At 61.0% G+C, this 54,755-nt stretch carries 62 protein-coding genes (2 of these 62 running past the window's edge); 11 read left to right on the top strand and 51 right to left on the bottom strand.

Going from position 1 to position 54,755, the window contains the following annotated elements; genetic code table 11:
• The 14 genes from GPK94_RS11220 to GPK94_RS11285 form a co-directional block, all read right to left on the bottom strand.
• Positions 1–239: the 5' end (the start) of a DUF551 domain-containing protein gene (locus GPK94_RS11220; protein WP_215655830.1), read on the bottom strand. 376 nt of this gene lie to the left of the window's left edge; only the first 239 of its 615 coding nucleotides appear in the window; it begins with the start codon at positions 237–239; the stop codon falls past the left edge of the window.
• Entirely contained in the window at positions 229–486 is a 258-nt protein-coding gene (locus tag GPK94_RS11225) for a hypothetical protein (protein ID WP_215655831.1), read from the bottom strand. The genes GPK94_RS11220 and GPK94_RS11225 overlap by 11 nt, the downstream gene beginning before the upstream one ends.
• 425 nt (positions 487–911) lie before the next feature.
• The gene (locus GPK94_RS11230) at positions 912–1,328 is read right to left on the bottom strand and encodes a hypothetical protein (RefSeq protein ID WP_215655832.1); all 417 of its coding nucleotides are present in this window, start codon (positions 1,326–1,328) and stop codon (positions 912–914) included.
• A gap of 156 nt (positions 1,329–1,484) precedes the next feature.
• Entirely contained in the window at positions 1,485–1,916 is a 432-nt protein-coding gene (locus GPK94_RS11235; RefSeq protein ID WP_215655833.1) for a RusA family crossover junction endodeoxyribonuclease, read from the bottom strand.
• An 8-nt stretch (positions 1,917–1,924) separates the two neighbouring features.
• Positions 1,925–2,758 carry an ATP-binding protein gene (locus GPK94_RS11240; RefSeq protein WP_346728027.1) on the bottom strand — a complete coding sequence of 278 codons (834 nt, stop codon included), beginning with the start codon at positions 2,756–2,758 and terminating at the stop codon, positions 1,925–1,927.
• Between the two features lie 5 nt (positions 2,759–2,763).
• A complete protein-coding gene (locus tag GPK94_RS16115) occupies positions 2,764–3,564 on the bottom strand; it encodes a hypothetical protein (RefSeq protein ID WP_252192601.1) in 801 nt (266 codons plus the stop codon).
• 50 nt (positions 3,565–3,614) lie between these two features.
• On the bottom strand, positions 3,615–4,085 hold the full coding sequence (locus tag GPK94_RS11250) for a hypothetical protein (RefSeq protein WP_215655834.1): 471 nt from the start codon (positions 4,083–4,085) through the stop codon (positions 3,615–3,617).
• Between the two features lie 23 nt (positions 4,086–4,108).
• Positions 4,109–4,552 (bottom strand): single-stranded DNA-binding protein, encoded by a 444-nt coding sequence (locus GPK94_RS11255; RefSeq protein ID WP_215655835.1) that lies wholly within the window; start codon positions 4,550–4,552, stop codon positions 4,109–4,111.
• 3 nt (positions 4,553–4,555) lie between these two features.
• Positions 4,556–5,302 carry a phage recombination protein Bet gene (gene bet / locus GPK94_RS11260; protein WP_215655836.1) on the bottom strand — a complete coding sequence of 249 codons (747 nt, stop codon included), beginning with the start codon at positions 5,300–5,302 and terminating at the stop codon, positions 4,556–4,558.
• Complete coding sequence (locus GPK94_RS11265; RefSeq protein WP_215655837.1) at positions 5,303–5,572, bottom strand: hypothetical protein; 270 nt, start codon at positions 5,570–5,572, stop codon at positions 5,303–5,305.
• Positions 5,573–5,574: 2 nt separating this feature from the next.
• The gene (locus GPK94_RS11270; RefSeq protein ID WP_215655838.1) at positions 5,575–6,501 is read right to left on the bottom strand and encodes a DUF1351 domain-containing protein; all 927 of its coding nucleotides are present in this window, start codon (positions 6,499–6,501) and stop codon (positions 5,575–5,577) included.
• 33 nt (positions 6,502–6,534) lie between these two features.
• Positions 6,535–6,792, bottom strand: a complete 258-nt coding sequence (locus GPK94_RS11275; RefSeq protein WP_215655839.1) for a hypothetical protein — start codon at positions 6,790–6,792, stop codon at positions 6,535–6,537.
• A gap of 636 nt (positions 6,793–7,428) precedes the next feature.
• On the bottom strand, positions 7,429–7,653 hold the full coding sequence (locus GPK94_RS11280) for a hypothetical protein (RefSeq protein WP_215655840.1): 225 nt from the start codon (positions 7,651–7,653) through the stop codon (positions 7,429–7,431).
• Between the two features lie 19 nt (positions 7,654–7,672).
• Positions 7,673–7,993 carry a hypothetical protein gene (locus tag GPK94_RS11285; RefSeq protein WP_215655841.1) on the bottom strand — a complete coding sequence of 107 codons (321 nt, stop codon included), beginning with the start codon at positions 7,991–7,993 and terminating at the stop codon, positions 7,673–7,675.
• Positions 7,994–8,168: 175 nt separating this feature from the next.
• On the opposite strand from GPK94_RS11285, the gene GPK94_RS11290 reads away from it, so the two are divergent.
• A complete protein-coding gene (locus tag GPK94_RS11290; RefSeq protein WP_215655842.1) occupies positions 8,169–8,363 on the top strand; it encodes a hypothetical protein in 195 nt (64 codons plus the stop codon).
• Between the two features lie 30 nt (positions 8,364–8,393).
• On the opposite strand, the gene GPK94_RS11295 is transcribed toward GPK94_RS11290, so the two are convergent.
• The 3 genes from GPK94_RS11295 to GPK94_RS11305 form a co-directional block, all read right to left on the bottom strand.
• Entirely contained in the window at positions 8,394–9,050 is a 657-nt protein-coding gene (locus tag GPK94_RS11295) for a YqaJ viral recombinase family protein (protein WP_215655843.1), read from the bottom strand.
• Positions 9,041–9,541, bottom strand: a complete 501-nt coding sequence (locus tag GPK94_RS11300) for a lytic transglycosylase domain-containing protein (protein WP_215655844.1) — start codon at positions 9,539–9,541, stop codon at positions 9,041–9,043. The genes GPK94_RS11295 and GPK94_RS11300 overlap by 10 nt, the downstream gene beginning before the upstream one ends.
• Positions 9,542–9,728: 187 nt before the next feature.
• Positions 9,729–9,899, bottom strand: coding sequence for a hypothetical protein (locus GPK94_RS11305; RefSeq protein ID WP_215655845.1), 171 nt, complete (start codon positions 9,897–9,899; stop codon positions 9,729–9,731).
• A gap of 474 nt (positions 9,900–10,373) precedes the next feature.
• Between GPK94_RS11305 and GPK94_RS11315 the strand changes: the two genes are divergently transcribed.
• From GPK94_RS11315 to GPK94_RS11340, 6 genes are all read left to right on the top strand, one after another.
• Positions 10,374–10,787 (top strand): helix-turn-helix transcriptional regulator, encoded by a 414-nt coding sequence (locus tag GPK94_RS11315; protein ID WP_215655847.1) that lies wholly within the window; start codon positions 10,374–10,376, stop codon positions 10,785–10,787.
• A gap of 27 nt (positions 10,788–10,814) precedes the next feature.
• On the top strand, positions 10,815–11,312 hold the full coding sequence (locus tag GPK94_RS11320; protein WP_215655848.1) for a helix-turn-helix transcriptional regulator: 498 nt from the start codon (positions 10,815–10,817) through the stop codon (positions 11,310–11,312).
• 7 nt (positions 11,313–11,319) lie between these two features.
• Complete coding sequence (locus tag GPK94_RS11325; RefSeq protein ID WP_215655849.1) at positions 11,320–11,601, top strand: hypothetical protein; 282 nt, start codon at positions 11,320–11,322, stop codon at positions 11,599–11,601.
• Positions 11,602–11,712: 111 nt separating this feature from the next.
• Positions 11,713–11,877 (top strand): hypothetical protein, encoded by a 165-nt coding sequence (locus GPK94_RS11330; protein ID WP_215655850.1) that lies wholly within the window; start codon positions 11,713–11,715, stop codon positions 11,875–11,877.
• Positions 11,878–11,924: 47 nt separating this feature from the next.
• On the top strand, positions 11,925–12,842 hold the full coding sequence (locus GPK94_RS11335; protein ID WP_215655851.1) for a hypothetical protein: 918 nt from the start codon (positions 11,925–11,927) through the stop codon (positions 12,840–12,842).
• 115 nt (positions 12,843–12,957) lie between these two features.
• Positions 12,958–14,346 carry a recombinase family protein gene (locus GPK94_RS11340; RefSeq protein WP_215655852.1) on the top strand — a complete coding sequence of 463 codons (1,389 nt, stop codon included), beginning with the start codon at positions 12,958–12,960 and terminating at the stop codon, positions 14,344–14,346.
• Here GPK94_RS11340 and GPK94_RS16300 read toward each other — a convergent pair.
• The 8 genes from GPK94_RS16300 to GPK94_RS11380 all read right to left on the bottom strand — a co-directional run bounded on the left by GPK94_RS16300 (position 14,336) and on the right by GPK94_RS11380 (position 21,226).
• Entirely contained in the window at positions 14,336–14,470 is a 135-nt protein-coding gene (locus tag GPK94_RS16300) for a hypothetical protein (protein ID WP_256447364.1), read from the bottom strand. The two genes, GPK94_RS11340 and GPK94_RS16300, sit on opposite strands and share 11 nt — an antisense overlap.
• 133 nt (positions 14,471–14,603) lie before the next feature.
• Complete coding sequence (locus GPK94_RS11350; protein ID WP_101693715.1) at positions 14,604–14,762, bottom strand: FeoB-associated Cys-rich membrane protein; 159 nt, start codon at positions 14,760–14,762, stop codon at positions 14,604–14,606.
• A 12-nt stretch (positions 14,763–14,774) separates the two neighbouring features.
• Entirely contained in the window at positions 14,775–17,216 is a 2,442-nt protein-coding gene (gene feoB, locus GPK94_RS11355; protein ID WP_101693716.1) for a ferrous iron transport protein B, read from the bottom strand.
• A 173-nt stretch (positions 17,217–17,389) separates the two neighbouring features.
• A complete protein-coding gene (locus tag GPK94_RS11360; protein WP_101693717.1) occupies positions 17,390–17,845 on the bottom strand; it encodes a CD1247 N-terminal domain-containing protein in 456 nt (151 codons plus the stop codon).
• A gap of 246 nt (positions 17,846–18,091) precedes the next feature.
• Complete coding sequence (gene efp, locus GPK94_RS11365) at positions 18,092–18,661, bottom strand: elongation factor P (RefSeq protein WP_101693718.1); 570 nt, start codon at positions 18,659–18,661, stop codon at positions 18,092–18,094.
• Between the two features lie 99 nt (positions 18,662–18,760).
• Positions 18,761–19,825, bottom strand: a complete 1,065-nt coding sequence (locus GPK94_RS11370; RefSeq protein WP_101693719.1) for an aminopeptidase P family protein — start codon at positions 19,823–19,825, stop codon at positions 18,761–18,763.
• Positions 19,826–19,860: 35 nt separating this feature from the next.
• The gene (locus GPK94_RS11375) at positions 19,861–20,721 is read right to left on the bottom strand and encodes a TIM barrel protein (protein ID WP_101693720.1); all 861 of its coding nucleotides are present in this window, start codon (positions 20,719–20,721) and stop codon (positions 19,861–19,863) included.
• Between the two features lies 1 nt (position 20,722).
• The gene (locus GPK94_RS11380; RefSeq protein WP_346728028.1) at positions 20,723–21,226 is read right to left on the bottom strand and encodes a YqeG family HAD IIIA-type phosphatase; all 504 of its coding nucleotides are present in this window, start codon (positions 21,224–21,226) and stop codon (positions 20,723–20,725) included.
• A 121-nt stretch (positions 21,227–21,347) separates the two neighbouring features.
• Here GPK94_RS11380 and GPK94_RS11385 point away from each other — a divergent pair, with 121 nt between their 5' ends.
• Positions 21,348–22,124 (top strand): hypothetical protein, encoded by a 777-nt coding sequence (locus GPK94_RS11385; RefSeq protein WP_215655854.1) that lies wholly within the window; start codon positions 21,348–21,350, stop codon positions 22,122–22,124.
• 3 nt (positions 22,125–22,127) lie between these two features.
• Here the strand turns inward: GPK94_RS11385 and GPK94_RS11390 are convergent, their stop codons facing one another.
• The 3 genes from GPK94_RS11390 to leuS form a co-directional block, all read right to left on the bottom strand.
• Complete coding sequence (locus tag GPK94_RS11390) at positions 22,128–24,797, bottom strand: SEL1-like repeat protein (protein ID WP_215655855.1); 2,670 nt, start codon at positions 24,795–24,797, stop codon at positions 22,128–22,130.
• A gap of 244 nt (positions 24,798–25,041) precedes the next feature.
• Positions 25,042–25,224 carry a 30S ribosomal protein S21 gene (gene rpsU / locus GPK94_RS11395; protein WP_101693723.1) on the bottom strand — a complete coding sequence of 61 codons (183 nt, stop codon included), beginning with the start codon at positions 25,222–25,224 and terminating at the stop codon, positions 25,042–25,044.
• A 179-nt stretch (positions 25,225–25,403) separates the two neighbouring features.
• Positions 25,404–27,827, bottom strand: a complete 2,424-nt coding sequence (gene leuS / locus GPK94_RS11400; RefSeq protein WP_215655904.1) for a leucine--tRNA ligase — start codon at positions 27,825–27,827, stop codon at positions 25,404–25,406.
• 198 nt (positions 27,828–28,025) lie between these two features.
• Between leuS and GPK94_RS11405 the strand changes: the two genes are divergently transcribed.
• Entirely contained in the window at positions 28,026–28,535 is a 510-nt protein-coding gene (locus GPK94_RS11405) for a hypothetical protein (RefSeq protein ID WP_215655856.1), read from the top strand.
• A gap of 366 nt (positions 28,536–28,901) precedes the next feature.
• Here GPK94_RS11405 and GPK94_RS11410 read toward each other — a convergent pair whose 3' ends face one another.
• The 3 genes from GPK94_RS11410 to GPK94_RS11420 all read right to left on the bottom strand — a co-directional run bounded on the left by GPK94_RS11410 (position 28,902) and on the right by GPK94_RS11420 (position 32,074).
• Complete coding sequence (locus GPK94_RS11410) at positions 28,902–30,320, bottom strand: DUF4179 domain-containing protein (RefSeq protein WP_215655857.1); 1,419 nt, start codon at positions 30,318–30,320, stop codon at positions 28,902–28,904.
• The gene (locus tag GPK94_RS11415) at positions 30,317–30,820 is read right to left on the bottom strand and encodes a sigma-70 family RNA polymerase sigma factor (RefSeq protein WP_215655858.1); all 504 of its coding nucleotides are present in this window, start codon (positions 30,818–30,820) and stop codon (positions 30,317–30,319) included. The genes GPK94_RS11410 and GPK94_RS11415 overlap by 4 nt, the downstream gene beginning before the upstream one ends.
• Before the next feature lie 120 nt (positions 30,821–30,940).
• Entirely contained in the window at positions 30,941–32,074 is a 1,134-nt protein-coding gene (locus GPK94_RS11420) for an AI-2E family transporter (RefSeq protein WP_186962906.1), read from the bottom strand.
• Between the two features lie 217 nt (positions 32,075–32,291).
• Between GPK94_RS11420 and GPK94_RS11425 the strand changes: the two genes are divergently transcribed.
• A complete protein-coding gene (locus GPK94_RS11425) occupies positions 32,292–32,729 on the top strand; it encodes an iron-sulfur cluster assembly scaffold protein (RefSeq protein ID WP_101693729.1) in 438 nt (145 codons plus the stop codon).
• A 55-nt stretch (positions 32,730–32,784) separates the two neighbouring features.
• Here the strand turns inward: GPK94_RS11425 and rsfS are convergent, their stop codons facing one another.
• From rsfS to GPK94_RS11490, 13 genes are all read right to left on the bottom strand, one after another.
• Positions 32,785–33,147: a ribosome silencing factor gene (rsfS, locus tag GPK94_RS11430; protein WP_101693730.1), complete on the bottom strand. Its 363-nt coding sequence runs from the start codon at positions 33,145–33,147 to the stop codon at positions 32,785–32,787.
• 30 nt (positions 33,148–33,177) lie between these two features.
• Positions 33,178–34,737 carry an LCP family protein gene (locus tag GPK94_RS11435; protein WP_215655859.1) on the bottom strand — a complete coding sequence of 520 codons (1,560 nt, stop codon included), beginning with the start codon at positions 34,735–34,737 and terminating at the stop codon, positions 33,178–33,180.
• 5 nt (positions 34,738–34,742) lie between these two features.
• A complete protein-coding gene (nadD, locus tag GPK94_RS11440) occupies positions 34,743–35,942 on the bottom strand; it encodes a nicotinate (nicotinamide) nucleotide adenylyltransferase (RefSeq protein WP_101694017.1) in 1,200 nt (399 codons plus the stop codon).
• 41 nt (positions 35,943–35,983) lie between these two features.
• Complete coding sequence (gene yhbY / locus GPK94_RS11445) at positions 35,984–36,307, bottom strand: ribosome assembly RNA-binding protein YhbY (protein ID WP_101693732.1); 324 nt, start codon at positions 36,305–36,307, stop codon at positions 35,984–35,986.
• Positions 36,308–36,338: 31 nt separating this feature from the next.
• Positions 36,339–36,929, bottom strand: a complete 591-nt coding sequence (gene rdgB / locus GPK94_RS11450) for an RdgB/HAM1 family non-canonical purine NTP pyrophosphatase (protein WP_186962908.1) — start codon at positions 36,927–36,929, stop codon at positions 36,339–36,341.
• 1 nt (position 36,930) lies between these two features.
• On the bottom strand, positions 36,931–37,650 hold the full coding sequence (gene rph / locus GPK94_RS11455; protein ID WP_101693734.1) for a ribonuclease PH: 720 nt from the start codon (positions 37,648–37,650) through the stop codon (positions 36,931–36,933).
• A 59-nt stretch (positions 37,651–37,709) separates the two neighbouring features.
• Complete coding sequence (gene ftsY / locus GPK94_RS11460; RefSeq protein WP_101693735.1) at positions 37,710–38,618, bottom strand: signal recognition particle-docking protein FtsY; 909 nt, start codon at positions 38,616–38,618, stop codon at positions 37,710–37,712.
• An 18-nt stretch (positions 38,619–38,636) separates the two neighbouring features.
• Positions 38,637–38,900 carry a hypothetical protein gene (locus tag GPK94_RS11465; protein WP_101693736.1) on the bottom strand — a complete coding sequence of 88 codons (264 nt, stop codon included), beginning with the start codon at positions 38,898–38,900 and terminating at the stop codon, positions 38,637–38,639.
• Between the two features lie 56 nt (positions 38,901–38,956).
• A complete protein-coding gene (smc, locus tag GPK94_RS11470; protein ID WP_215655860.1) occupies positions 38,957–42,535 on the bottom strand; it encodes a chromosome segregation protein SMC in 3,579 nt (1,192 codons plus the stop codon).
• Between the two features lie 133 nt (positions 42,536–42,668).
• Positions 42,669–43,343, bottom strand: a complete 675-nt coding sequence (gene rnc / locus GPK94_RS11475) for a ribonuclease III (RefSeq protein ID WP_101693738.1) — start codon at positions 43,341–43,343, stop codon at positions 42,669–42,671.
• A 77-nt stretch (positions 43,344–43,420) separates the two neighbouring features.
• Entirely contained in the window at positions 43,421–43,651 is a 231-nt protein-coding gene (locus GPK94_RS11480) for an acyl carrier protein (RefSeq protein ID WP_101693739.1), read from the bottom strand.
• A gap of 135 nt (positions 43,652–43,786) precedes the next feature.
• Positions 43,787–44,827: a phosphate acyltransferase PlsX gene (gene plsX / locus GPK94_RS11485; RefSeq protein WP_193536227.1), complete on the bottom strand. Its 1,041-nt coding sequence runs from the start codon at positions 44,825–44,827 to the stop codon at positions 43,787–43,789.
• A 42-nt stretch (positions 44,828–44,869) separates the two neighbouring features.
• A complete protein-coding gene (locus tag GPK94_RS11490; RefSeq protein WP_215655861.1) occupies positions 44,870–45,100 on the bottom strand; it encodes a helix-turn-helix transcriptional regulator in 231 nt (76 codons plus the stop codon).
• Between the two features lie 73 nt (positions 45,101–45,173).
• Between GPK94_RS11490 and GPK94_RS11495 the strand changes: the two genes are divergently transcribed.
• Positions 45,174–45,407, top strand: coding sequence for a hypothetical protein (locus tag GPK94_RS11495; RefSeq protein ID WP_215655862.1), 234 nt, complete (start codon positions 45,174–45,176; stop codon positions 45,405–45,407).
• A gap of 7 nt (positions 45,408–45,414) precedes the next feature.
• Here GPK94_RS11495 and trmFO read toward each other — a convergent pair whose 3' ends face one another.
• From trmFO to lysS, 7 genes are all read right to left on the bottom strand, one after another.
• Positions 45,415–46,725, bottom strand: a complete 1,311-nt coding sequence (trmFO, locus tag GPK94_RS11500; RefSeq protein ID WP_101693744.1) for a methylenetetrahydrofolate--tRNA-(uracil(54)-C(5))-methyltransferase (FADH(2)-oxidizing) TrmFO — start codon at positions 46,723–46,725, stop codon at positions 45,415–45,417.
• Positions 46,726–46,734: 9 nt separating this feature from the next.
• Positions 46,735–49,074, bottom strand: coding sequence for a type I DNA topoisomerase (topA, locus tag GPK94_RS11505; RefSeq protein ID WP_215655863.1), 2,340 nt, complete (start codon positions 49,072–49,074; stop codon positions 46,735–46,737).
• A gap of 185 nt (positions 49,075–49,259) precedes the next feature.
• Positions 49,260–50,492, bottom strand: coding sequence for a DNA-processing protein DprA (dprA, locus tag GPK94_RS11510; RefSeq protein WP_215655864.1), 1,233 nt, complete (start codon positions 50,490–50,492; stop codon positions 49,260–49,262).
• A 62-nt stretch (positions 50,493–50,554) separates the two neighbouring features.
• Positions 50,555–51,319, bottom strand: coding sequence for an RNA methyltransferase (locus GPK94_RS11515; RefSeq protein WP_215655865.1), 765 nt, complete (start codon positions 51,317–51,319; stop codon positions 50,555–50,557).
• Between the two features lie 11 nt (positions 51,320–51,330).
• Positions 51,331–51,981: a TrkA family potassium uptake protein gene (locus tag GPK94_RS11520; RefSeq protein ID WP_101693748.1), complete on the bottom strand. Its 651-nt coding sequence runs from the start codon at positions 51,979–51,981 to the stop codon at positions 51,331–51,333.
• Between the two features lie 16 nt (positions 51,982–51,997).
• The gene (locus tag GPK94_RS11525; protein ID WP_252192603.1) at positions 51,998–53,374 is read right to left on the bottom strand and encodes a potassium transporter TrkG; all 1,377 of its coding nucleotides are present in this window, start codon (positions 53,372–53,374) and stop codon (positions 51,998–52,000) included.
• A gap of 261 nt (positions 53,375–53,635) precedes the next feature.
• Positions 53,636–54,755: the 3' portion of a lysine--tRNA ligase gene (gene lysS / locus GPK94_RS11530; protein WP_186962916.1), read on the bottom strand. The gene runs 821 nt beyond the window's last position; the window shows 1,120 of its 1,941 coding nt (coding positions 822–1,941); its start codon lies off the right edge, out of view; the stop codon is at positions 53,636–53,638.

Here is a 54,755-nt window from a genome sequence, read left to right on the forward strand (position 1 = left end):
GGCTTACCGCTTATAAGTGATACGCCCCAAACCGGCTTCCCGTCCATATTCCGCAGCTGCTCAAGCGTCAAAGGATCATTCCCGTACCCTCTCACCGCCTCAAGGCAGGTCTCCAGCACGCTGATCTGCTCCGCCCACTCAGGAGTCATAGGGCACCCGTTGATCTTTGGAGCGCGGCGCAGTGAACGCAGCTCCCATTCCAGCCAATGGATGGCTTTCTCTCTTGATTCAGTCGTCATGGTTGGCCTCCTTCGCCTTCTTCGCAGCCTCCAGGCACTGTTCGCACTTCTGGTACTCCCCCGGGAGCCATGCGCCGAACAGGGTGCATTTCGGTAAGTTCCGCTCAACCGGCGCTTTCCGCCCATGGGTCCGGTCCCGGTGGGTGTGATACCGGCAGGCTTCTTTACCCCAAAAATCCCCGGCATAAAGGCACCGATCTTCAAGTCGCTTATCATACGGGATCTCATGCTCAACAACTATCTTCATAGCTTCCTTTCTAGCAGCCCCCACCGTTTCAGCATGGACCGGATGGTGCTGCGTTTCAGCCCTGTTTCTCTCATTATTCGCCTCATCTGACAGCCCCGCCCCCACAACTCCCGGACCTGCTTCTGGATCTCCGGGTCCTTGGATGGCATATGTCTCCTGCCAGGGCCTGGGCAGTGGTCACAGGTCTCAGGTGGATGGGTGCAGCGCTCGCAGGCGCGGATCTCATCGGCGCATACCGCCATCAGTTGTCCCTCCTGTCTCCAAATTTGGCCTTGAACTCCGGGCAGGTCCCTCGTTCACACAGTCGGGACGGGTGCGGGCACTCCATCATGCAGAAGGCGGCCCACTCTTCTCTCGATTTGCGCCGGTCGCCGTCGTGGAACTTCTTCCCGCGCCCCGGCTTAGTTCCGCCGCTAATTCCGGCCCTAAATGGATTGAGTTGTTTCATTGGCGTTCCCTCGCACATCCTGCCCATCTTTCAGGATGACATATTTTTTATTCAACCCGCGCCGGACCCGGCTCACCGTGGAGCGGAATGACTGCGCCGATATGATCCCGAGTTGCTGCATAATTTCATCCCTGGTCCCCTGGGCCAATAGCTCATCCGTAGCGGCGTGGTACACATGCCAGTAGGCCGCACTCCACCCCCGTCCGCTATGGTTCGCCGGAAGGTTGTTTCTCTCGCGCCAGCGGAACACAACTCCGTGAGATAGTCCCATTTCCGCCTCAATAGCGATGTCTGACATGCCCTTGTTGTACCTTTGCATGATTTCCAGCTCCCGCCCCATGCGGGAAGGGGGTTTTGGCGGGGCCATGTGCTCCAGCACCTTGAATGGCCCCACAGCGACACCCCATGCCTCAGATGCCCACGCCCGGTATTTATCACACCAACCGTCGCCATATGGGCATGTATCCGGGTCCTGGACCCCGTCCATGCGCCTGCATAGCTCACATGTCCAACATGGCACGGTATCGCTTAATTTCATATCGTCCTCCTATTAAATCGGGATCGTCATTTGCCAGTCCCCTGGGGCCCTGGTTATCGTGATCTCCGTCCTCGGGTTCTCTTTGTCGTACAGTACGCGGCTCCCGTCATGGGAGACCACGATCTTACTGTTATCGTCCGCGATAATTCCCGCCTCCACCAGCAGGTCGTCCACGGCTGCCAGCAGGTTCAAGCTGTCCACCCGTCGGCGCGTCTGCATATAGAACAGGCACTTGATGTTGATTTCGCAGTCTATCGGCCGGGGAGGGCGTGGGCGCAGATACCACACCGCCCGCTCGGCATATTCGTCGTGGGCCTTGCCCTGCCGGATGAACTGCTTCTCCTTCTTTCCACACACCGGGCACTTCCGGCCCGATCCGGCGATCATCTGGTGGTTCTTCTTTGTGCGGGGATCTCCCTTGATGATGTACTTGATCTCAGCCATATGTCCCCCTAAATCCCCAGCAGCCGGTTCCGCTCTGCATAGTGGTCAATGACTGCCCGCCGCCTACGGCTTGTCCCGTCGATCTTTACCGGATGGCAGAGCTCAAGCACACGGTCATAGATCCGCTGCCGCTGCATATTCTTCGGGTTCTTGATCTCCTCCAGCGGAATGTTGGTGGTCACGATCAGCGGACGGCCAGCTCGATAGCGGGCGTCGATGATGTTGTATACCTGCTCCTGCATATACTCGCTCTCACGCTCCACTCCCAGGTCGTCAATGATAAGCAGGTTGTTCCTGTTCAGGCCGTTCAAGTATTCCTGCCGCCCCTCAAAAATGGCCTGCATATCATTGATGATCCGTGTAAAGTTGGTCATCTTAACAGATACCTCTTGCTCAAGAAGAGCATTCGCCACACATGCAGCAAAGAAGCTCTTCCCCGTTCCTACCGGCCCATAGAGCAGCAGCCCTATGTTCTTCTCCCACATTTTCCGGAATCCGTCGGCATAGCGCCGCATGGCATCGGATACCACGGGGTTCTTCCTATCATCATTTTCAAAGGTGCAAGCGGCGTCAGCCTCTTCCATGAGGCTTATCCTGCGGGCCCGTTCAATCCGCGCCGCCTTTTCTCTTGCCTGTTCTGCCTCTCTGGCCTCTATCATGCACTGGCACATAACCGGGACCGTCCGAATCGTCCCGAGTACATCAACCCTCGTCTGGCGGCGGGTGCGGCATTTTCCGCAATACATCAGGCCATCCTCTCCCATGTAGTCGCCTGACTGCATGGGAGGGGCCGCAACTGCTATTTTGTCAATAACGGACTCATACAGCCCCATCATGCTCATTCCTCTCAGTTTGGTATAAAGTCCAGGTCATCGTTCCGATCCGGCCCGCCTTGGCCCTGGTGGTGGTCGTCATAGTTCCCGTCAAGGACCTTCGCCATATTGGCATCCTTGATGAGCCAATCAAAAGATGCTGTCCAGTTGCGGTTGTTGCGCCCCTTTAAGAAGCTGCTTTTCTCCGCCTTTGTGAATAACGTCTCAAAGTCCTCCAGCGTGTAGCCGCTGACAAATCGGGCCTTGATTGCCTTTCTACGGGCATCAGAAAGAGCCTTACAGCGCGGAAAGGATTGGCAGATTGTGTTATATAGGCTTTTGATAGTCTCATATGGTGCAGGGGCAGGGGCAGGCGGCTCGTCCGCCGTTTCCCCCTCTTCACTCCCCTCACCTAACCTATCCTGACCTAACCTATCCTTACCTAACCTAACCTGTGTCTCCAACCTGGACACATCATGTATACATTCTGTATCCATGACCGAATATGACTTGTTTTGCTTCACAACAAGGGAGGCTCGTTCATCTTTGTAGACGGTTGGTTTGAACCGGTCCTTCTGGATATAATTGTGAATAAGCCAATGTTTGATAACGCAGACTCCGCTCTCAAACGGGATAACAAATCGCTTTGCAATCAAAAGCTTTACATCATCGTCAGACGCTCCGGTCATGCGCTGGATCTTCTTCGGGTTGTTCACGAACCCCTCATCATCGGCCCTCATAGACAGGTGGAAATAAAGGGCCTGTGTTGAGAGCGGCATATCTAAAAAAGCATCGCTATCAATAATTGTCTTTGCAAACATCCTACGCTCCGCCATGGTTTACCTCGCTTCCAATGGGGGCGGAGTATCCCGCCCCCACATTGAAGTTACTCTTCCGCTGTTTCATCGGAAGGCACACCGCCTTCACAGTCAAAGAACTCATCAAAGCTGTTATCTCCGTCAGGATCTTCGGCGTCCTCTTCCACCAGCGCGGGAGAAGGGGAATTGCTCTCAACCACGCCGATCTTGTCGGCAAAGAACGCTTCCTTGTACGCAGCGTTCAGCTTCTTCGCAAGCCCCTTTACCTTGTTCATAAGGGCGTCCGACATGACAAGGCGGCTGTCAGTCTGAATTTTCAGACCGTCCAACTCAAAGATGAGCCGGAGCTTGGCGTCTCTGCTGGACACGCTGCCGTCGGTGTTCTCAAAAAGGGCCACCTGGGCCTCCGGGCTTGCATCCTGGGAGATCGTCAGCACCACGGGATAGGAGCGGGTGCGGAAGGTATGGACAAGGTTGTTTTCGGCCAGAGTTTCGGCCAGTTTGTTCTCGATCTGTGCTACATTCGAATATGCGTTCATTGGAAAACCTCCGTGTATTTGAGTTAGAACGGCAATTCGCCGTCATCTTCGTCGATATTCTGGAACCCGCCGGTGGCCGGTGCGGAATACCCGCCGCCATATGACTGGCCGCCATAGCTTCCAGCGCCTCCGCCGTCGTCTTTGGGCTTGGAGTCTGCAAAGTACATATGATCGGCCACCACCTCGGCGGTACGGCGCTTATTGCCGTCCTTGTCGGTCCAGTCGCGGAGCTGGAGCCGCCCTTCCACCACGGCCATACGGCCCTTTCGGAAGTAGCGCTCGGCAAGCTCTGCCGTATTACGCCAGGCCACGATGTCGATGAAGTCCGTAACCTTCTCACCAGTCGCCTGGTCCTTGAAGTCACGCTCCACCGCCAGGGAGAATGACGCAACGGCTGTGCCTCCCTGTGTATGCCTGAGTTCAGGGTCACGGGTAAGGCGGCCCATGAGGATGATTCTATTCAGCATCTATCAACCATCACCAAAGAACGCGGCTTCGGGGTCCTCCTCGTCGGGCTGTCCACCAGTGATCCGCGGGTCAATCACCTCGCCAGTGCTCTCATCCACGCGAATGGGCGGCTCTTCGGTGACCGGCGTCACATCGAGAATCGTATCAGGTACGCCCATTTCCTCGGGTGCGTACATACTGCCCAGGTCCTCGGGGAACGCCTCGCGGAGCGCCTGGGTGAGCGCCACCTTGCGGATCATGGTGCCGGGCTTCGCCTTCCAGTTGGAAGTCGGCTCCCCGTTCTTCATCTGGACGTATTCGTCAAACTGGACGGTGATCTCGACGGGGTGCTTGTACCCCTTCACATAGACCGTCGCCCAGCCGCCCACCAGGGCCTCGTTCTCCAGGTGGATGGTCCCGATCCGGTTCTCCAGATTGCCGTCCGACTTGAGCACAACAACGCCCGCCTGCTGCCCTTCATAGTTGGGGTTACGCATGGCCCGCTTGGTGATGGCATCCTTGCCGACAACCATCGTCGCCGGACTATTACCGTACTTGATGAGGTACGCTTCCCGCAGGAAGGGGTTGAGGCGGTTGAACTTGCAAAGGTTCAGGAACATGACCACCTCTTGGTCGGACACGTTTCCGTTGCCGTTCACCAGATAGTTGCGAATGATGGCCGGGGACAGTTTGACCGTCTGCCCGTTGACCTCGAACTCGACAACCTTGTCGTTGGCCTTCCTGCCAATAAGAGAATTAGAAACTGCCATTTATTTTCCCTCCAAAATATTGATGAAATTGTGAATCCCGCGCCGGTTGGAGCCCATGATCTTGCCGGTGGATGCCCAAAACTGGCGCAGCTTACCTTGCGAGTCCCAGGCGTGGAAGTGCCCGATCTCCGCATTTTTCAGAGCGTAGCGGATGCCGTGTTTCTCGAACTCGCGCTCCGCATATGCGATGCGCTCAGGTGTCTTTGCCACTCGCTCGCGGTGGTTCTGCTTTGCGTGCTCCCGCAGGGCGTCATATAGCTCGTCCCTCACAGTTACACCCTCTCAGGCCGGATGCCGTTGGCCTTCATGTAGTCGCCCAGCCCCTGGAGCTGTGTTCCAGTCACCCGGATGCGGAAGGTGATGACGTGGATCTTCTCATGTCCGCTGTCGCCGCTCTGACGCGCCGCAGGGGCGCTTTCAGATCTGGCGGGTGTACGGGTATCCGTTGCAGATTCGGCGCACCCAGGGCCGCCAAAGCGCACTACATCGCCAGGCCGGAGACCATCAAACGCGCTAGGGGTGCCAGCGTCCACTACTCTGCGCCGATCCTGCTCAGCCTTAAACCGTTCCAGTTCCTCGCGCCGCCGGATGATCCGGTCCTTTTCAGACAGCGCCGCCGCAAGGTCGAAATCCTTTAGGAACACGCCCTTGACCTGCTGTGCGATGTCAGCCTCAAGCCCCAGGGTGTCGATGGAGGCCAGCCCCGCCTCGATCTTGTCAATCTTCCGGCCCAGCTCGTCGGTGATGGTCGCCATAGTCGTGGTGACATTCAGCCACTTGGGATTGTGCAGGCGCTCATAGGGCACCAGAGCCGCCAGGTTCCCGATCAGGGTCCCATAAAGCTCCTTGATCTTCTCCTGTTTCTCCTCCTTGCGAGCGGATTCGTATGCCTTGACCTGGGCGTCGATCTCGGCGGACTGTTCCTTGACCATGCCCTCCAGCTCTTTGGCCTGCTCCTCAAAGCTCTCATATGGCTGGAGATACATGGCCTTCATTTCCCGGCGCTTGACCGCGATGGCGTCAGCCAGCTTGTTCAGGTTGGCCCGGTCCTTCTTGGCCTGCCCAATGGTGTCCTCGGTATAGACGCGGCCCTTATAGGTGGCCAGGCCGTCCTCCAGCCATGCCTTGACCTCTGGATAGTTCCATTTGACTGCCGGGAGTGGCTGGCCGTTGGTAGGTTCATAGATTTGGATTTCCATATGCTTTTGTCTCCTTTCGCGTGGTTATCGGTATCACTTGAAAAAGTCGTCGAACAGGCCGCCGCCGGGAGTCGCGGGCTCTGTGATGTGCCGGAGCTCCCCATGGAACTTCGCCACTTCTTTCTCGGGCACGTCCACCCGGCAGACCCGGGCCTCGGAATCGCCCCATTTGGTGGGCACCGTCACGACATCGCCCACACTCAGGGGCACGTCTGCTCGGTAGGTGTAAGCCGCGCCAGAGTATCCGCTGCCGTACCGGCTACGGAACTGAACTTGAACAAGATCTGTCATTGGTCAATCCTCCTTCCGTTGATTATTTCGTCTGCTGACCACCCACAACGGAGGCGCTTATATACAGTCGTTCTAGATATGTGAGCAATCTCTGCAAAATCGGATAATGTATACTTCTGGCCGTTGTAAGAAATAAAGTTGCAGGTCCTTCGGTTCTTTTGCTGCGTTACATTGTCCTCCCACCTGCAATTAGAAGGCTCATAGTCACCATCTGGATCTATTCTGTCAATGGTCAAATTGTCTTGATAGCCATTACTCACGGCCCAAGAATAGAACGCATCAAAACTATTTCTCCACTCGTCACAGACAGTAATCCCACGGAGACCATAGTCTTTGTAGCTATGATGCTTTCGGTTATAGCATCTAGTTTTCATTCCAGACCAAATCCTATATAGACGGGTCTGCTTTCCGCTTTTGTCAAACGTAAGGCCATGTGTTCTGTGGCCTTTGGATTTACTACATCCACAACTTTTTACTTTCTGAGAAGTTAGGTCACTAGTGCGAATGTTTTTTTCTGTCCCACAGTCGCATTTGCACAGCCAAACAACTTGATGATTGGCCCTTATTCCAGTGTCTTTGACAACGGTCAATCTTCCAAACTGTTGGCCGGTTAAATCTTTCTTTGTGCCCATACAATCACCCTCTAACTAGCTTCCCTGCCTGACTGTCCTCCAGGGCGTACAGATAAGCCATTGCGGCGGTCTGTGCCCTGATGCTCAGGCTATCAATAATCCGCGCAGCCTCAGCCGCAAAGGCGGAGAGCTGTACGCCGTTCTGAACACTCACATTATCGCCGCTATTCCCGCACACGACCGTGGAGCAGTTCGCATTGATCGTGTAGTTGTTGACCACAGTTTGCATCTTGCTCGCCTCCTGCGCCTTATGCGATCTTCTCATATCGGCTTTCAGGTCTGGCGCAGAATTCAACTTCATAGCCCTTCATGCTACTACTCATGTAGTCTGCCTTGACAATGTAGTACCTGCCATCGAACTCGACCTCAGTAACAATGCAGTTCACAAAGTTGCCTTCTCGACCATACTCAACGCGGATAGCATCGCCAGTCGTGAGATTGGGAGCCTTGATGCTGATAGCCTCGAACTTGACCTCAGCCCACGCCTTCTTGAAGGCGGCGCTCTTGGAGTAGTAGCCGGTCTTGACCAGGGCGTTGGCTCTCTTGCAAACTTCGCTTCTCATGCTCATTGTTCTGTCTCCTTTGTTCCGGGTGTTCCCCCTTGCTATGTCCCCATTATATATACTTGCACACGTATATTCAATAGACATACCGTACAATATTGCACACGTATATTTGTTGAATTTATATACTTGCACACGTATCATAAATGGAAGTATAATATTTAAGCAAGGAGGGACAGCAATGGACGAGAAAAAGAGTAACGCAAGCACTAGGGCAAAGAACAAGTACGCCGCAAAAACCTATGATCGAATCCCGATACAGGTCAAGAAGGGGCACAAGGAAATCATCAGCGCCAGGGCCTCAAGCCTTGGCAAAAGCACAAATAAATACATCTGTGATCTGATAGACGCAGACCTAAGAGAGGCCGGGGAGTAATCCCCGGTTTCTTTTTGTCCTAAAGCATTCCTATATCGTAGGGAGCAAAAGCGGCGGTTCCCGGTCTTTCAGAACGTATTCATTCCAGAACTTGACTTCCTGCTCCAACAGATAGGCAAGGTCGTCCTCTACTTCGGCCCGCTCAATAAAGTAACTCTGCCTAGTGGTCTTGATCGCTCCATCCCACTCCCTCTTGAGCTGCGCGTGTAGCACGGCAAAATCCCAGCCAGTGGCAAGGAGCTGGTGCAGGATCTGGACATAGTAGTTGTCAGGTATTCCATCCTTCCACTTTTCCCGGGCGATGCTCCGCAGGATCTCGGAGGTTTTGATCTCCAGCACCCCACGGCGGCCTGTATCTTTCTCCACAAGACGCCCGTCCAGGGTGGAAAACAGCCATGGGTATTCCGGGTTGTGTACCATATCGAATACCCCGCCATAGCTCACCTCGTAGCGGTCAGCATAGTCCAGGGCAAACAGGTCACGGATTGGCCCCTCTGCTGCGTGCCCATAGGCAACGTGCGCGTTGCTGGATATGTCCGCCGCTTTTTTGCGTCTGGTCTTGATCTTCCAGAGGTCGGTGTTGCTCATGTACGGATTGCATCCGACAATCGCGCTGGCCTCGCTGGCCCCGATCCCATTCAGCCGTGCCTTTAGCCATTCGGCCTCTGTGGTGATGGTCAGCTCCATTTTTTCGATGCCTCCAGGACAGCCGTAGCGTATCCCCGGGCCCCGGTATCATGTCCGGCGTTATAGGCCGTCAGGGCCGCCTCCATGTCGCCGTCATAACGGTCCAACTGGTAGGCCAGGAACTCCATTCCGGTGGTGATGTTCTCCGTCGGGCTCAAGCCGCTCGGGAAATACTCAGGGTTGAGCTGGGCCAGGCCATAGCATCCAGAGGTGCTCAACGCATCCGGGTTGAAGTCGCTTTCCGTCTCAATCAGCCCCAGGGCCACATGGTAGGGAATCCCGTTGGCATCGCAGGCCGTGTGAAGCGCGTCCTGGATCTCAAAGCTCAGCGGGACATCCTCCCGGAAATACCCTTGCTCCACAAGGGCGGATTCAATCAGTTCTGCTTCCATCGGGTTCTCACTCACCTGTGCCTCCTCGGCTACTTCCAGCACAAGCTGAACTGACTCAGGAGTCATTTCAGGACCCATCTTGGAAACATCCGGTACCATAGTAGCCGCCTGGGCCGCCAGAGCAAGCGACACGCCAGCAATAGCCCCACACCCTACGCCAACCATAGCCGCGATAATTGTCGGCTTAAATCGGCTCCTGTGCTGTGTCTGCACGGGAACAGACATCTTAATCAATCGACCGTCGGCCAGATCCTCCACCTCGTCGATGGTGTAACCTTTCCGCAGGTCAAGCAGTTTCTTGCTTTCTCTTTTCATCCTCGGTTCCTTTCTCTGCCTTCGGTATGGCCCGCATAGTGACTGTGCAGCCGTATTTCTCGCTGAGTATGTCGGACAACTCAGCAAAAAGCTTGTTGACCACATTGCATTTTTCCTCTTGGGTCATCTGCATTCCGAACATGGTAGCTCCTTTCTGTGATTTTTTTCACACTGGTGCATGGACTAGGAGTTATCTCCGGCTCTTTGAGTTGTTTCGCCACTCATAAAGCGCTCAAAGTCCTCCTCCTTGATGATGTAGTCCCGGCCACTGGGACGACTGGCTTTCAGCTTCCCAGTCCTGCACCAACTCCAGACTGTTTTTATTTTTCTTCCCGTCAAAGTCGCTATATCAGAACAGGACAAATATCTGTTTTGCACAAACTCACCCCCCTCTATGTTCTTTTTTGTTGCCTTTTGTTCCGTTTAGTGATATTATAAGTATGTAGGCATTTTAAATATCACTTGTCGGATTCCGCAGACGGAAATCTGGGTGGTTTTTTGTTGCCTTATGTTCCGTCTACGACAATAATAACACCTGTTTGTTACGTTTGCAATACTTTTTGTTTCTTTCACGTTACATTCGTAGACAATCAACAATTTCAACAGGGGTGATTGTGTGTTTTATGAACGTTTTGCACTACTGTGCGAACAGAATGATGTAAAGGAAACTGCGGTGGCGCGGGAATTGGGTATGGGAGCGTCCGCTCCAGGTCGTTGGAAAAAGGGCTCAACACCCGATTTGGTTAACGCAAAAAAAATCGCCGATTACTTCGGCGTAACAGTTGATAGCTTGATTGGAGATAGTGTTCCGGGTACGAACACCGCAACCAATGTGTCAAACTCTTCCGTTGTTCAAGGCAACACTGGTGACAACGTAAGCATAAACAATGGGGCTGCCCAATCAGGGGAGGATACTCTTACCGATCAAGAGCTTGAGATCCTGCGGATATTCCGCAGCCTATCGCCCAGGGGGCAAAACGAAATGATGACACTCGTTTTCAATTTGGAGGACAAATATAAAGAAAGCTAAATCAGACGGCGGGAGGGTAGACCAAAAATGAGCCCGCGAGGACTGATTTTTGTAGAGGAGAGTTGTGATTGGGAAGCAGTATATGAACGTGTAAATAGAATTATTGTGGAAAGTGGACTGACGCGCCATAGAGTGGCTAGGATGCTCGGGCTCAATCCAGAGAGCCCGACATGGGTCCGTGACAAAGCCGCATTGCCTCCGTTAGAGACAACGTATACGGTGGCGGCGTTGTTGGGTGTACCTGTTATATGGTTGCTGACAGGAGATGGTCCCGCCCCACAGATCGGACGGCCTCAGTGCAACATGAGGCGCGGCGTTTCGGCGTCATCATCCGATGTATCGGAGAGCTCCGTTGTGCAGGGGAACTCTGGTACTGTTGTTATAAATAACATCGTTGCATCAAGCGACATCCAGAAGGAATTGTTTCGGGTATACAGCTTGCTCCCGCTGAGGGATCAAGTGGAGCTGTTGACCTACGCATACCGTCTGGAGGACAAAAAGGAATTACATAGAGGTTTTAGGTAAGGTTTATATGTTTTCAAAGTTCATTCGCATGATTTCTCCCAAAGCCGTATTAGCTGATGGAAGCACTTCTGCAAGTGAAATCCACATTCATAAAAGTACAGTTATGGTTGGTAACAGTGGGGATTATGTGTCAATGACAAACGGATCAAGCTCAGAGCCAGACAACCAGAACGGAGCCGATGAGCTGGAGATCCTGCGCATTTACAAAAAACTGAGTATTCGCGGCAAGAGCGAATTCATGCTTCATGTGTTCTCATTTGAGGACAAATATGACCAGGAAGAGATATAAAAAAGCCCTGCTCTGATGAGCAGGGCAAAAATTGAGGGTGGGTGAATGACAAGAAAGACATATGTAAAGTGGCTTATGAGCTGCGGCTTTCCACGGAATGAGGCCGAGGTCATGGCTATCACAACCAGAGAAAAAGGGATCAGCTATCTGGACGATATGCAGAGCCTCCAGAGAGGCGTTTCCGAAATTCTCAGAGGTATAGAACGCTTCACCCCGGTTCAGCTCCAGGAGTTCTTGGATGATGAATGGTATCGTGATGATGAAGAAGAGATATGAAAAAACCGTTTGAATAAGCAGAGTTAGAACGTAAGGGATGTTGTTTTATGATAGACGCTATTCTTGGACTTTTGGTCGTAGTCGCAATAGCCTATGCAATAGTCAGAAACAAAAAGGAGAAGAATAGAGAATCTAAGCAAGAAGTATCAAAGGCAGCAAGCGTTGAAACAAGCCCTGTCATTAAAATTTCATCTGACACAACATCGTATGAGGTAGATACCATGCTTGCAGAAGGTGAGGATATTTCTTTTGTAGATATCGGATTTAAGAGCGAGTCCGGAGGATATGTAAACTGGTCTGTCTATTCTATTGCCGGTAAAAACCCCGCTACAAATAGGCCAAAAACAAAAAGATATGAAGCCAAAAGCAAGACCTGTGCGGTTCAGATGGCGGAGGCAGACGGGCTGAAAGGCCCATTTGATATTTCAGTTCTCCCTCACCAAGAAGAGAACGAAAAGAAGAAGTATTTCCTTGATAAACTGAATGAGTATGGAGTTGTCCCTCCAGATGGGGCGGTCGTAGATGACCTGAGAGATATTTTGAATAGAGTCAGGTGGTCCAGTGACATAGTTTCTGAAAAAGAAGGACAGGATGGGGTCTTATATAGAAAGGTTCGGCCCATCAAAGGGCCGAGTGAAGGACTTGCAAAATATGCAGATGCAATGGGTGTTCATTTCTCAGCATATGTATCTGGGGATGCGTTGTTCAGCCAAACGGTTTATATTTTGACAGGCATAGAAAAGGCCGCTTTTTTTGCATACTGTGTTCTGTGTAGCCAAAGAAAGCACGATATTGGAGACCCTAGAACGTCGGAGTATGCGTCAAAGTTGTATGAGTTCGCAGATGCCGCAGTCAAGGACCAAGCAATTTATAAGTCAATCGTTGGCCGCGATACAGATGACTACCTTCATCCACACAAGGGGTCAAAGGCATATAAGGCAGTTGCAGATTTTTTCGGGTTATAAACAAAAAAGCCCCCCAGGTGCCTGAACACCTGGGGGGCTACTGCAAAAATCACACCACGCTAATGGAGACTGCTTTTTGCGTCTCTGAATATATCAGAGAATAGGGGATTTGTCAATGAAAACAGAAATAGACCGCATTATCAGAGTGGCCCTTTACATACGGGTATCAACCGAGGAACAGGTGCTGCACGGATACAGCTTACAGGCGCAGGAGGATGAACTTCTCCAGTTCGCAAAGGAAAAGAAATACAAGGTCATCGGGACATATCGGGATGAAGGTTTCTCGGCCAGAAAGCCCGCATTAAAACGGAAAGTCATGCAAGAACTACTCAAAGATGTCAAGGCCGGGAAGATAGACAAAATTCTCTTCATCAAGCTGGACCGCTGGTTCCGTAATGTCCGGGAGTATCACGTCATCCAATCCATCCTGGAGGCCAACGGCGTAACATGGCAGGCCACAATGGAGGACTACAACACGGAGACGGCTGACGGACGACTCAAGGTCAATATCATGCTTTCTGTGGCCGAGAACGAGGCCGACCGGACATCTGAGCGCATTAAGTTCGTATTCCAAAACAAAATCAACCGAAGGGAATATCCATATGGCCGTGCTCCGTTCGGCTACGTCGTGGAGAAGGTTGACGGCCTGCGCAAGCTAGTGAAGGACCCGGTCACCGAGGCTGCCATGACGGCATTTTGGGAATATACCATGAAATATAATAGCGTCCGCCGCGCCGGTGCTATGGTCAACGAGGAATTCGACACAAACCGCGCTGCCAAGGAGTGGCTGCGCACTGGCCGGAATGAGATATACTGCGGAACATTCGAGAATATCCCCGACTTTTGCCCCGCCTATGTGAGCCGTGAGGATTGGGAGAAGATTCAGGACCGAAAGAACAGTATCAAGAAAGCCCGGGCGTGGAACGTGTATCTTTTCAGCGGGCTTATCCGGTGCCCCGTGTGCGGGCATACGCTCAAGGCGACGTATAAGACATACCCGAATGACCGGACTATCAAATACAACGCATACCGCTGCAACCATGGCCGGGATAACACGGGATGCACATACAGATCCAGCGTGTCCGAAAAGAAAACGGAAAAGTATCTGCTTACTCATATACGCGAAATGTTGGAGGAGTATATCGTACAGGCAGGGCTTGAAACTGCCAAGGCAAAGAAAAAGCGCGTCATCAAGTTTGATGTCGCCAAGGCAAAAGAACAGCTCCGCCGCCTGAATGTTGCATACTTCGCCGGAAACATAGCGGACGATGAGTATACATCAATGGCAACGAAGCTAAAAGAGGATATTGCAAAAGCTATGGAAGCGCATGACCAGGAGGGAAAAGCCCCCGATGTTGGGAAACTGAGATCATTCCTTGATACGGACTTTGAGGCAATCTATAATACGCTCGAAAAAGAAGATCAGCGCCGCTTATGGCGCTCCATCATCAAGGAGATTCATGTGGAAAACAATCAGGTAACTGGCGTTACTTTTAACGCCTAATTTTCATAGTATTTTTAGGGACTAACATACCGTTTACGGTGGAGACCCCCGCGCCGCCGAAAAAGACGATGCGGCTGCTCCCGTCGATCCAGTCCTGAAGTGTTTCCAGCTTGCTTGTTTCCATGTGCGCGCCTCCCTGTTCCATGAATCGTGGATCTGGTTCCTTCCTCCTCATTGTACCCCCCCTGTCCCAAACCCGCAAGCCCCAGCGCAAAAGGGCGCGCACCGGAACAAAACCTCCGGTACGCGCCCTTTTCTCATTCTTTCCGCTGGGAGCAGTCCTTCCCGCAGGAGGAGCAGCCACAGCCACAACCGCAGCCGCCCTTCCCCCGGATCTGACGGCTGATCTGGCGGACCACATACCAGACCGCCCACACCGTCAGGGCCGCGACAGCCCCATAGATGATGTATTTCATAGCATTCCTTTCTCAGAACAGGAGGGAACCCACCTGATAGACCACCAGCGCCCCCAGATAGGCCGCGCCGATCTGCCACAGGATGGAGCGGATGGTCCACTTCAGGCTGTTCATCTCCCGGTAGATGGTGGATACCGCCGCCACACAGGGGACATAGAGCAGCACAAAGACCAGGAAGGCATAGGCAGCCACCGGCGTCTGGAAGGTCCCGGAGAGGGCCGCCGCCACGGTGGCGCCGCTGGCGCTGGCCGAGAAGCCGTAGAAGAGGCTCATGGAGGAGACCACCGCCTCCTTGGCCACCAGGCCGGTGAGCAGGGCCACAGCGGCCTGCCAGGTGCCGAAGCCCAGGGGGCGCAGCGCGGGGGCGATGGCCCCGCCGATGGCGCCCAGGAAGGAGTGGGAGGCGTCCTCCACCATGACGAAGCCGCCCGACCAGCCGAAGGACTGGAGGAACCAGAGCACCACGCTCATGGCCAGGATCAGGGTACCGGCCTTGACCAGGAAGCCCCGCACCTTCTCCCACACGTGCATGGCCATGTTCTTGAGGGTGGGCAGACGGTAGGGGGGCAGCTCCAGCACGAAGGCGGCGGGCTCTCCCTGGAACATGGTCTTGCGCAGCAGGATGCCCGACAGGATGGCGAAGCACAGCCCGATCACATACAGGGAAAAGACCACCAGGCCGCTGTACTGGGCAAAGAAGGCCCCCGCCAGCAGGCCGTACACCGGCAGCCGGGCCGAGCAGGACATGAAGGGCACCAGCATGATGGTCATGCGGCGGTCCTTCTCATTCTCCATGGTGCGGGCTCCCATAACGGCGGGAACGGTGCAGCCAAAGCCCATCAGCATGGGGATAAAGGCCTTGCCGGACAGGCCGAACCGCCGCAGCAGGCGGTCCATGATGAAGGCGGCCCGGGCCATATAGCCCGAGTCCTCCAGGAAGGAGAGCACCAGAAAGAGCAGGGCGATCTGGGGCAGGAAGACCAGCACGCCGCCCACGCCGGAGACCACGCCGTCCACCAGCAGGGACTCCACCCAGGGGGCCACCTGCGCGGCCTCCAGCCCCGCCCGGATGCCGTCGGAGACCGGGCCGCTGATGAAGCTCTCCACCAGATCGGACAGGGCCTGCCCCGGCCCGAAGGTCAGGGCGAACATCCCCAGCATCATCAGGAGGAACATGGGCACGGCCAGCCACTTGTGGGTCACGATGGAGTCGATCCGGTCGGACAGGGTCAGGCTTCCCTGCTTCTGTCCCTTCCGCACGGAGGCGTGGACCACCGACTGGATGAACTGATAGCGGCTGTCGGCCACCAGGGTCTCCCGGTCGCCCAGGACATAGGCCCCCTCATACTCCGAGCAGATGGACTCCACCCGCGCCTTTTCCGCCTCGTCCAGTCCCAGGGCCTGCTCCACCAGCCGGTCCCCCTCGATGAGCTTGATGGAGGCCCAGTGGGCGGGGATCTCGGCCGCATAGGCCTTGTCGTGAATGAGCTCGCCCATCTTGTGGTGGATCTGATGGGTAAAGTCGTCGTAGAGATCGTCGGGCTCCACCGTGACGCCCACGTGCATCTGCCGGTGGGCCACCTCCAGCAGGGTCTGGATATTCTTCCCGGTGCGGGCGGTGATGGGGATCACCGGCACGCCCAGAGACCGGGAGAGGGCCTCCACGTCGATCTTATCCCCGTGCTTCTCCACCTCGTCCATGAAGTTCAGGGCGATGACCATGGGGCGCTCCAGCTCCAGCAGCTGGGCGGTCAGGTAGAGGTTGCGCTCCATATTGGTGGCGTCCACGATGTTGATGATGGCGTCGGGATGCTCCCCCACGATAAAGTCCCGGGCCACGATCTCCTCCATGGAGTAGGGCGAAAGGGAGTAAATGCCCGGCAGATCCACTACCGTCACCGGCTTTCCGTCCACCTGGGCCCGTCCTTCCTTCTTCTCCACCGTCACGCCGGGCCAGTTGCCCACATACTGGTTGGAACCGGTGAGAGCGTTGAAGAGCGTGGTCTTTCCGCAGTTGGGATTGCCCACCAGGGCCAGCTTCATCTCCCGGGTGTCGTGGCTGGCGTAGTCCGGCACCCCGCTGTGCTCCCGCTTCTCATGGTCGTGGTCGTCGCTCATGCGGCGCAGGGTCTCCTCATCCGGGATGCGCTGCACCATGCCCACCCGCTTTTTGCGGATCAGGCTGGCCGCCTGGGCCTCCTCCCCGATGGCCATGGTGATCTGCCGGGCGTCCTCCCGGCGCAGGGAGAGCTCATATCCCCGGAGGTTGACCTCAATGGGGTCACCGAAAGGGGCGATCTTGCGCACCAGGATCTCCGTTCCGGGCGTCAGTCCCATATCCACCAGCCGGCGTTTGACCGGCCCTCGTTCATTTCCTACCCGCAGGATCACGCCGTGCTCCCCCGGAGCCAGCGCCTCCAGCGTGCCCTGTACGCGTTTTGTCTCGGTTTTCATCTGTCATTCATCCTATACCGGCTGATTTGTTAGTCGTAACTAACACGCCTGCCTATTATATATCGCCCTGTGGGGCCTGTCAAGCGGCCCGCACCTCTGCGCAGCGTACGGACCGGCTCCGCACGCAAAAACAGCCGGCGGCCTATTGGCCGCCGGCTGTTTCCATGTTCGGTTTACTCGTGGTCGTGGTGGCAGCCGCAGCCGCACTCGTCCTCGTCGTCCTCACAGCAGCAGTCGTCGGAGAGATCCAGAGCGAACTTCTCCTTGCAGCTGGGGCACTGGATCACGCCGGACTCCAGCACGTCCTCGTCGATGACCAGGGTCTCCTTGCAGTTGGGGCACTCGACCTCGAAGAAGTCGTCGTCCTCGTCGCAGCAGCACTCGTCATCCTCATCCTCGTCGTCCTCGTCGAACACGACCTTCTCCACGTCGGACAGGTCGTCGGAGATGGCGTCGATCTCCTCACCCAGGGCCACGGTGTTCTCCTCCAGGTCCTCGATGGACATGCCGATCTCCTCCAGGATGCCGATCATCACGGAGATGAGCTTGCCCTCCTTGGACTTCTCGGTGTCGATGTTCAGGCCCTCGGCCAGACCCTTCAGGTACGCGACCTTCTCAGAAATAGTCATAATAATCTCCTTTTTACAGGCGGCCACGAAGGGCCTTGTGGTAGGGACGGCGCTTGGCGTATCACGCTTTGCGCGGTTCGCTGTGCGCCTGCTCCCGGGCGCTCAGCGCTTAGCACCTCACGCTTGTGCGCCCTCCGCGACGGCACACTGCTCACCACTCCGCGGAAAATCCGCGCCGGGCTGCGCCCGCCGCCTGTTTTTCCGTCTGCGCGGTTTGCTGTGCGCCTGCTCTCGGGCGCTCAGCGCTTAGCCCTTGCAGCGCTCCAGGTACTCGCCGGTACGGGTGTCGATCTTGATCTTGTCACCGGGGTTGATGAACAGGGGCACCTTGATCTCAGCGCCGGTCTCCAGGGTGGCGGGCTTGGTCACGTTGGTGGCCGTATCGCCGCGGAAGCCGGGGTCGGTCTCGGTGATCTCCAGCTCCACGAAGGTGGGGGGCTCCACGGCAAAGATCTTGCCCTTGTAGCTGTTGATCTTGCAGGGCATGTTCTCCTTCACGAAGCGGAAGTTGTCGCCCAGCATCTCGGCGCCGATGGGCACCAGATCGTAGGTCTCGGGGTCCATGAAGTAGTACAGATCGCCGTCGTTGTAGCTGTACTCCATGTCCTTGCGCTCCACATAGGCCTGCTCAAACTTGGCGGTGGGGTTGAAGGAGGTCTCGGTCACGCCGCCGGTGATGACATTCTTCATCTTGGTGCGCACAAAGGCGGCACCCTTGCCGGGCTTCACGTGCTGGAACTCCACCACCTGCATGACCTGGCCGTCCATCTCAAAGGTCACGCCATTGCGGAAATCACTGGCAGTAATCGTAGGCATTGGTATTCATCCTCCAAACAAGGTATTTCATATGAATGGAACTTTAGCTAAGCTATTTTACTCCATTATCCCCATATTTGCAAGGGTTTTTCAGGTTTTTTACAGAACGATGAGCTCTTTCGGCGCCAGGGTGATGTCTTCGCACCCATCCTGGGTGAGAATGATCACATCCTCGATGCGCACGCCGAATTTTCCCGGCAGGTAGATCCCCGGCTCCGCGGAGACCGCGACCCCCTCGGGCATGGGGTCCTGATTGCTGTGATTGGCGTTGGGGGACTCGTGGATCTCAATGCCCACGCTATGTCCGAAGCCGTGGCCGAAGTACTCTCCGTAGCCGGCGTCCTCGATGACCTTGGCCGCTGCGTTGTGGATGTCGCAGCCCCGCACCCCCGCCTTGGCCGCGGCGATGCCGGCCTTCTGGGCCTCCAGCACCGTGTAGTAGACCTTCTTCATCTCCTCGCTGGGCTCTCCCAGCGCCACGGTGCGGGTCATATCGGAGCAGTAGCCCTGGTACTTGCACCCGAAGTCCATGGTGATGAACTCGCCCTCCTGCACCTTCTTGTCGCTGGGGATGCCGTGGGGCAGGCTCCCGTTGGGGCCGGAGACCACGATGGGATCAAAGGACATCTTCTCCGCGCCGAAGCGGAGCATGTCGTACACCAGCCGGGCGGCAATCTCCTTCTCGGTCATGCCGGGGCGGATGAACTTGAGGATCTCCTCAAAGGCCTTCTCCGAGATGCGCTGGGCGTGGATGAGGGCCTCCCGCTCCTCCCCGTCCTTCACGGCGCGCAGATCGGTGAGCAGCTGCTGGGCGGGCACCAGCTGGCAGGAGAGCGCTTTTTCATAGCTCTGATAGTCCTGCACCGTCATGTAGCCCTCTTCGATGCCCAGCTTGCGGATGCCCATCTCCTCCACCGCCTGGACCACCATGGCTTTTTGGCTCACAGTGCGGGTGGTCATGGTGATCTTGGCACCGGTCACCTGATGCTCGGCGGCCTCAATGTAGCGGGAGTCGGTGAAATACCGCGTCTCCTGCTTGCCCACCACCACGGCTCCCTCGCCGTGAAAGCCGATGGCGTAGAACTCGCCGGGCTCGCTGGTCACCAGCATGGCGTCCAGACCGTAGGCATCCAGTTTGGATGCGATCTTCTCCAGATGATTCATGGTTCTGACTTCCTTTCTATCCGTGGGGGCGGCCCTCAGTCCGTCCCCAGAAAATGCTCATAGGCCCGCTTCATGGTCAGGGCGTCCTCCGCCTGGGTCCCCGCCGACTCACAGATGATGGTGGGGCTCCACCCCCGGCGGGCCAGGGACCGCATCAGCGGGAGATGGTCGGGCCCAAACTCGTCCTGCTCAAAGGTGAGGTGCATTTTCTCGCCCCCGTTGGGGGTGAACTGGATGCGGGAGAAATGGCTGTGGAAGCGGCTGGCCCGGTCCTCGCCCAGGGCGCGCTCCAGCTTGTCCAGCATCCGCTCGGTGGCCTCCTCCCCCTGCTCCTCGCCCAGGCTCCGGGCATAGAGATGGCCGAAGTCCACCGTGGGGAGCAATCGCTCATCCACCTGACACAGCTCCAGCACCTCGTCCAGATCGCCCAGCTGGTTGATCTTGCCCATGGTCTCGGGACAGAGGGTGATGTGTCCGTATCCGGCGGCGTCGCAAGCCTTCACCACTTCCTCCAGGGAGCGCAGCGCGATGTCCAGTGCCTCCCGCCGCGTCCGCTTCATGAGGGCGCCCGAGTGGATGACCACCCGTTCGGCCCCCATCCAGTCGGCGGCCCGGCAGGCGGCGGTGATATAGCCGATGGTCTTTTGCAGGCTCTCCGGGTCGGGATTGGCCAGGTTAATAAAGTAGGGGGCGTGGAGGGAGAGGCGGATGCCCTCCTTCCGGGCGTTCTCCCCCAGCTTGCGGGCGGTCTCCTCCCCCACGTTGACCCCCTTGCCGCACTGGTACTCATAGGCGTCCAGGCCAAAGGCCCGGATCCAGCCGGGGGCCGCCAGAGAGGACTTGTGCGCCCGGGAGAAGGAGTCGGAATTGCCCGCGGGCCCAAATGATACGCTCATGCTATTTGCTCCTTTGCTTGGCCAGGGCGCGGAAGGGCCACTCCGCCGCGTAGCGCAGATAGCGGCCCGGATTGCCCGCCAGCCGGATGGGCTCCACCAAAAGGGTGCGCACCCCGGCCCGCTTCCCGCCCAGAATGTCGGTAAAGATCTGATCGCCCACGATGGCAGTCTGCCCGGGGCCCACGCCCATCTGCTCCATGGCCCGGTGGAAGGAGCCCGGCTTGGGCTTTCCCGCGTGTCCGATGTAGGGCACGCCCAGGGACTGGGCATAGCGCTTGGCCCGCTCGGGTTTGCGGTTATTCGAGAGGATGAAGAGGGTCACGCCCGCCTCCCGCAGGGCCCTTTCCCAGGTCCGCACCGGCTCGTCCGGCTCGGGTACGCCATAGGCTGAAAGGGTATTGTCCAGATCGGCCAGCAGGAGGGTGATGCCCTCTTGCGCCAGCCACCGGGGCGATATGGCTTGTACGGATGGGAATACCCGGTCCGCCAGCAGGGAAAGCGCCACGGTCCACCGCCTTTCCGCAGGACTGTTTCCAACTTGCCCTGCATAGAGTCCATTATACCGGCTTACGCCGTAATTTGCATTATAACATTGCTCCACCATGGATACAAGGGGGTACCTCAGCATGGTTACCGATTGCAAACTCATTTTTCTTACGCCGCCCGCCCTGGAGCGGTCCGCCCGGGAACAGAACCTGCCCGCGGCCCATCTGGCCTACCGGGTGGGCGGCGGGCCCCACCTGTTCCGGGCCAATCTGCCCGTGGCCGCCCGGGGCGGGATCCTGGCCATGGACTGCGAGGGCTTCGACGGCCGGGGGGAGCCCTCCGTCTTCTGCCAGGAGGTCCTGCGGGAGTGCTCGGCCCGGGGCTTTCAGGGGGTATACTGCGCCTTTCCCGACCGGCCCATCCCCGTGCTCCAGCGGGCGGTGGCCGAACTGGGGGAGGCCCTCCAGCGCCGGGGCTGGCCCCTCTATGTGCCCGAGAGCTATGGGGCGGCCTCGGACCACGCCTGCGTGCTCATCCCCACAGCCCTGTCGGGCGGCTCCCTGGAGCAGCGCCTGGCCGAGGCGGCCGAGCAGTACGGCCCCTCCCGTCTGGCCCTCCGAATCGAGCGGCTGGCCCAGGATTTCCTCCTCCCCTCCCCCACGGGAGAGGGGGTCCCCCTCTCCCGTCCGGCGCTGGCCGAACAGCTGGAGGAGCGGGGCGGCTCGGTCTTTTTCTCCCATGAGCTGTGCGCTCACTACTTCACCTACATGACCAAAACAGATGGAGCCCACTTCGTCCTCTTCGACGATGCGGGCTCCATCCGGAAAAAATGTCAGCTGGGCGCCCGGATGGGCATCTCCCACGCCTTTGTTCCCTACGCACAGGTGGACGACCTGCTGCCCGGGCTGCTGGAATAGCCCTCAGCCCTTCAGCCGCTCCATGAGGCCCTCCAGTGCCTCCCGGAGATGGGCGTCCCCCTCGTTCTCCAGGTCCTGGCTCTCCAGGGCGCGGCGGCACAGCTCCCGGGCGGCGGCCGGGTCGGTCTCCACCGCCTTTCCCTCCAGATAGCACAGGGCCAGGCGGTACATCCCCTCGGCGTCCTCCCGGTCGGCCGCCTGCCGGTAATAGGAGAGGGCCTTGGCCGGATCGGCCGTCACCTGGACGCCCTTCTCATAGAACCGGCCCAGGGCGCACAGGGCGCTGCCCTCCCCCAGCTTGGCAGCATGGCGGTAGTAGGTGAGAGCCTTTTCCAGATCGGGCTCCACCCCCTGCCCCAGCTCATAGCACTCGCCCAGGTTGTAGAGGGCGGTGTCGTCCTCCCGCTCGGCGGCACGGCGGTAGAGGGCCAGGGCGGCGTCATAGTCCCGCTCCACGCCCTTTCCCTTCCGGTAGAGCTCCCCCAGGTTGTTCATCCCGCGCAGGCTGCCCTCTTCGGCGGCCCGGCGGTACCAGTGGATCGCCTGTGGATAGTCGGTCTCCATCCCCAAGCCCCGCTCGCAGCACCAGGCCAGATTGCACATGCCGGTCAGGCTGCCCCGGTCGGCGGCGCGGCGGTACCACTCCACCGCGGTACTCCAGTCCTGCTCCACGCCCTCGCCCCGCTCATAGCGCAGGCCCAGCACGCACATGGCGTCGGGATCGCCCTGCTCGGCGGCACGGCGGAACCAGGCCACGGCCTGCTCCTCCTCCGCCGGGACCCCTTCGCCCCGGGTGTAGAGCCAGCCCAGATTGTACTGGGAGGAGGCGTCCCCCTGTTCCGCGGCCCAGCGGTACCAGCGCGCGGCCTCTTCTCCGCTCTGCTCCGCGCCCCAGCCCCGCTCGGCCGCCAGGCCCAGGTAGAAGCCCGCGCGGACCACGCCGGCCTCGGCGGCGCGGCGGAACCAGTCCACGGCGGTGGTACGGTCCTCGGCCATGCCCCGGCCGTTCCAGGCACACAGCCCCAGCCAGTAGGCGCTCTCCTCATAGCCGCTGTCCAGGGCGCGGCGGAACCAGTCTGCCGCCTGGGCGTCGTCCTGCTCCACGCCGCCGTCTCCGTAGTAGTAGTTAATCCCCACATAGCACTGGGCCCGGCCATAGTCCTGCTCGGCGGCGGCACGGTAGAGGCGCATGGCCTCCCGGCTGTCGGCCTGTGGGACGCCCCGGCCCTGCTCATAACACACCCCCAGATTGGTCATGGCCCGGGGATAGTTCTGCTTCGCCGCCTTCTCATACCACGCCACGGCCTGGGTGTCGTCCTGGGGCACGCCGGAGCCGAACTCATAGCACCAGCCCAGATTGCACATGGCGGGCACATCCTCCAGCTCGGCGGCCCGGCGGTACCACTCCACAGCGGCGGCCGGGTCCTTAGGCACGCCGGAGCCGGTCTCACAGCACACCCCCAGCTCCCGCATGGCACGGGGATAGCCCTGTTCGGCGGCGGCACGGTACCAGCGCACCGCCTCCTCCGAGTCCTGCTCCACGCCGATCCCCATGTAGTAGCAAAAGCCCAGACAGCACTGTCCGGGGGCATAGTCCTGCTCCGCGGCGGCCCGGTAGAGGGCCACCGCCCCCGGCACATCGGCCTTCGTCCCCTCGCCCCGCTCCAGACACACGCCCAGGTTGCACTGGGCCCGGGCATAGCCCAGGGCGGCGGCGGCACGGTACCAGCGCACCGCCTCGCTCATATCCCTTGGGACGCCAGTGCCATACTCATAGCACCAGCCCAGGCAGCACATGCCCCGGGGATTGCCCCGCTCGGCGGCGGCGCGGTACCAGCGGGCGGCCGTCTCCAGGTCCTGGGGGACTCCGGAGCCGGTCTCACAGCACCAGGCGTAGTTTCCCATGGCCCGCACGTCTCCCGCCTCAGCGGCGGCCCGGTACCACTGAGCGGCCCGGGCACGGTCGGCGGGCACGCCCACCCCGTACTCATAGCACACCCCCAGACAGCACATGCCGTCCGCATGGCCCTGCTCGGCAGCGGCCCGGTACCAGCGCACGGCGATAGTGGCAGACTGCTCCACCCCGTCGCCGAACTCATACCGGCGGCCCAGCTCGGCCTGTCCGCCCGGGTCCCCCTGAAAGGCCGCCGCCTTCAGCCAGGCCAGGGATTCCGCCTCGTCCCGCTCTACCCCGATGCCCTCGTGGTAGCAGCGGGAGAGCAGGATCTGGGCCCGGGGAAAGGTCATCTCCGCGGCCTTGCGGTACCACTCCACCGCCCGCTCCGGGTCCCGTCCGGTGCCGATGCCGTTTTGCAGGCAGAAGCCGAAATTGCACATGGCCGGGACGTAGTCCAGCAGGGCGGCCTGTTCGTAGAGCCACGCGGCCTGTCTGGGGTCGGCCTCCACCCCGATGCCGTTTTCCAGGCACCAGCCCAGATTGCTGATGCCGCAGGGATCCCCCACCTGGGCGGAGCGCCGGAAGCAGGCATAGGCCCGTGCCTCGTCCCGCCGGGGACCCTCGATCCACCAGCTGCCCAGCAGGGCCCAGTCCTTTCCGGTGAGGGCGGCCTCGCTCACCGCCGCCATGGAATGCCCGCACTCCGGACATACCGCGCCGTTCTCCTCCTGTTCCAGGATCATGGAGCATCCCGGATGGCTGCATCGATAAATCATGGCGTGAACCGCCCTCCTTCTCGGGGAGAGCACCCAGGCCCGCCCTGTCTCTGTGATCCGTACTTCATGGAAAAGCGTCCCCCGCCCGGATCTGGCTGGGACGCCGCTGAACTGGAACCAAAGTTCCATCGTAACAGGTTCAGTCTACCATTTTTCCCGTCCCATTGCAAGAATCCGGCATCCTTCCCGCCGTCTGCGGACAAGAAAAGCCCCGCACCGATGTGGTGCGGGGCCCAGCTTGCTTTTAATAAAACTTCTTGCGGTTCTTACGGGCAGCCTCAGACTTCTTGCGGCGCTTGACGCTCGGGCTCTCGTAGTGCTCACGCTTGCGCACTTCGGCCAGGACGCCCGACTTGGCGCAGCTGCGCTTGAAGCGCTTGAGCGCGTTCTCCAAGGACTCACCGTCCTTCACACGGACTTCCGACATTGATTTCCCCTCCCTCCGAAGCGGCGGTCACGCCGCCAAAGGGCCACATACTGATAGTTATGGCTTTAACAATAAGATATTATATGCAAATTTTCTGTTTTTGTCAAGCTATAAATTTTCCTTTGTCCACATCCCGGCGGGACGCGGTGGAAAAATCCCACTCAGACCAGGACGCCGTCTTACTTCGCGATCAGGTTGACCAGCTTGTTGGGCACCAGGATGGTCTTGACGATCTGCTTGCCCTCCACAAACTTCTGCACCTTGGGATCGGCCAGGGCGGCGGCCACCACGGCCTCCTCCCCGCTGTCCATGGGAACGGTGATGGTGCCGCGGAGCTTGCCGGAGACCTGCACGGCCATGGTGACCTCGCTGGCCACGGTCTTGCTCTCGTCGTAGGTGGGCCAGCTCTGGGTGCAGGCCATGCCGCGCTCCTTGGCCAGGCCCAGGTTCTCCCACATCTCCTCCACCATGTGGGGGGCAAAGGGAGAGAGCATGAGCAGCAGGGCGCTCAGGTCGCCCTTGGAGCAGCCGTTCTGATAGAAGTCGTTGACCAGCGCCATGAGGGCGGCGATGGCGGTATTGAACTTCATGGCCTCAATGTCGGCGGAGACCTTCTTGATGGCCTTGTGGATGGCGCTCTCGTTGGCGCTGGAGTACTCCATGGAGTCGGCGCACTGCTCGGAGAGGTTCCACACCCGGTCCAGGAAGCGCTTGCAGCCCTTGACGGCGTTGTCGCTCCAGGCGGCGGCCTTCTCAAAGTCGCCGATGAACATGATATACAGGCGCATGGTGTCGGCGCCGTACTGGGCCACCACGTCGTTGGGGTTGATGACGTTGCCGCGGGACTTGGACATCTTCTCCCCGCCCTCGCCCAGGATCATGCCGTGGCTGGTGCGCTTCTGATAGGGCTCCTTGGTGGGCACCACGCCGATGTCGTAGAGGAACTTGTGCCAGAAGCGGGAGTAGAGCAGGTGCAGGGTGGTGTGCTCCATGCCGCCGTTGTACCAGTCCACGGGGGACCAGTACTTCAGGGCCTCGGGCGAGGCCAGAGCCTTGTCGTTGTGGGGGTCCATATAGCGCAGGAAATACCAGGAGGAACCGGCCCACTGGGGCATGGTGTCGGTCTCCCGCCGGGCGGGACCGCCGCAGCAGGGGCAGGTGGTGCTGACCCAGTCGGTCATCTTGCTGAGGGGGCTCTCGCCGTCGTCGGTGGGCTCATAGCTCTCCACGTCGGGCAGGAGCAGGGGGAGCTGGTCCTCGGGAATGGGCTGCCAGCCGCACTTCTCACAGTAGACCATGGGAATGGGCTCGCCCCAGTAGCGCTGACGGGAGAAGACCCAGTCGCGCAGCTTGAAGTTGACCTTGGCGTGGCCGATGCCCTTCTCCTCCAGCCACTTGGTGATGACGGGGATGGCGTCCTTCACGGTCATGCCGTTGAGGAACTCGGAGTTGACCAGGATGCCGGTCTCGTCCTTGGCGGTGAAGGCGGCCTTCTGCACGTCCTCGCCGCCGGAGACCACCTCGATGATCTCACAGCCGAACTTCTTGGCAAACTCCCAGTCGCGGTCGTCGTGGGCGGGCACGGCCATGATGGCGCCGGTGCCGTAGGTGGAGAGGACGTAGTCGGAGATAAAAATGGGGATCTCCTTCCCGTTGACCGGGTTGACGCCCTTCACACCGGCCAGGCACACGCCGGTCTTTTCCTTGTTGAGCTCGGTGCGCTCCAGATCGGACTTGGAGGCGGCGGCGGCCTGGTAGTCCTTCACCTCGGCGGCGTTGGTGAGGGTGCCGTTCTCCAGCCACTTCTTCACCAGGGCATGCTCAGGGGAGAGCACCATATAGGTGGCGCCGAAGAGGGTGTCGGGACGGGTGGTAAAGACCACGATCTCCTCCCCGGTGGTGGCCTTGAAGGTGACCTCCGCGCCGGTGGAGCGGCCGATCCAGTTCTTCTGCTGGGTCTTGACCCGCTCGATGAAATCCAGTCCGTCCAGATCGTCGATGAGGCGCTGGGCGTACTCGGTGATCTTGAGCATCCACTGGCTCTTCTCCTTGCGGATGACGGGGGAGCCGCAGCGCTCGCACACGCCCTCCACCACTTCCTCGTTGGCCAGGACGCACTTACAGGAGGTGCACCAGTTCACGGGCATGGTGGTCTTGTAGGCCAGACCCTTCTTCCACAGCTGGAGGAAGATCCACTGGGTCCACTTGTAGTAGCTGGGGTCGGTGGTGTTGACCTCCCGGTCCCAGTCGAAGGAGTAGCCCAGCATCTGGAGCTGCTTGCGGAAATTCTCGATGTTGTCGTGGGTCACCTTGGCGGGGTGGATGTGGTTTTTGATGGCATAGTTCTCGGTGGGCAGGCCGAAGGCGTCGTAGCCCATGGGGAAGAGAACGTTATAGCCGTCCATGCGCCGCTTGCGGGCCACCACGTCCATGGCGGTGTAGGGGCGGGCATGGCCCACGTGCAGGCCCTGTCCGGAGGGATAGGGGAACTCCACCAGGGCGTAGAACTTGGGCTTGTCGCTGTGGTCGGGCGTCTTGTAGACGCCGGCCTCCTGCCACTTCTTTTGCCACTTGGGCTCAATGGATGCGAAATCGTACTTCAACGCTATCACGCTTTCCTAGAAAATATCGGTTCCGGCCCCGGCTGACGCCCTTGGACCGGCTTTTTACGGAATCTGTTTCATTATACCGAAAAAGTGCCGGGATTGCAAGGGGCTCCCGTCAAAAGCGGGCGGAGCGGGTGTTTTTCTTGCCTGATCCGGCCCTCCATGCTAAAATGAGGCAAAAGGAGGTGGTCCCATATGAAAAAACGGGGCATCTCAGTCCACGCCCTTGTGATCGCTCTGGCCGTGCCGGCGGTTTTGCTGGCAGCTGCGGCGGCTCTCCTGTTTCTCCTTCTGCACAGCTTTGGATTCCATCCGATCCACAGTCTTGCCGATATTACCGATGAGGACCTGCGCGGGGGAAGCAGCTCCTATCGCCAGACCTTTTGGATGGGCCACACCCTACCCGGCGGCTATGCCGCTCAGTGGCACTCCATGACCGGGTGGGACACCCTGGGCACCCTCTCCCTGCCGGAGGGTGGGACCTGTACCCTGCGCTATACGGTGGAGGACCCCGGTACCGGCTACCGTCTGGTCCTCTCCGACCCGGAGGGCGGCCTCACCGATCTGGAGCCGGGGGACAATACCCTCACGCTCCCTGCCGGGGAGACCCGGGTGGTCCTGGCTGCCTATGAGACCAGCGGAGCCTTCTCGCTGGAACTTCTGCCCGGAAGTCCCGCTGAGCCGGATTTCCAGGTCGACGACTGATCTTTTCCACAAACTGCGCCGCTCCCGGACTGCTGCGATGATCCAGGAGCGGCGCTTTCTGTCTCTATTCCGGCAATTGCTCCAGCCAGTGTCCCGGCCCGGCGGTATCCTCGGAGCCGATGGGGATGTACCAGTATTGCAAGGTGCATCACGGCCCGGTACCGCTCGGGCAGGGAGAGCACCGCGTCCAGCACGCCGCTCTCCTCCCGCTCCGGGGCGGGGAGGCCATCCGCGTCATCCAGCGGGCGGCTGTGCCTGCGCCACGGAGCGCGGAACAGATCCCCCGCGCAGTTGACCGTCACCTCCTGGCCCTTCTACTCATAACACGGCCTATGGCGTGAAAAGGTTACCGGTCCTTCCAAAAAATTATTTTTCTGACGCCAAAGGAATGATGATAGAAGGTCCTTCCAGCGGTTCATACCACTCTTCCAAGATCCTCAGGACAGCGATCTCCTCCGCCTTGGTCTGGGCCTCCTGATCCAGGGACCAGGTGTAGGTGACTCCTCCGGTCCGCTCATCGGTGTAGCGGTTCTGATAGAGGTCTGTAGCATCCTCATCCACAAAGAGGCGCTCCCTCGCTCTGTTCTGGAACTCCGCCACCCCGCCGCAGTAACCGGTATTGCCCACTGTTCCGGTGGGGGTGAGCGTCAGGGTCATCCACCCCTCGCTGATGGAAAAACCAGAAAAGGTGTAAGCACCCTGTCCCCGATAGGGCAGCTCTCCCAGCTCCACAGAGGTGAAGGTGCTCTCCAGCTCTGCAGGAAGAAGCTCCAGACTCTCTATCTCGGTCAGATCACCGCAGAGGAGATAGGCCTCCTCCCAATAGGCACCGTCTTCCGTCGGTTGAGACGTGAGAATGGTATAGGGATAATACACCCCACGCTCACTGTCTCGGACTATGAATCGGCCCAGACCACCCCACCGGTCAGGCTCCGACAGATATTCCTCCGGCACCGTCACCCGGCACCGCAGCACAGCTCCCAGCGGCGAGACGGTGAGACTCAGCTTCTCCACCTGGCGTTCTCCCAGGGCAGCGGGACCATCTAACGCCACAGTCTTCCCTGCCATCGGCTCAAGATCCAGGGAGAAGTGCCATAGCTCCACTTCTTCCCACGGAATCTCCCCCCAGTCTCCGCTGTCCCAGGACTCCAGCGAGGGGCCCGCCGCCAAAGAGATCTCTCCTCCCCGCTCCAGCGCGCCAGCCTCTTTCAAGGTCAGTCGGGCCATACCGCACAGGGTATGCTCGTCCAGCAGATACTGCTGCCCATCCTGGTCCTCTCCCACCATGGCTCCGGATACTTCCAGTGTGAAGCGCGGGGCCAGATTCTGGGCCTGCCACAGGTCAGGTGCATCGGGTGAAATGGGATGCCAATCCCGCTGGGACCAGGGCTGCATGGGCTCCTCGGTGCGCATCGTATAAAAAATGGTGCAGAAGTTGGCGTCGGCAGCCAGATATTCTACGGTCAGTTCATCGCCATTCGCCGCCCTTTGGGTATATCCGGCCTTTCTTGCATATTCCCGGTAGAGCTCAGCCTGTCCCAAAAATCGGTACTCCTCCCGACCGTTCAAGAAGTCCAGAACCCCCACCGCATAAGCCAGGGCTCCCACTCCCAGCATGGCACACACCGCCGCCGCAGTCAGTACCCGGCGACCTACCCCGGTCATCCGCCGCTGTTTTCGTTCGGGAAGCTGTGCCAGGGTGCGCTCCACCCACTCCTCCCAGTCCTCGGGTAAGGTCGGCTCCTCCGTTCTGGCTCTGGCACGGATCCATTCATCCAGGTTCATATCTGTCCCTCCTCTTCCAGCAGGATCCGCAGCTTTTCCCGGGCTCGGCTCAGCCGGGACTTCACCGTCCCCTGCGGCAGGTGAAGAAGCTGCGCGATCTGAGCAATGGTCATATCCTCATAGTAAAACAGCGTCACAATAATACGATGGGTTTCCGGCAATCGTCCAACTGCGTCCCAAAGCGTATCCACCGGCTCTTCCCATGGCCCCGACCGTTCTCCCAGATCCTCCATGTAGATCACCCGTCTCTGTCGTCTGCGCTGGCTCCGGGCACAATTCACGGTAATTTTGAGAAGCCATGCCCGGGCGGCCTCCGGCCTGCGCAGCGCTGTGAATGATCTCCAGGCCAGGAGCACAGCCTCTCCGACGGCATCTTCCGCGTCAGCGTCGCTGTCCAGAATGGCCCGGGCCGCCCGAAACATGGAGCGGCTGTGTTCCATTACCAGCGTTCCGAATCTCTCCCGCTCCCCGGCACGCGGCTCTCCCTGTAAGGGTCGCATATCTCTACCTCCTGTCTGTCCGGACATTCAATAGATGACTGGGCAGTTCCTCCGGTTCCATCATATAGACATTCTTTCCAAAAAAATTTCCCGGTCCGACTGGACCGGGAAATGGGTGTATCACAGATCATGTCTTTCAGCGAGGCGCTTGCGCACATCCTTTTTCAGCAGCGCATAGAGCACCGAAGCCACGGGAACGCTGAGGAGCACGCCCGGCAGTCCGAAGAGACCGCCGCCCACCGTGACCGCCGTCAGCACCCAGATGCCGGGCAGGCCAATGGAGGTGCCCACCACCCGGGGATAGATGACATTGCCCTCGATCTGCTGGAGGATGGACAGGAAAATCAGGAAAATAAGGGCCTTGAGGGGAGAGACCATCACCAGCAGAAAGGCCGCCAGAATGGCCCCGATATAGGCGCCCGCCACCGGAATGAGGGCGGAGACGCCGATGATGACGCCCACAAGGGGGGCATAATCGGCCTGGATGAAGAGCATTCCCCCGGCGCACAGACCGCCCAGGATGCAGGCCTCGATGAGCTGTCCGGTGACAAAATTCGTGAAGGTGTCCGCCGTCAGATGGACCACATCCAGCACCGCCGCCGACGTGCGGGGCCGGGTGTAGGCCTGGAGCAGCCGCCGGCACTGGGGCAGCAGCTTCTCCCGGCCGCCCAGCATGTAGATGGAGAAAATGATGGAGAGTACACCGGTCACCACCATGGAGATCAGGCTGCTGGTCAGGGAGACCACGCCCAGCAGGGTGCTGCTCAGTCCCTGGGCCAGGTTATCCAGGATGTCCTTCAGATAGGTGCTGAGCTGGGGAATGTTGGGCAGACTCTGGGCCAGATTCTCCAGATGCAGATACTGAGAGAGCTCCCAGCATATCTTTTGCAGATTATAGAGGTATCCGCTCAGGTTCGAGGCAAAGATCTGGATGCTCTCCACCACCTTGGGCGTGATGAAGGAGGTGATGACGGTCACCACCGCAATCAGCAGCACATAGGAGGAGGCCACCGCCAGGGGGCGGCTGAGTCCGTCGGCTCTGGTGCGGCCAAGCCCTCGGTGATAGAGCCGGTAAAGGGCCTGACAGGGCCGGTTGAGAATAAAGGCCAGCGCAAACCCGATATAGACCGGCTTGAGCAGCCCCACCAGATAGGAAAACAGCCGCATCAGCTCATCAAACTTGATGACCACCAGCACCAGCAACACGGTATAGGTGATGATGAGAAGAATGCTCCGAAGTAATTTTTTATCCATACGTTCTCCTTTCCTGCCCCTCCATTCCGGCGGGAGCAGGTTTCTGTGCGGCCCTTCCCTTCGCAGAATATGCCGCTTTTTGTCCACTATACCATTCCCCGAACCGTTCGTCAATGAAAAGCCCCTGTCTTGACTTTTCCCACCCTGCTTCTTATAATTCATATTAGGACTTTTAAACTGTTTGGTGCGCCTGTGGGCGCCCGGAAAGGATCCTGCTATGTATACCGATCAGGTCATGGACCATTTTTATCATCCCCGCAATCTGGGCACCATCGAGCATGCCGACGCGGTCGGCGTGGCCGGAAACCCCAAGTGCGGCGACATCATGCAGATCACCCTGCGGGTGGAGGACGGCATCATCACCGACGCCAAATTCAAGGTCTTTGGCTGCGGCGCCGCCGTGGCCACCAGCTCCATGGCCACCGAGCTCATCAAGGGCCGCACGGTGGAGCAGGCCTTCACCCTGACCAACGACCAGGTGGCCCAGGCCCTCGGCGGACTCCCCCTGCACAAGATGCACTGCTCCGTACTGGCCGAGCAGGCCATCAAGGCCGCCATCGGGGACTACTATGTCCGGCAGGGCATTCTCTCCCCGGACGAGGTCCAGGTCTATGACGACCCCCACGGGGAGGATACCCCGGACGAGGAGGTCTGAGCTCCTCCGTACACAAAAAACGCCCCATCTCCGATGCGGAGATGGGGCGTTTTCTTTAGCCGTTGGGCAGCACGATGTCGCTGATGTCCACCTCGGTGGCATCGGACCAGAGCCGCTCCAGATCATAAAACTTCCGGGACTCCTCCATGAACACATGGATCACCACGGAGGAGAAGTCCAGCAGGATCCAGCCGCCGTCCCGGTGGCCTTCCACATGGTGGGGCATCTCCCCCTGATCCTTGAGCATCTTCTCACAGGTGTCGGCCAGGGCCTTGACCTGCGTGGTGGAGGTGGCGGTACACAGGACAAAATAGTCGGCCAGGGTGGTCAGGTGTCCGGTCTCCAGGACCTTGATGTCCTGGCCCTTTTTGCTGTCCAGGGCCTTGACCGCGGCCAACGCAAGTTCTTTGGGCGTCATAGACGATTCTCCTTTTTTCTCTTTTGTGGATTAACTGACCGCCTCGGGCGGGAGCACGACCTCTCCGCCGCCATCTGCGGGCGGAGCGGTGGGCGCTGCCGTGGGAGCGGCCGTCGGCGCCGGAGTGGGTTCTGCGCTGGGCGCCGGGGTAGTTGTCTCAACCGGGGTGCTGGGCGCGGGGGTCGCGCTCTCCACCGGCTGAGAGGGCTGTGCGCTCTCGGTGGGGGTCTCGCTGGGCTTGGTTGTCGGAGTGGCCGTCACCTCGGGCTTGGGGGTCGCAGAGGGCTTGGGCGCGCTGGAGGGCTTGGAGGTGCTGCTCCCGCTCTGGCTGCTGGAGGAGGAACTTCCGCCGCCGGAGCTGTTGGCCTTGGTGTCCTCCACCCGTCCGGTGGTGGAATGGAGGCGGCCGTTGTCGTCCACGCTCATGATGTCCAGCTCACTGGGGTCCAGATCTTCCTTATAGGGATTGAAGCACTCGTTGACCAGATCCACCAGCTCGTCCTCAATGGGGGTCACATAGGACTGGTAGTTGTGGTAGCTGCGGCTCCACACCATCTCTCCCTGGTTGGGCATGGTGCAGAAGTTCACGTTCTCCATCTGCAAGCCGCCGAAAATGGCCTGCTGGGCAAACCACGCCAGGTTGTTGACGGTGAGGTCGGTGGTCACATTCTTGGTAAAGACCTTGGCCAGCTCATTGATGCGGGTCACGTTCTGGATCTGGAGGCACTGCTCCACCACGGCGGTGAGGAAGGCCTGCTGGGTCTCGATCCGGCCCAGGTCCCCGTTGGGGTAGCCCTTCATCTTGCCGTTGACCATATTGTCGTGGCGGTAGCGGACCACGCCCATGGCCTGCTCGCCGTTGAGCTTCTGATAGCCCTTGTTGATGTGGATGTGCAGGTCCTGGGTGGGATCGTCATAGTTCATGTCGATGGGGACGTCAAAATACACGCCGCCCAGGGCATCCACCAGCTCGCCCACGGCCTCCCACTCCACGATGACCTCGTAGTCGGGGACAAAGCCCACCAGCTGGCTGATCTCCTTGTACAGGGCCTGGATGCCCTCATCCCCGCCGCCGTAGAAATTATAGACCGAATTGATCTTTTTGATATCCCAGGGCACATTGACCATGGTGTCGCGGGGGATGCTCATGACATTGAGCTTCTGATTGGGCACATCGTAGGCCGCCAGCATGAGGGTATCGGTGTTGCCGCCGCCGCCGGTATCCCGGCCGATCACCAGGAAGGTGAAGAAATCCTCCTTCCGGTCGGCAGAGGTGCGGCCGGGCCGGTCTGTGGCCAGCAGCTCCCCGCTCTCCTGCGGCATGGGGACCTTGGGCTCCGTGGGGAGCGTGGGCTTTTGAATAAAGAAGTGCAGAAAGAGGAAGGCTGCCAGCAGCACTGCGGCCAGCACCGCGGCCACGATCAGAAGGACCCGGAGGACCTTCTCCTGCGTTCTGAGCTGCTTCCATGGCTTTTTCGGCCCTTTGGACCGGTTTTTCCGGGGCTTGCCCGGCTCTTTCCTGCTGGGACCGGAGGCAGTATGCTGCAGCCGCGCGCCGCCCCGCCGGTGTTCTCTCTTATCTGTTTCCATTCCGTCTAGTCTCGCTTTCTGTTCCGCAACCAATCATAGGCCTCCTGGGTACGGAAGTGGACGGGCTGTCCCCGCTCCTCCATATCCTGGATGCTCATTTCACACCCCAGGAGCACCGCGGCGTCCAGGTCGCTGTAAGCCAGCTCCCTTAGCCGCTCCACTCCCTCAAAATCCCGGTTTGGCTCCATATAGTCGGCCACGTAGAGGATCTTCTCCAGCAGGGTCATATTCCCCTTGCCGGTGGTATGCCAGTAGATGGCGTCATACACCTCCTGCGGCATGCCGAAGACCTCCCGGGCGATGGCCGCGCCGGTCTTGGAGTGGAGCAGCTTGACCGCGCGCCGCTCCAATTCGTCCAAAACGATACCATATTTCGCGCATAAATGCAACTGCTCGTCCAACTCCAAATATTTCGTGCAGTCATGGAGGATGCCCGCTTTGCGGGCCAGCTCCGCATCCGCGCCCCAGTGGAGGGCCAGGCGCACCGCCTCCTCCTCCGTCCCGCGGATATGCCGGATCCGCTTGGCCCGCACCATGGAATAAGAGCAGGCCCGCAGCTGCTCGTCGGTGAGCCTGGTCAGATCCGCGTGGGTGCCGTACAGCCCGTGCATCAGGATATAGCCGTACACGGCGGGACACAGATAGGTCCCCCCCTCTCCCCGGGCCAGCATGCCCCGCAGCTCGGTGGAGGAGACCTCCACGATCTCGGGCAGCTGCACGGTGCACACCCGCGCGCCGTAGGTGTCGTGGAGATACTTGCTCTGGATCTCCAGCATCTCCCCGCAGTCGGACTGGGTACGGGCAAAGGCCGCCACCCCCGCGTAGCGCAGGATGACCTCCGGCTCGTGCCAGTTCTGGAGGGTGAGGAACATATCGGTCCCCATGAGGAACCACAGCTCATCCTCCGGATAGCGCTCGTGGAGCGCCCGGATGGTGTCGGAGGAATAGCTCTTCCCCGTCCGGTGGAGCTCCAGGTCGTCCACCTCCACCTGTCCGGGGCGCAGGAGATTGTCCGCCATCAATTCGGTCATGGCAAGACGTTCCGCCGCAGGGGGCGTCCCCTCCGGCAGCGTCTTATGGGGCGGGAGGGCCGCCGGGACAAAGAGCAGCTTGTCCAGGCCCAGGGCGTCCATGGCGAAGCGGGCCGCTGCCATATGGCCCAGATGTGGCGGATTGAAGGTTCCTCCGTAAATACCGATTTTCATCATACCGCACCCTTTCCGCGCCGGGATTCCGGCCTAATTGTTTATCCCCGCTTTTTGGTGTCCTTCACCAGCACGATGGGGTTTTTCAGATCCTTGCGGTGGCTCTTCCGGTAGAGGACAAATTTGGTACCGATGACCTGCACCACCTCGGCCCGGGCCTTGACGGCCAGCTCCTCGGCGGCCTCCCGGGGGGAGAGCATGGAGTTCTCCAGCACCCGGCCCTTGATGAGCTCCCGGGCCTCCAGGGCGTCGTTGACCTGCTTGAGCAGGTTCTCCCCGATGCCGTCCTTGCCCACCTGTACGATGGTGTCGATGCTGTTGGCCAGGCCCCGAAGCTGGGCCCGCTGCTTGCTTGTCAGATCCAATGTTCTATCTCCTTTGTATTTGATTTGTTGTTCAGCCTTCCAGGTAGGCCTTGAGCTTCTCGCCAAAGGCCTCCAGCGCCCTGCCCCGGTGGGAGATGGCGTTCTTCTCCTCCGCCGTCAGCTCGGCGAAGGTCTTTTTCCGCTCGGGCAGGAAGAAAATGGGGTCATAGCCGAAGCCGTCGCTCCCCTTGGGGGCATAGGCCAGGGTGCCCGGGCACTCGCCCCGGGCCTCCACCCGGTCCCCGTTGGGGAAGCAGCAGCAGATGGCCGAGACGAACCGGCACCGCCGGTCCAGCTGGCCCCGCATGTTCTCCAGCAGGAGCCGGTAGCGGCCCACGTCGTCCAGCCCCGGCCCGCCGTACCGGGCGGAGTAGACCCCGGGAGCGCCGTTCAGGGCGTCCACGCACAGGCCCGAGTCGTCGGCCACGGCGGGGAGACCGCTGGCCTCCATCACCGCATGGGCTTTGAGGAAGGCGTTCTCCTCAAAGGTAGTGCCGGTCTCCTCCACGTCCACGTCGATGCCCACCTGGGACTCCAGCACCACCTCGATCCCCTGGGCGGAGAGGATGGCCTGCAATTCCAGGAGCTTTTTGGGGTTCTTGCTGGCTAATACCATTTTCATCTCACAGCACCCCCACGATGTCGGCCTGGAGCTTCTGGAGCTCCTGAATGCCCTTGCCGCACAGGTCCACCAGGGCGCGCTGCTCCTCGATGGTGAAGGGGCGGCCCTCGCCGGTGCCCTGGATCTCGATGAGGCGGCCGCTGCCGTCCATGACGCAGTTCAGGTCCACCTGGGCGGAGGAGTCCTCCTCATAGCACAGGTCCAGCAGGGGGGTGTCCCCCACGATCCCGGCCGAGACCGCCGCCACATAGCCCCGCAGGGGCATCTGCTCCAGCACGCCCTCCTCCATCAGCTTCCGGCAGGCCAGGGCCAGGGCCACAAATCCGCCGGTGACCGAGGCGGTACGGGTGCCGCCGTCTCCCTGGAGCACATCGCAGTCCACGGTGATGGAGCGCTCGCCCAGGGCCTTGCGGTCCACCACGGCCCGGAGCGCCCGGCCGATGAGCCGCTGGATCTCCGCCGAGCGGGGAGAGAGCTTGAGCTTGGCGATGTCCCGCTTGGAGCGCTCCCGGTTGGCCCGGGGGAGCATGGAGTACTCCGCGGTCACCCAACCCTCCCCCTCGGGGACGTGGGGCGGGGTGCGGTCCTCCACACTGGCGGTGCACAGCACATGGGTGTTGCCGCAGCGGATCAGGCAGGAGCCCTCCGCAAACCGGTTGATGCCGGGAATGATCTCCACCGGTCGGAGCTGGTCCGGGCGGCGGCCGTCGATTCTTTCCATGGTATAAAACCTCCTGACTGTGGGCCGCCGGGGCGGCCGTTTGTTCCGAATGGTCCCTTTTATACGAATGCCTTCACAAACTCGGCGGGCTCAAAGGGCATCAGGTCGTCGATGCCCTCGCCCACGCCGATGAACTTGACGGGCACGCCCAGCTCCTGGGCGATGGCGATGACGATGCCGCCCTTGGCCGAGCCGTCCAGCTTGGTGAGGACGATGCCGGTGATTCCGGCGGCCTCCTTGAACTGCTTGGCCTGGATGAGCCCGTTCTGCCCGGTGGTGGCGTCCAGCACCAGCAGGGTCTCCCGGTCGGCGCCCGGCAGCTCCCGGTCCAGAATGCGGCTGATCTTGTTGAGCTCGTTCATCAGATTCTGCTTGTTGTGGAGCCGGCCGGCGGTGTCCACCAGCACCACGTCGGTTCCTCTGGCCTTGGCCGCCGAGAGGGCGTCAAAGACCACTGCCGCCGGGTCGGCCCCCTCGTGCTGGCGGACGATGTCCACCCCGCAGCGCTGGGACCAGATCTCCAGCTGGTCGGCAGCGGCCGCCCGGAAGGTGTCGGCGGCGGCCATGAGTACCCGCCGGCCCTCTCCCTTCAGGTGGGCCGAGAGCTTGCCGATGGTGGTGGTCTTGCCCACGCCGTTCACCCCGATGAACAGGGCCACCGACGGCTTGGTATCCAGCTTGAGGGAGAGGTCCCCCACCTCCAAAAACTCCGTGAGGATAGCGCGCAGGCACTCCCGGCCCTCCTCGGCGTTCTTGATCTTCTCCGCTTTGGCCCGGCGGCGCAGCTCCTCCACCGCCTTCATGGCGGTCTCCACTCCCATGTCGGAGAGGATGAGGGTCTCCTCCAGCTCATCATAGAAGTCATCGTCCAGCTCCCCTGCAAAGAGCTGGTCGAAGGAGTGGCCGATGTTGGAGATATTCTCCTTTGTGCGGGTCAGGCCCGCCTTGATCTTATCAAAAAAGCCCATATCCTTCTGTTCCTTTCGTTAATTCAGTTCCTTGTGGCATTTCGGGCACATCTTGGGCATACGCATCAGCCAGTCGGTCACCCGCAGCCGGTCCCCGCAGTGGGGACAGCGGCACCACTTGAAGTGCACCACAAAGCCGGCTGCCGCCAGCACCACCGCCAGTCCCACCAGTCCCCAGAACAGGATCTGGGAGCGGGTGGCAAAGTAGCCGCCCAGCATGACGATGAAGACCGCCAGTACGGTCAGCCGGTTGGAGTATTTCCAGGCTTTCTTATAATCCATCTCTTGTTTCCTCTCTCTTTCTTATCGGTTGCGTTCCGCGGTAGGTCCTGTGGAATTTACTCGCTGCCCAGCTCCCGCTCCACATCGTTGAGGTTGATGGTCAGCATCCGGCTCACGCCCCGCTCCTGCATGGTCACACCGTAGAGCACATCGGCCTCTTCCATGGTGCCCCGGCGGTGGGTGATGACGATAAACTGGGTCTTGTTGGACACGCTGCGCAGATAGCGGGCAAAGCGGGTCACATTGGCGTCGTCCAGTGCCGCCTCGATCTCGTCCATGACGCAGAAGGGGGTGGGCCGGACCTTCAAAATGGCAAAATAGAGGGCGATGGCCACAAAGGCCTTCTCCCCGCCCGAAAGGAGGGAGAGTACCTTCAGCGCCTTGCCCGGCGGCTGGACCCGGATCTCGATGCCGCAGTTGAGGATGTCCGACGCGTCCTCCAGCTCCAGGGCCGCCTGACCGCCGCCGAAGAGCTCCCGGAAGGTGGTCTGAAAGGCCTCGTTGAGCAGGACGAACTGCTCCCCGAAGAGGCGCTTCATCTCGGCGGTGATGCCCGCGATGATCCCGGCCAGATCCGCCTTGGCCTTTTCCACGTCGTCCCGCTGCTCGGTCAGATAGGTGTACCGCTCATTTACCCGCTCGAACTCCTCGATGGCGTCCAGATTGATGTTACCAAGCCCCGCGATGCCTCGCTTGAGCTCGGCCACCCGGCGCTGGGCCTGGGCGGTGCTCTCCAGGGGCACCCGCTGCTGGAGGGCCGCCTGGTGGGTGAGCTCGTAGCTCTCCCAGAGCTTGTCCAAAAGGCCCTTTTCCTCCATAGCGTGGGCCTGTTTCTTCTGCTCCAGGCCCGCGGCCGTGCGCTCCAGCTGGAGGAGCTGGGCGTTTTTCTCCCGGCTGTCCCGGTCGGCCCGGTTGCGCCTGGCCTCCAGCTCCAGCTTCTCCTGGTTGAGCCGGAGGATATCGGCCTCGGCGGCCTCCTTCTCCTCCCGGATGGTCTGGAGGGCGGCCTCCTTCTCCCGGATCTCGGCCTCCATGGCCTCGTTCTGTCCGGCATATTCCCGCAGGCGCTCGGCCTGCTGCTCCCGGTCTCCGGCCAGCTCCTTCCGCAGGGCCTCCAGCTCCCGGAGGCTGCCCTCGGTGGTCTCCCGCTCGGCCTCCAGTCCGGCCAGGCGCCGGTGGAGGGCATCCATAGCCGTGCGGATCTCCTCCGCCCGCTGCCGGACGGCGGCCTGTCCCGCCTCTTTTCCGGCCGCCTCGGAGCGCAGCGCCTCGGCCGCGCCCTCCAGCGTCTCGATGCGGGAGCGGGCCTGGGCAGTGTCCGCCTCGGTCTGTTCCTGCCGCCGGAGCAGCTGGGCCAGTTCTTCCTTTCGCTCGTCCAAGCGGGCGTGCAGCTCGCCCAGGCGTTCTTTCTGGCGCTCCGCCCGCTCCTCCAGCTGGAGGATGCGGTCCTCATGCCGGCGCAGCTCCCCCCGGGCGCTCTCCAGTTCATAGCGCCCGGCGGTGGCCTCCCGCTCGGTCTCGGACTGCCGCGCCTTGGCCTCTTCCAGGGCGGCGGCGAGTTCCTGCTCCTGGGCGGAGAGCTGCTGCAGCTCGTTGGAGCGGCTCAGGATCCCCGCCGAACGGCTCACCGAGCCGCCCGTCATGGAGCCGCCTGGATTGAGCACCTGTCCGTCCAGGGTGACGATCTTAAAACGGTGGCCATAGGCACCAGCGATGGCCACGGCGGCGTCCAGATCCTCCGCGATCACCGTGCGCCCCAGCAGGTTGGCACAGATCTTTCCATAGGCCGCCTCGCACTCCACCAGGGCGTCCCCCATGCCCACAAAGCCGGGGGACTGCTCCACCCCGCTCTCCCGGAAGGGGATGGGACGGATGGTGTCCATGGGCAGGAAGGTGGCCCGGCCGCCCTCCCGGCGTTTCAGCCACTGGATGGCCGCCTTTCCGTGCTCCTCCCGCTCCACCACCAGGTGCTGCATGGCGCCGCCCAGGGCGGTCTCGATGGCCACGGCATAGGGGGCCGGCACCCGGATGAGGCTGGCTACCGGACCCCGTACGCCCTTCAGGCGGCCCCGCTCGGCCTCCCCCATCACCAGCTTGACCGCTCTGGAATAGCCCTCATAGGACCGCTCCAACTCGGTGAGCATGTGGATGCGGGAGCGGAGGGTGTGGTCCTCCAGCTCCAGCGCGCGCGCGCGCTCCCGGGCGGCGGCGGCCTTCTTCTCCCGGGCCTCCACCCGCAGCACATGGCCTTGGATGATGTTTTCCAGGGCGTCCCGGTCGGACCGGGCGCTCTTCAGGGCCGTATCGTTCTCCCCGGCCTCCTGTTCCAGATTGCCCAGGCTCTCCTCCTCCTCGGCGAGGGCCCGGCGCAGGGTGGATTCCCGGTCCAGCAGCTCCTGGGCAGCCGCCGCCAGGGCGGAGAGGAGGGCACGGGCCTCGGCGGCCGAGGCGCTGTCCAAGCGCTCCTGCTGCCGCAGGGCCTCCAGCTCCGCCGCCAGAGCGCCCGCCTGTCCGGCCGCCGCCCCGGCTTCTTTTTCTTTAGACGCCAATTCCCCGCGAATGGTTTCCCCGTCGCGCAAAATGGCGGTCAGACGCGCCCGGCGGGCCGCGATCTGGGCCGACAGGGCGTCGTCCCGCCCGGTCTGCTGCTCCAGCTCCCGCCGGATACGCCCCTCGTTTTCCTGATTGTGGGCGATCCCGCTGCGCAGGAGGGCGATGGCGCTCTCTAAGGTGTTGGCCTCGCTCTGTCCCTGCATGACGGCTGCCCGGCGCGCCTCGGCCTCCACCTCCCGGGTCCGCATCTCCCCGGCCAGGGCCTCGGCCTCGGCATAGAGCCGCTCCTGCTCCCGCTGCTCCTCCTCCTTCTGGCGGAGGGCCTGCTCGCAGGCGGCGTTGGTCTTGATGGCGGCGGTACGCACCCGGTCCAGCTGCTCCAGCCAGAGGGAGATCTCCAGCCCGCGCATCTCATCCCGCAGGAGCAGGAAGCGCCGGGCCTTCTCTGCCTGCTGGCGGAGGGGCCCCACCTGGAGCTCCAGCTCGTCGATCTTGTCCCGGATGCGCACCAGGTTCTCCTCGGTCCGCTCCAGACGGCGCTCGGCCTCCTCCTTCCGGTGGCGGAAGCGGGAGATGCCCGCGGCCTCCTCAAAGATCTCCCGGCGGTCGGCGCTCTTGACCGAGAGGATCTCGTCGATCTTGCCCTGGCCAATGATGGAGTAGCCCTCCCGCCCCAGTCCGGTGTCCATGAAGAGCTCGTTCACATCCCGGAGGCGGACAGTGCGGCGGTTGATGTAGTACTCGCTCTCTCCGGAGCGGTAGTAGCGGCGGGTCACCATGACCTCGTCCTCCGGCAGGGAAAGGGCGTGGTCCTGGTTATCCAGCACCAGGCTGACCTCGGCAAAGCCCACCTGGCGGCGCTTCTCGGTGCCGCCGAAGATCACGTCCTCCATCTTGCCGCCCCGGAGCGCCCGGGTGGACTGCTCCCCCATCACCCAGCGGATAGCGTCCGACAGATTGGATTTGCCCGAGCCGTTGGGGCCCACGATGGCGGTGATGTCCTCCCCAAAGGTCAGCACGGTCTTGTCCGGAAAGGACTTGAACCCCTGGATCTCGAGCGCTTTTAAGTACAAACCGGACACCTCTCAGTCGTCGACCGCCCCACAGGGCACAAAATCACATGGTAATAAAGTATTATATCAATTTCCCCCTGCCATTGCAAACGCTTTCCCACAAAAAACACGCCGCGGCAGCCCCTCCGCGGCGTGTTTTGGTTTATGGATGCTCCAGATGGCCGATGGCGGCCCGGGCGGCGTTCTGCTCCGCCTCTTTTTTGCTGTGGCCCTCGCCCTGGCCGATGGTGGCGCCGTTCAGGTCCACCTCCACCGTGAAGATCTTGGCGTGGTCGGGCCCGCTGGAGCCGGTCAGACGGTACTGCAGGACCTGGCCGCTCTCCCGCTGCACCAGCTCCTGCAGGGCGGTCTTGTAGTCCCGGTTGCGGGCCTTCTCGCTCTCCCGGTCCAGAATGTATTTCTGGATGATCTTGCGGGCCGAGCCGATGCCGCCGTCCAGGTAGACCGCGGCCAGCACGGCCTCCACCGCGTCGGCCTGGATGGAGGGACGGCGGCGGCCTCCGCCGGCGTTCTCTCCCTTGCCCAGGCGGAGATACTCCCCCAGCCCCCAGGCCTTGGCCACTTCCACCAGGCTCTCCTCGCACACCAGGGCGGCCCGGGTGCGGGTCAGGTCCCCCTCCGGCAGGTCGGGATGGGTGCGGAACAGATAGTCGGCGGTCACCATGCCCAGCACCGAGTCCCCCAGGAACTCCAGACGCTCATTGCTCTGGCAGCCCTTGAACCGGTTCTCGTTGGCATAGGAGCTGTGGGTGAGCGCGTTCTCTAAGAGGGAACGGTCGTGAAAGGTATATCCAAGGGTCTCTTCCAGATGGCGCATGGTGGTTCCTCCTCTTCTCCAGTTCCATACGATTCAAAACGCAAGCCCCGCCGTGGGCGGGGCTTGCAGGCAAACGATCAATCCAGCTTGGTCTGCAGGAAACGAACGAAGTCTCCCACAGTGGTCATGTCGGACAGGTTCTCATCGGCCAGGTCCTCCAGGTTGAAGGCCTCCTCCACCGCCATGGTCAGATCGACCACGTCCACGGAGTCGGCGCCCAGCTCCTCAAAGGAGGTGTCCATGGTGATGTTCTCGGCGTCCACGCCCAGCTGCTCGGACAGCAGCGCCACGATTTTCTCAAAAATCATATCTATCTTCTCCTATCATATCGTTCTGTATTCAGGAACGGTAATTGCACTAAAATAATAGGCAAGATAAGGCAAGCTGTCAATAGGATTTTTGATTTTTTCTCTCCCCGTGGGAAAATCGTGGAAAACCCACAATCAGCCCTCTTCCTTTTTCACCTGCACGGGGAGACGCATGTGCTCCACATTCTCGGTGATGTCCTCAATGATGCCCGAGGCGGCAAACTTGGCGGCCTGCCGGATGGCATTCTTGATGGCATAGTCGTCAGAGGAGCCGTGGGCCTTGATGACCGGCTTGGAGATGCCGATGAAGGCGGTGCCGCCCACCTCTCCGGCGTCCAGGATCTTCTTGAAGGAGCGGATGCCGCCCGAGACCAGAAGGGCCGCCAGCTTGGTGATCAGGTTCTTCTTGAACATGGCCTTGAGCTGCTTGGCCAGGAAGCCGCCGGTCCCCTCCATGGTCTTGAGGAAGATGTTGCCCGAGTAGCCGTCGGAGACAATCACGTCCACCGCGCCGTAGACCGCCTCCTTGCCCTCCACGTTGCCGGTGAAGTGGATACGGCCCTGCTCCCCGGCCTCCTGCAGGAGGGCGTAGGTCTTCTGCTGCAGCTCGGTGCCCTTGGAGGGCTCGGCCCCGATGTTCAGGAGGCCCACCCGCGGCTCCGGACGGCCCAGCACCCGCTCGGCATAGTAGGAGCCCATGAAGGCGAACTGGAGCAGGTATTCGGGGGTACACTCGGCGGTGGCGCCGCAGTCGATGAGGACGGCCCCGCCGTTTCCGGTGGGCACCACCGGGGCCATGGCCGCCCGGCGGATGCCCTTGATGCGCTTGACGATGAGGGTGGCCGCCGCCAGCAGTGCGCCGGTGCTGCCCGCCGAGACAAAGGCGTCGCCCTTGCCGTCCTTGAGCAGATTGAGCCCCACCGTGAGGGAGGAGTCCTTCTTCTCCCGGAAGGCGGTGGCCGGATTGTCACAGATCTCCACCACCTCGGAGGCATGGACGATCTCCATCCCTGCCGGGGGCTCCTTCATGCCCTCCTCGTTGAGGACCTGGAGGATCTCCTCCCCCCGGCCCACCAGGATGACCTCTACTCCCTGCTCCCGGATGGCAGCCAGTGCACCCTTTACGTTTGAGGCGGGCGCGTTGTCGCCGCCCATGGCGTCTACGATGATCTTCATGACTTTTCCCTCTTCTTTCCTGTGTTCTCATCCGGACCGGCCCTATGCCAACGGCCGCGGCTCGTCTGTCAGACCCAACAGGTAGTCGGCAGACACCTCAAAGGTCTTGCAGAGCTTATACAACCGCTCCATGGAGGTCCCGGCTTTTCCGTTGGCCATGTCGCTGACCTGCGCGGTAGAGACCCCCAGCGCCTGGGCCAGCTGGGCATAGGTCATGTTCCGCCGCTGAATGAGTTCTTTCAGCCGGGCCGAAAAGATGGCGCGCTCAAACATACTCTGCCCCCTTGACATATTAGATATAATCTAGTATCATCACATTAGATTATATCTAGTGAGGTGTCCCTCTATGGATCACTTACTCTTTGCCCTGTATGAACTCGCTGCCCGGCTGGACCGGGACGCCGGGGATCTCCCGGACTGCTATGCCCTCCGGGAGCGGCACCTGGGCCGGGTCCGGGAGGCGATGGGCGATCCCTTCTGCGAAAAGCTCCGGGACGCGGCCGACGAGTGCGCCCAGCTGGACGCTGAGGCGGCCTTTCTCCGGGGCCTGCGGCTGGGACTGGCCCTCCACCGGCTGTAAGGGTCGGTTACAGCTCCGCCGGGTCCAGCTTGTCCAGGATCTCCAGCGCCCGGCGGCTCAGCTCGGCGTTTTTATTTCTTTTACCCTTGACCTTGTAGCCCAGGGGCGGGATGATGCCGAAGTTCACGTTCATGGGCTGGAAGTCGCCCACCGTCTCGTTGCTGATGTAGAGGGCCAGCGCCCCCACCGCCGTCTCCTGGGGAAAGTCCACCGGGGGCTTGCCCTGAAGTCTGCGGGCCAGCTCCACCGCCGCCAGGAAGCCGGAGGCGGTGGACTCCACATATCCCTCCACGCCGGTGATCTGCCCGGCGAAGCACACCCGGGGCTCATGCTTGACCCGGTAATAGCGGTCCAGCATCCGGGGGGAATCCAGGTAGGTGTTCCGGTGCATCACGCCGTAGCGCACGAATTCCGCGCTGCGCAGGGCGGGGATCATGGAAAAGACCCGCCGCTGCTCGGGCCACTTCAGGTGGGTCTGGAAGCCCACCAGATTGTAGATGGAGCCCTCGGCATTGTCCTTGCGCAGCTGCACCACGGCGAAGGGCTCCTTCCCCGTCTTGGGGTCCTTGAGGCCCCGGGGCTTGAGGGGGCCGTAGCAGAGGGTCTGCTTCCCCCGTCGGGCCATGACCTCCACGGGCATACAGCCCTCAAAGACCTGTTTGTCCTCAAAGCCGTGGACTTCGGCCTCCTGGGCGGCGCACAGCTCGGTCCAGAAGGCGTCGTACTCCTCCTCGGTGAGGGGGCAGTTGATATAGTCCGGCGTGCCCTTGTCATAGCGGGAGGCAAACCACGCCGAGGTCATATCCACGCTCTCAAAGGTGACCAGGGGGGCCGCCGCGTCGTAGAAGTTGAGATAGCGGCTCTCGGGGAAAAAGGCCTTGATGCGCTCGCTCAGGGCCTCGGAGGTGAGGGGGCCGGAGGCCACGATCACATTCCCCTCGGCGGGGATCTCGGTGACCTCCCCCTCCACCACGGTGATGAGGGGGTGCTCCTTCACCGCCCGGGTGATGGCCCCGGAAAAGGCGTGGCGGTCCACCGCCAGGGCGCCGCCCGCCTCCACCCGGTGCTCGTCGGCACAGCGGAGGATGAGGGAGCCCAGACGGCGCAGCTCCTCCTTGAGCAGGCCCACCGCGTTCTCCAGCTGGTCGGAGCGCAGGGAGTTGGAGCACACCAGCTCTCCAAAGTCGTCCGAGTGGTGGGCGGGGGTCTTTTTCCGGGGCTTCATCTCATGCAGCTCCACCGGAATGCCCCGCTGGGCCAGCTGCCACGCGGCCTCACATCCGGCCAGGCCCGCGCCGATCACGATAACAGGTTCCATGTGTTCTCCTTACGCTTCCTCTGTCTTCTTGGCCGTCTTCTTCGCGGTGGTCTTTTTGGCCGGCTCCTTCTTGGCGGTGGTCTTCTTGGCCGCCGCTTTTTTGGTGGTCTCGGTCTTTTTGGCCGCGGTTTTCTTGGCCGCCGGCTTTTTCGCGGCGGTCTTTTTGACGGTCTTTTTCTCCTCCTCGGGCGGCACGCCCTCGGCGGGATTGGCGTTTTCCGGGGTCTTCTTCTTATAGCCCCGCTGATCCTCCGGCAGGAAGTTGGGGCACTCGGGATTGATGCAGAAGGGCTTCTTGAAGCCCCGGCCCGACTTCTTGAAGAGGGTGTGTCCGCACTCGGGACAGGTCTCCTTGACCGGCACGTCCCAGGTCATGAAGTCGCAGCGCTTGCTCTCATCCTTGTTGGTGTTGTTCTCACAGCCGTAGTAGGCATAGCCCCGCTTGGAGGTCTTTTTCAAGATCTTGCCGCCGCACTTGGGGCACTTGCCCGGCATCTCGATGACGATGGGCTGGGTGTGGGGGCACTCGGGCCAGCCGGGGCAGGCCAGGAAGCGGCCGAAGCGGCCGGACTTGAAGACCAGATTGCGCCCGCACAGGGGACAGATGACGTCGGACACCTCGTCGGGCACCTTGATGCGCTCGGTGTCCTGCTCGGCGGCCTGGAGCTCCCGCTCAAAATCCCCGTAGAAGCCGGAGAGGATGTCCTTCCAGTTCTCCTTCCCCTCTTCCACCTCGTCCAGCAGCTCCTCCATCCGGGCGGTGAAGGCGGTGTCCACGATGTCGGGGAACTTCTCCTTCATCAGGTCGTTGACCACCTCGCCCAGGGGGGTGGTGCGCAGGTTCTTCCCCTCTTTCACCACATACTCCCGGTCCAGGATGGTGGAGATGGTGGGGGCGTAAGTGGAGGGGCGGCCGATCCCCTTCTCCTCCAGGGCCTTGATGAGGGTGGCCTCGGTGTAGCGGCTGGGGGGCTGGGTGAAGTGCTGTCCCGGCTCGCTCTTGAGGAGCTTGAGGGCCTCCCCCTCCCGCAGGTCGGGCAGGGGGGACTGACGGAGGACCTCCTCGTCCTCGTCCTTGCCCTCCACATAGACGGCGGTATAGCCGGAGAACTTGAGGGCCGAGTGGTTCGCGCGGAAGCGGTAGCCGGCACTCTCCACCTCGATGGTGACGCTGTCATAGACGGCGGGGGCCATCTGGCAGGCCAAAAAGCGGCTCCAGATCAGCTTGTAGAGCCGGTACTGCTCGCTGGTCAGGTCCTTCTTGAGCTGCTCGGGGGTCAGGTTCACGTCGGAGGGACGGATGGCCTCGTGGGCGTCCTGGGCCCCGGACTTGGTCTTGAACACCCGGGGCTTTCCGGGGTAGTAGTCGGCCCCGTAGCGGCCCTGGATAAAGTTTTTGGCAGCCTCCGTGGCCTCGTCCGAAAGGCGCAGGGAGTCGGTACGCATATAGGTGATGAGACCGATGGTCCCCTCGCCCTCGATGTCCACGCCCTCGTAGAGCTGCTGGGCGATGGACATGGTGCGGCGGGGGGTCATGTTCAGCTTGCGGCTGGCCTCCTGCTGCAGGGTGGAGGTGGTGAAGGGGGGCGCGGGATTGCGCTGCTTATCCTGCCGCTTGACCCCCTGGACGGTGAAGGAGTCGGCCTGAACGGCGGAGACCACCGCCTGGACCTCCTCCTCGCTGTGCAGGTCCATCTTCTTCTCCCGGCCGTAGAAGGCGGCCCGGAACTGGCCCAGGTTGGGGGCGATGCGCTCCAGGTCCACATCCAGGGACCAGTACTCCTCGGGCACGAAGGCCTTGATCTCGGCCTCCCGCTCGGCCACCAGGCGGGTGGCCACCGACTGGACCCGTCCGGCGCTCAGGCCCCGGCGGATCTTCTTCCACAGCAGGGGGGAGATCTGGTAGCCCACGATGCGATCCAGCACTCTTCTGGCCTGCTGGGCGTCCACCAGATTCTGGTCGATGGCACGGGGGGCGGCGATGGCCTCGTTGACCACCTTCTTGGTGATCTCGTTAAAGGTGACCCGGTAGGTCTTGTCGTCGGGGATCCCCAGCAGCTCCTTGAGGTGCCAGGAGATGGCCTCGCCCTCCCGGTCCGGGTCGGTGGCCAGAAAGACTTTTTCGCTCTTCTTGGCCGTCTTCTGCAGGTCGTCGATGACCTCTTCCTTGCCCTTGATGGGCTGATAATCCAGCGTGAAGCCGTGTTCCACGTCCACGCCCAGCTTGCTCTTGGGAAGATCGCGCACATGTCCCATGGACGCCTTCACCTGATAGCCGGGACCCAGGTATTTTCCGATGGTCTTGGCCTTGGCGGGGGACTCCACGATCACAAGATTCGATTTCGCCACAATAGTACCTCCAATTGGGTCTCTCCGTCTCTGTTCCGGAGGCCCTTCTCTCGTCCGCGCCTGGGCGGACCAACTGCGCCCTCTGGTGGGCGTCAGAGCGGATCTGATCATCGGCAAACCACCGCGCTCCGGGTTTGGTTTGCCGATGTTCAGGTACGCCCTTGGGCGGGAGATCCCGCCGGTGCTCAGTCCTTCTCCCGCAGCAGGATCAGGGCTTCAAAGAAATTGCCCGGCCGCTGGGCCAGGATGCCCCGCATAGTCAGCATGGTGAGGCTGGCCAGCACCCCGCTGGCCGGGAGGCCGGTACGCTCCACCAGGTCGTCCGGCCGCAGCCGCTCCTCCCCCAGGGCCAGGAGGATGGCCTTCTCCTCCGCCGTAAACTCTCCGGTCTGCTCTTGAAAGGTACTATAAGCCCTTCCTTCCGAGTTGTCAACCGCCTTGGGGACCGGCTCCGGCCCTTTGGGGCGGGGAGGCTGGGGGATCTCCTGCGCTCCCCGCTCCTCTTTCTCCCGCTTTCGCGGTGGGCCGGGCCGCAGGCGGGCCGAATAGAGCCCCTCGTACTCCACCAGGATGTCAGCGGCCGACTGAATGAGCTTGGCCTCCCCCCGCTGGATGAGGAGATTGGTCCCCTGACTGCCGGGATTTCCCGCTAACCCCGGAAAGGCAAAGACGTCCCGGTTCTGGTCCAGCGCGGTGCGGGCGGTGATGAGGGTGCCGCTCTTCACGCTGGCCTCCACTGCCGCCACGCCCAGGCTCAGACCGCTGATGATGCGGTTGCGGATGGGGTAGTGCCACCCCTCGGTGGCGGTCCCCGGCGGATACTCGCTGATGAGGGTGCCCACCTGGGGCACCACCCGGTAGAGGTCCGCGCTGGAGGATGGATAGACCACGTCGATCCCGCCGCCCAGCACCGAGCACACGGTCCCTCCGGCCCGGATAGCACTGCGCAGGGCGGCGGCGTCCACTCCCTGGGCCACGCCTGAGACCACCACCGCGCCCCGGCGGGCCAGGTCCCGGCCCAGCTCCGCCGCCTTCTCGATCCCGTAGGGGCTGGCCCGGCGGGAGCCCACCACGCCGATGACCACCCGCTCGTCAAAGGGGAGGTTCTTCCCCTTCACGTAGAGAAGGGCGGGCGGCGCGTCGATCTGGCGCAGACGCTCCGGGTAGGCGGCGTCCTGTATGGTCAAAATCCGGATGTTCAGCCGGGCGCAGTCCTCCAGGATGCGCTCCGGCCAGTCCATCTCCTTGTGGCAGAGCTCCTCCCGGAGCTTAGAGGGCAGACCCAGCAGCTCATACTCCGCCCGGTCGGCCACATAGACCTGTTCGGCCCCGCCCAGACGCTCGGCCAGGGCGGCCGCCTCCCCCGGCCGGATGGAGGGCCGGGTGGTGAGCCACAGCCAATACTTCAGCACAGACATGGAATTTCTCCCTCTCTTTCTCTACCGGGATCTCACTCCGTCTATCCGTTCTTCCCTTTTGTTCAGTGGCCGCGGGCCATCTCCCAGAGCACCACGGTGGCAGCTGCCGCCGCGTTGAGGGACTCACACCGCTCCCGCATGGGGATGCGGATGGTCTTTTCACACCGGGCCAGGGCCTCCTGGGAGATGCCCCTGCCCTCGCTGCCGATGACCACGGCCGCCCGCTCCAGAGGCAGCTCCCGCACATCGGCCGTATCCTCCCGCAGGGCGGTGGCGTACAGGGGGATCTCCGCCGCCGCCAGCCGGGGACACAGGTGCTCCAGATCGGTCTCCCACACCGGGAGCCGGAAGCAGGCCCCCATGGTGGAGCGGACCGTCTTGGGCGAAAAGGGGTCGGCGCAGCGGGGCAGCAGGACCACTCCCGCAGCTCCCAGCGCATCGGCGGTGCGCCAGATGGTGCCCACGTTCCCCGGGTCCTGGAGTCCGTCCAGCACCAGATACCCGCCCGGCGCCATGGTCTCAGGCAGCGCCGTCTCCGGTCTGCGGCACACGGCCAGGACGCCCTGGGGGGTCTCCACGGTGGAGAGGCTCTCAAAGAGTCCCTCGGGCACCTCCACCAGGCGGATCCCCTGGGGCAGGTCCTCGGGGGGAGTCTTTCCCCGGGCGTAGACCAGGGTCTCCACCCCGGCGCTCCAGCGCAGGGCCTCCCCCACCAGTTTTTCGCCCTCGCAGAGGTACTGTCTCTGGCTCCGGCGGTACTTCCCCTCCGCCCCCAGCTTGCGGATGTGGACGGCCAGCGGATTCTGCCGGCTGGTAATCGATTCCATCTTCATCTTCCTTACAGGCTATGCAGCAGGTTGATATACTCGGTACGGCCCAGCACCACGATCCGTCCGCCCTGGACCAGCCGGTAGTCGCCGCCGGGGGCCACGTCCAGCACGCCCTCCGGGCCGCGCACCGCGATGACGTTGACATGGTGCTTGGCACGGATATCCAGCTCCCGGATGCTCTTGCCCATCCACACCTTGGGCACCGCCAGCTCCACGATGCTGAAGTCGTCGGAGAGCTCAATAAAGTTGAGCACGTTGGAGCTGGAGAGGCCCTGGGCCAGCTTCAGTCCCATCTCATGCTCAGGGAAGATCACCCGGTCGGCTCCGATCTTCTCCAGTACCTTCCGATGTACATGGCTCTGGGCCTTGCACACCACCTGCTTGACCCCCACTTCCTTCAGATTGAGGGTGATGAGGGCGCTGTTTCCCACGTCGTTGCCGGTGGCCACGATGGCGCAGTCATAGTTGCGCACGCCCAGCGCCCGCAGGACCGCCGCGTCTCTGGCGTCTCCGGTGACGGCGTGGGTCACCAGATCCACCACCTTCTGCACCTTCTCCGGGTCGGCGTCGATGGCCAGTACCTCATGGCCCAGCGTGCACAGCTCGGTGGCCACAGCGTTTCCAAATCGGCCCAGACCGATGACAACAAATGTTTTCATGCAATCCCCTTCTTTTTTATCCGATCATAATGTCCACATTGGGATACTGGATCTTGGCCAGTTTTTTACGCCGGGTCAGGAATGCGATGGAGAACGAAAGCACGCCCACACGGCCCAGATACATAAACAGGACAAGCACTGCCTGGGAAAAACGGGAGAGATGCGCGGTGATGCCGGTGGTCAGGCCCACCGTACCTAGTGCCGACGCCACTTCGAAGGCGCAGTCGATGTAGGGCAGGCTCTCCACCGAGGAGAGGATGATGGACCCGGTCAGAAATAGCGTGATCACCACCAGCGTCAGGGTCATGGCATTGATGACCCGCTGATAGGAGATGGCCCGGCCCCGCAGGGTCACCTGCTCCTTCCCCTTCAGCCCCGCCCGCAGAGCCAGCATGAGCACCGCCAGCGTCACAGTCTTGATACCGCCCGCGGTGGAGCCCGACGAACCGCCCACCAGCATGAGCACCACCGAAATGGCCTTGGTGTTGTCGTGGAGCCCGCCCTGTCCCAGCGCGTCAAAGCCGGCTGTACGCAGGGTGGTGGACTGGAAAAAGGCGTTGAGCAGTTTCTGCCACAGGGGCATGTTCCCCAGCGTGGCGGGATTGTGGTATTCCGCCAGCAGGGTAAAGACGGTGCCGAAGAGCAGCAGTCCCGCCGTCATCACCAGCACCAGCTTGCTGTACAGGGAGAGCTTGCGCCAGCACCGGCTGCGCACCACATCCTCCCAGACGAAAAATCCCAGGCCGCCGATGATGATGAGGGCGGCCGTGGTGAGCAGTATGACCGGGTGATGGTTCGCCCCGATCATACTGGAAAAGGGGCCGTACTCTCCGCCCATCAGATCAAAGCCCGCGTTGCAGAATGCGGAGATGGCGTGGAAGATGCCATGCCAGATCCCCCGGAGCAGTCCAAAGGTTGGAATGAAGCAGATGGAGAGGATCACCGCCCCCACCCCCTCGATCAGAAAGGTGCCCATGAGCGCATGGCGTACCATGCGCACCACACCATCCAGATCGTTGAGGTTGAAGGTGGACACCATGATGAGCCGCTCCGACAGGCCGATGCGGCGGTGGAGCGCAAAGGACACCATGGTGATGAGGGTCATAAAGCCAAGGCCCCCCAGCTGGATCATCATAATGATGATGATCTGCCCAAAGAGGCTCCACTGGACCCAGGTATCCACGGTAATGAGTCCGGTGACGCAGGTGGCTGAGGTGGCGGTAAACAGTGCGTCAAAAAAACCGACGCTCATCCCGCTGCGCGAGGCGATGGGAAGGGTCAGCAGCAGTGCGCCCAGCAGGATGATGCACCCAAAGGATGCTGCCACGATGCGCGTGGGATTCATCCCTCGTTTACTGAGCAGCAGATTGCGTGCGCGAATGGTAATACTCATAATATCTGATCGGCCTTTCTCTCCCGGTCCGGCACAGCCTGGACCGTACTGGCCTGTCCACACACACCGACAGGCCGCTTTGGTCGCGGTATGGGAGCATGTCCTGCTCCCATACCGACGAAAGGCCGCGCCCGGGACCAGGCACGGCCTCCAGAATCTCTGAATCAGTCCAGATGTTTCATGGTGGGAAGTACTCCTATGCGTATGTGATCGTCATTCGTTTCCATCCCCCGCCGTTTCAGAGACCGGATCATCGCGCCCTTAATAGAGCTTCGCGCCCGCCGGAATGTGCGGATCCACCATCAGGCAGTGGAGCTTCTCCACGCCCTCCTCATGATGGACCGCGGAGATGATCATGCCGCAGGAGTCGATCCCCATCATCTTCCGGGGCGGAAGGTTCGTGATGGCGATGAGGGTCTTGCCCAGCAGCTCCTCCGGCTCATAGGTGTCGTGGATGCCGCTCAGGATCACCCGGTCGGTGCCGGTGCCGTCGTCCAGAACGAACTTCAGCAGCTTCTTGCTCTTGGGCACAGCGGTGCAGTCCTTGACCTTGACGGCCCGGAAGTCGGACTTGGCAAAGGTCTCAAAGTCCACGAAATCCTGGAAGAGGGGCTCGATCTCCACCTTGGAGAAATCGATCTTCTCGTCGGTGACCACCACCGGCTCGGCCCGCTTCTCGGCCTTGGCGGAGGTGTCCTTCTTATCCAGGGGCTTCATGGTGGGGAAGAGGATGACGTCCCGGATAGAATCGCTGTTGGTCAGCAGCATCACGCAGCGGTCGATGCCGATGCCCAGGCCGCCCGTGGGGGGCAGACCGTACTCCAGGGCGGTGATATAGTCTTCATCCATCATGCCGGCCTCATCGTCGCCCTTGGCGCGCAGCTCGACCTGCTTCTGGAAGCGGCCGCGCTGGTCAATGGGATCGTTGAGCTCGGAGAAGGCGTTGCCCATCTCACTGTGGCAGATGAACAGCTCAAAGCGCTCGGTGAGGCGGGGGTCCTTGGGGGAGCGCTTGGCCAGGGGGGAGACGTCCACGGGATGCATGGTGATAAAGGTGGGCTGGATCAGCTTCTCCTCCACCTTCTGGTCAAAGCACTCGTAGAGGGCGTTGCCCCAGGTGGGATCGGCCGTCTCGGGCAGCTCCACACCGATGGACTTGGCCATGGCCACCGCCTCGGCGTCGTCGGAGACCGCCATAAAGTCAAGGCCCGTGTACTTCTTGACCGCCTCGGCCATGGTCAGGCGGGGCCAGCCGGGCGCCAGGCAGATCTTCTCTCCCTGCCACTCCACATCGTAGGTGCCCAGGATCTTGTCCGCGGCAGAGGAGAGCAGGTCCTCAAAGAGGTCCATCATATCGTTGAAGTCGGCATAGGCCTCATAG

It is taken from the genome of Pseudoflavonifractor sp. MCC625 (assembly GCF_018784545.1).
GTDB classification, from domain to species: domain Bacteria; phylum Bacillota; class Clostridia; order Oscillospirales; family Oscillospiraceae; genus Pseudoflavonifractor_A; species Pseudoflavonifractor_A gallinarum.

What these genes read in the sequence shown, in the direction of transcription:
- GPK94_RS11520 (WP_101693748.1), bottom strand. Translation starts at nt 51,981, where the DNA reads ATGAAAACATTTGTTGTCATCGGTCTGGGCCGATTTGGAAACGCTGTG.
- rnc (WP_101693738.1), bottom strand. Translation starts at nt 43,343, where the DNA reads ATGCGCCATCTGGAAGAGACCCTTGGATATACCTTTCACGACCGTTCC.
- rsfS (WP_101693730.1), bottom strand. Translation starts at nt 33,147, where the DNA reads ATGACGCCCAAAGAACTTGCGTTGGCCGCGGTCAAGGCCCTGGACAGC.
- GPK94_RS11480 (WP_101693739.1), bottom strand. Translation starts at nt 43,651, where the DNA reads ATGATTTTTGAGAAAATCGTGGCGCTGCTGTCCGAGCAGCTGGGCGTG.
- GPK94_RS11495 (WP_215655862.1), top strand. Translation starts at nt 45,174, where the DNA reads ATGGATCACTTACTCTTTGCCCTGTATGAACTCGCTGCCCGGCTGGAC.
- GPK94_RS11340 (WP_215655852.1), top strand. Translation starts at nt 12,958, where the DNA reads ATGAAAACAGAAATAGACCGCATTATCAGAGTGGCCCTTTACATACGG.
- ftsY (WP_101693735.1), bottom strand. Translation starts at nt 38,618, where the DNA reads ATGGGCTTTTTTGATAAGATCAAGGCGGGCCTGACCCGCACAAAGGAG.
- GPK94_RS11390 (WP_215655855.1), bottom strand. Translation starts at nt 24,797, where the DNA reads ATGATTTATCGATGCAGCCATCCGGGATGCTCCATGATCCTGGAACAG.
- GPK94_RS11415 (WP_215655858.1), bottom strand. Translation starts at nt 30,820, where the DNA reads ATGCGACCCTTACAGGGAGAGCCGCGTGCCGGGGAGCGGGAGAGATTC.
- GPK94_RS11490 (WP_215655861.1), bottom strand. Translation starts at nt 45,100, where the DNA reads ATGTTTGAGCGCGCCATCTTTTCGGCCCGGCTGAAAGAACTCATTCAG.
- GPK94_RS11290 (WP_215655842.1), top strand. Translation starts at nt 8,169, where the DNA reads ATGGACGAGAAAAAGAGTAACGCAAGCACTAGGGCAAAGAACAAGTAC.
- GPK94_RS16115 (WP_252192601.1), bottom strand. Translation starts at nt 3,564, where the DNA reads ATGGCGGAGCGTAGGATGTTTGCAAAGACAATTATTGATAGCGATGCT.
- trmFO (WP_101693744.1), bottom strand. Translation starts at nt 46,725, where the DNA reads ATGGAACCTGTTATCGTGATCGGCGCGGGCCTGGCCGGATGTGAGGCC.
- plsX (WP_193536227.1), bottom strand. Translation starts at nt 44,827, where the DNA reads ATGAAGATCATCGTAGACGCCATGGGCGGCGACAACGCGCCCGCCTCA.
- GPK94_RS16300 (WP_256447364.1), bottom strand. Translation starts at nt 14,470, where the DNA reads ATGGAAACAAGCAAGCTGGAAACACTTCAGGACTGGATCGACGGGAGC.
- GPK94_RS11255 (WP_215655835.1), bottom strand. Translation starts at nt 4,552, where the DNA reads ATGCTGAATAGAATCATCCTCATGGGCCGCCTTACCCGTGACCCTGAA.
- GPK94_RS11410 (WP_215655857.1), bottom strand. Translation starts at nt 30,320, where the DNA reads ATGAACCTGGATGAATGGATCCGTGCCAGAGCCAGAACGGAGGAGCCG.
- GPK94_RS11425 (WP_101693729.1), top strand. Translation starts at nt 32,292, where the DNA reads ATGTATACCGATCAGGTCATGGACCATTTTTATCATCCCCGCAATCTG.
- GPK94_RS11360 (WP_101693717.1), bottom strand. Translation starts at nt 17,845, where the DNA reads ATGACTATTTCTGAGAAGGTCGCGTACCTGAAGGGTCTGGCCGAGGGC.
- GPK94_RS11295 (WP_215655843.1), bottom strand. Translation starts at nt 9,050, where the DNA reads ATGGAGCTGACCATCACCACAGAGGCCGAATGGCTAAAGGCACGGCTG.
- GPK94_RS11305 (WP_215655845.1), bottom strand. Translation starts at nt 9,899, where the DNA reads ATGTTCGGAATGCAGATGACCCAAGAGGAAAAATGCAATGTGGTCAAC.
- GPK94_RS11375 (WP_101693720.1), bottom strand. Translation starts at nt 20,721, where the DNA reads ATGAGCGTATCATTTGGGCCCGCGGGCAATTCCGACTCCTTCTCCCGG.
- feoB (WP_101693716.1), bottom strand. Translation starts at nt 17,216, where the DNA reads ATGAAAACCGAGACAAAACGCGTACAGGGCACGCTGGAGGCGCTGGCT.
- GPK94_RS11300 (WP_215655844.1), bottom strand. Translation starts at nt 9,541, where the DNA reads ATGGTACCGGATGTTTCCAAGATGGGTCCTGAAATGACTCCTGAGTCA.
- nadD (WP_101694017.1), bottom strand. Translation starts at nt 35,942, where the DNA reads ATGAAAATCGGTATTTACGGAGGAACCTTCAATCCGCCACATCTGGGC.
- efp (WP_101693718.1), bottom strand. Translation starts at nt 18,661, where the DNA reads ATGCCTACGATTACTGCCAGTGATTTCCGCAATGGCGTGACCTTTGAG.
- rpsU (WP_101693723.1), bottom strand. Translation starts at nt 25,224, where the DNA reads ATGTCGGAAGTCCGTGTGAAGGACGGTGAGTCCTTGGAGAACGCGCTC.
- GPK94_RS11270 (WP_215655838.1), bottom strand. Translation starts at nt 6,501, where the DNA reads ATGGAAATCCAAATCTATGAACCTACCAACGGCCAGCCACTCCCGGCA.
- GPK94_RS11385 (WP_215655854.1), top strand. Translation starts at nt 21,348, where the DNA reads ATGGTTACCGATTGCAAACTCATTTTTCTTACGCCGCCCGCCCTGGAG.
- GPK94_RS11225 (WP_215655831.1), bottom strand. Translation starts at nt 486, where the DNA reads ATGAAGATAGTTGTTGAGCATGAGATCCCGTATGATAAGCGACTTGAA.
- GPK94_RS11325 (WP_215655849.1), top strand. Translation starts at nt 11,320, where the DNA reads ATGTTTTCAAAGTTCATTCGCATGATTTCTCCCAAAGCCGTATTAGCT.
- GPK94_RS11235 (WP_215655833.1), bottom strand. Translation starts at nt 1,916, where the DNA reads ATGGCTGAGATCAAGTACATCATCAAGGGAGATCCCCGCACAAAGAAG.
- GPK94_RS11250 (WP_215655834.1), bottom strand. Translation starts at nt 4,085, where the DNA reads ATGAACGCATATTCGAATGTAGCACAGATCGAGAACAAACTGGCCGAA.
- rdgB (WP_186962908.1), bottom strand. Translation starts at nt 36,929, where the DNA reads ATGAAAATGGTATTAGCCAGCAAGAACCCCAAAAAGCTCCTGGAATTG.
- GPK94_RS11335 (WP_215655851.1), top strand. Translation starts at nt 11,925, where the DNA reads ATGATAGACGCTATTCTTGGACTTTTGGTCGTAGTCGCAATAGCCTAT.
- rph (WP_101693734.1), bottom strand. Translation starts at nt 37,650, where the DNA reads ATGGAAAGAATCGACGGCCGCCGCCCGGACCAGCTCCGACCGGTGGAG.
- bet (WP_215655836.1), bottom strand. Translation starts at nt 5,302, where the DNA reads ATGGCAGTTTCTAATTCTCTTATTGGCAGGAAGGCCAACGACAAGGTT.
- GPK94_RS11280 (WP_215655840.1), bottom strand. Translation starts at nt 7,653, where the DNA reads ATGCAAACTGTGGTCAACAACTACACGATCAATGCGAACTGCTCCACG.
- GPK94_RS11525 (WP_252192603.1), bottom strand. Translation starts at nt 53,374, where the DNA reads ATGAGTATTACCATTCGCGCACGCAATCTGCTGCTCAGTAAACGAGGG.
- GPK94_RS11240 (WP_346728027.1), bottom strand. Translation starts at nt 2,758, where the DNA reads ATGAGCATGATGGGGCTGTATGAGTCCGTTATTGACAAAATAGCAGTT.
- GPK94_RS11285 (WP_215655841.1), bottom strand. Translation starts at nt 7,993, where the DNA reads ATGAGCATGAGAAGCGAAGTTTGCAAGAGAGCCAACGCCCTGGTCAAG.
- GPK94_RS11465 (WP_101693736.1), bottom strand. Translation starts at nt 38,900, where the DNA reads ATGGATTATAAGAAAGCCTGGAAATACTCCAACCGGCTGACCGTACTG.
- dprA (WP_215655864.1), bottom strand. Translation starts at nt 50,492, where the DNA reads ATGTCTGTGCTGAAGTATTGGCTGTGGCTCACCACCCGGCCCTCCATC.
- GPK94_RS11435 (WP_215655859.1), bottom strand. Translation starts at nt 34,737, where the DNA reads ATGGAAACAGATAAGAGAGAACACCGGCGGGGCGGCGCGCGGCTGCAG.
- GPK94_RS11420 (WP_186962906.1), bottom strand. Translation starts at nt 32,074, where the DNA reads ATGGATAAAAAATTACTTCGGAGCATTCTTCTCATCATCACCTATACC.
- GPK94_RS11515 (WP_215655865.1), bottom strand. Translation starts at nt 51,319, where the DNA reads ATGGAATCGATTACCAGCCGGCAGAATCCGCTGGCCGTCCACATCCGC.
- GPK94_RS11370 (WP_101693719.1), bottom strand. Translation starts at nt 19,825, where the DNA reads ATGAATCATCTGGAGAAGATCGCATCCAAACTGGATGCCTACGGTCTG.
- GPK94_RS11330 (WP_215655850.1), top strand. Translation starts at nt 11,713, where the DNA reads ATGGCTATCACAACCAGAGAAAAAGGGATCAGCTATCTGGACGATATG.
- GPK94_RS11275 (WP_215655839.1), bottom strand. Translation starts at nt 6,792, where the DNA reads ATGACAGATCTTGTTCAAGTTCAGTTCCGTAGCCGGTACGGCAGCGGA.
- GPK94_RS11350 (WP_101693715.1), bottom strand. Translation starts at nt 14,762, where the DNA reads ATGAAATACATCATCTATGGGGCTGTCGCGGCCCTGACGGTGTGGGCG.
- GPK94_RS11405 (WP_215655856.1), top strand. Translation starts at nt 28,026, where the DNA reads ATGAAAAAACGGGGCATCTCAGTCCACGCCCTTGTGATCGCTCTGGCC.
- GPK94_RS11320 (WP_215655848.1), top strand. Translation starts at nt 10,815, where the DNA reads ATGAGCCCGCGAGGACTGATTTTTGTAGAGGAGAGTTGTGATTGGGAA.